We start from the raw sequence: 56357 nt of genomic DNA on the forward strand, positions 1-56357 counted from the left end.
GTGCGATGGCGGCGGTGCTGGCGACGACGCTGCTCAGCCGCGACCTGCCGGTCACGCTGTCGGTCTCGACCGGCAACGAGGCGGCGAGCGGGGTCGAGGATTATGTCGACTATTGCGTCGACGATCCGAACACGCAGGTGATCGCGATGATCGTCGAGCAGTTCCGCAAGCCGCAGCGTTTCCTCAAGGCGGCGCGCAAGGCACGGGCGGCGGGCAAGCTCGTCGTGCTGCTTCACCCCGGCAAGAGCAGCGCCGCACGCGAATCGGCGGCGACGCATACCGGCGCGATGGCGGGCGACTATCAGCTGATGCGGGTGATGGTCGAGCGCGCTGGCGTGGTCTTCGCCGAGACGCTGGAGGAACTCGGCGACATCACTGAAATCGCGGCGCGCTGCCCGGGCTTGCCGGGCGGCGGCACCGCGGTGCTGGGGGAGTCCGGCGCGTTCAAGGCGCTGACGCTCGACCTGTGCGAGGGGCTGGGTGTCGCGCTGCCGGCGCTCGACGACGCCAATGCCCCGGCACTCCGGGCGGCGATGCCGGACTTCGTCGGCGTCAGCAATCCGCTCGACATCACCGCGCAGGGGCTGGTCGAGCCCGACATGTATTATCGCCTGCTCAAGGCGCTGGGCGCGGACGAGCGCTTCGGCTGCATCGTCGCCGGGATCATCCTCACCGATCCCGCGACCGTGTCGATCAAGCTGCCGCCGATCCTGCGCGCGGTGGAGGAGGCGCCGCTCGCCACCCCCCTGATCTTCGCCGGGCTGGACGAAGGCGCGCCGCTGGGGACGGAGAACATCGCCCGGCTGCGCGCGGCGGGGGTGCCGTGCTTCGGTTCCACCGAGCGGGTGTTCCGCGCACTTGCCCGGCTTTCGGCGCATGCGGCGCGCGACTTCACGATCTGCGACGCCGATCCGCTTGCCTGCGACGACCTGCCGCTCGGTGGGGTGGTGCCGGAATATCGCGCGAAGGCGGTGCTGGCGCCGCTGGGCCTGCCCTTCCCCAGGGGCGGGTTCGCCCGCACGGCGGACGAGGCGGTGCAGATCGCCGCGGAGATCGGCTATCCGGTGGTGCTCAAGGCCCAATCGGCCGAGCTCAGCCACAAGAGCGACGCGGGCGGTGTGGTGCTGAACCTTGCCGACGAAAGCGAGCTCCGCGCCGGCTGGCGCAAGCTACACGGCGATGTCGGCCGGCACCGGCCGGACCTGACGTTGGACGGCGTGCTGGTCGAGGGCATGGGCAAGCGCGGGGTCGAGCTGATCGTGGGTGCCAAGCGCGATCCCGAATGGGGGCCGGTGATCCTCGCCGGATTCGGCGGGGTGACGGCGGAGATCCTCCAGGATGTGCGGTTGCTGCCCTGCGATCTGACGCCGGAAGCGATCGAACGCGAACTGCACCAGCTGAAGAGCGCGGCGATTTTGCGCGGATGGCGGGGGGCGCCCGCGCTCGACGTGCCAGCGGTCGCGGCGCTGATCGCGCGGTTGGCGCAGGTGCTGATCGCCGAGCCGTCCATCCGCGAGGTGGACCTGAATCCCGTGGTAGTGCACCCAATGGGCGAAGGGGTGGTGGCGCTCGACGCGCTGATGCTCATCGCCTGAAGAACAAGGGGCGCGAAAGCCCCGAAGGAGAGGTCTGAAATGGCGGAGTCACCCGGAATCCTGCCGCGGCTCGACGAGGCACCGCTCAGCCGCACGCAGGTGATGGGCATCCTGCTCTGTCTGCTGCTCAACGCGCTCGACGGATTTGACGTGCTGGCGATCAGCTTCGCCTCGCCGGGCATCGCGGCGGAATGGGGAATCGACCGTGCGGCGTTGGGGTTGGTGCTGTCGATGGAATTGATCGGCATGGCGGTCGGCTCGGTCGTGCTCGGCAGCTATGCCGATCGTGCGGGGCGGCGGCCGGCGATCCTGCTGTGCCTCGCGATCATGGCGGCGGGCATGCTGGCGGCGACCTTTGCGCGCAACGTCGAGATGCTCTCCGCTTTCCGGCTGCTCACCGGGCTCGGCATCGGCGGCATGCTGGCCTGCACCAATGCGATGGTGGCGGAGCTCGCCAATGCCCGCACGCGCAGCCTCGCGGTGGGGCTGATGGCCTCGGGCTATCCGGTCGGCGCGATCGTCGGCGGGTCGATCGCGGCGCAGCTGCTGGTCGGCGGCGACTGGCGGCACGTCTTCCTGTTCGGGGCGGGCATGACCGCGCTGTTCCTGCCGCTCACCTGGCTCCTGCTGCCGGAGTCGATCCGCTACCTGTTCCAGCGCCAGCCGGCGGGGGCACTGGAGCGGGCGAACCGGCTGCTGGCAAAGATGGGTCAGGCACCGATCGAAACGCTGCCGCCGCGCGCCGACGTGGGGGCCAAGCTGCCGCTCGCCCAGCTGTTCGCCGGGCCGCTGGCGCGGACGACGATCCTGCTGACCATCGCCTATTTCTGCCACATCATGACCTTCTACTTCATCCTCAAATGGGTGCCGAAGATCGTGGTCGACATGGGGTACCCTGCGTCGCAGGCGGCGGGGGTGCTGGTCTGGGCCAATGTCGGCGGGCTGGTGGGGGCGGTGCTGCTGAGCCTGCTCAGCTGGCGGCTGCCGCTGCGGGCGCTGCTGGTGGTGGCGCTGGTCGCGGCGACCGCGATGGTAGCGCTGTTCGGCCAGGGGCAGCGCGACCTGGGCGGGCTGGCGCTGGTCGCGGGGATTGCGGGGTTCTGCACCAATGCCGGCGTCGTCGGCATGTACGCGCTGATCGCGCAGAGCTTCCCCACGGCGGCGCGCGGATCGGGCACGGGCTTCGTGATCGGCGTCGGGCGCGGCGGCGCGGCGCTGGGGCCGATCGTTGCCGGGCTGCTCTTCTCGATGAACCTCGGGTTGCCGGTGGTGGCGCTGGCAATGGCGGGCGGTTCGCTGGTCGCGGCGGCAGCGCTGCTCGGCCTCAGGCGGGGATAGCCGCGCTGCACTACGCGCGATAGGTTGGCGCGATGCAGATCCGGGAAGCGAGCGTAGGCGACCGCGACGACGTCATCGCATTGTGGCAGGCGGCGGGCCTCACCCGGCCGTGGAACGATCCCGCCGCCGATTTCGACCGTGCGGTGCAGGGGAGCACCTCCGCCATTTTGCTCCTCCTCGGTGGGGATACGCTGCTCGGCACCGCGATGGTGGGCGAGGACGGGCATCGCGGCTGGGCCTATTATCTCGCCGTGGCCGAGTCGGCGCGGGGGCAGGGGCATGGCCGCGCGCTGATGGCCGCCGCCGAAGCCTGGCTGCGCGCGCGGGGCTGCCCCAAGCTCCAGCTGATGGTCCGCGACGGCAATGATGCGGCGATCGGTTTCTATCGCGCGGTGGGTCTGGAGGTGCAGCCGGTTGTGACCCTCGGCCGTTTCCTTCACTAAGCGCGCATGACCATCGCACTCTACGGAATCAAGAATTGCGACACGATGAAGAAGGCGCGGGCCTGGCTCGACGCCAACGCAATTCGCTATGTGTTTCATGACTATAAGGCCGATGGTGTCGACCCAGCGCGGCTCGATCACTGGATCGCGGCGGAGGGCTGGGAGCCGCTGCTGAACCGCGCCGGCACCACCTTCCGCAAACTTCCGGAGATGGACAAGATCGACCTCGATTCGGCCAAGGCGCGCGCGCTGATGATCGCGCAGCCGTCGATGATCAAACGGCCTGTGCTGGAATATCCGGGCGGTTTGCTGATCGGATTCGCGGCAGAACGCTATGCCCGCGCGTTGCTCTGAGCACGAAAAATTTACACATTCATGGCCTAACCACCGTGTTTATCCTAAATTAACACGATAAACGAGACGGGTTACTGGGATCGCATGGCGTCTTATATTCGACAACGGCCAGCCAGCTGGTTTCGCACGGTCGCAACGATGCTGGTCTTGTGGGGGCTGTTCGGCTGCCTCGTCTTCTATGCGCACGCGACCCTGGCGTCGCAGCGTGGCGACGTGCCAAGCTTCTGGAATTGGGAATATTATCAGGCGGTGCCGCGCTGGTTCCTGGTCGATTACGCGATCGGGGTCGGTGCCAGCCTGCTGGGCTCGCTCGCGATGCTGCGCCGCTCGCGCAAGGCGAATCTGCTGTACGTCGTCTCGCTCGCCGCAGTGATCGTGCAGTTCGGCTATCTGTTCGCCACCGGCGGGCTGTCGGGCCCGGTGCAGGCCCTGGTGATCCCCGCCTTCATCCTCAGTGTTGCGATTTTCCAGATCTGGCTCGCCGGCATGGCGACCCGGCGGGGCTGGCTCCGCTGATCCGGAGCGGGCTGGCAAGGCCGCCCGCGACCCGCTAGACCGCGCGCCATGTCGCACCAGCTTACCCTCGATACCGCCACCAGCCGCGCCAACCCCACGCCCGCGCCGATGAAGCGCGTCACCGTGCCGGCGATCCGCAAGCGCAAGGGCGGCGCACCGCTGGTGATGCTCACCGCCTACACGGTGCGCATGGCGCAGCTGATGGACGAGCAGTGCGACATGCTGCTGGTCGGCGACAGCCTGGGCCAGGTGATCTACGGCCTGCCCTCCACCGTGCCGGTCACGCTCGAGATGATGGCGGCGCACGGTGCGGCGGTGGTGCGCGGCAGCTATCACGCGCTGGTCGTCATCGACATGCCGTTCGGCAGCTACGAAGCCTCGCCCCAGCAGGCGTTCGAGAGCGCGGCGCGGCTGCTCAAGGAAACCGGCGCGGCGGCGGTGAAGCTCGAAGGCGGCGCGGCGATGGCGCCGACGGTCAAGTTCCTCAACGAGCGCGGCATTCCGGTGATCGGCCATATCGGCCTGACCCCGCAGGCGATCAACGTGCTTGGCGGCTATGGCGCGCGCGGCCGCAGCGAGGCGGAGCACGCCAAGCTGGTCGGCGATGCGGTGGCGATGGACGAGGCGGGCGCCTTCGCGATCGTCGTCGAAGGCGTGGTCGAGCCGATCGCGGTGGAGATCACCAAGGCCGTCCAATGCCCCACCATCGGCATCGGCGCCTCGGCCCAGTGCGACGGCCAAGTGCTGGTCGCCGAGGACATGCTCGGCCTGTTCGAGCGCACCCCGCGCTTCGTGAAGCGCTATGACGATCTGGCTGGCCGCATTTCCGCCGCGGTTGAAACCTATGCGGGCGAGGTACGGTCGCGGGCCTTTCCGGGACCGGATCAGGTCTATGCGCCGAAGGACTGACGGAGTAGGGCGATTTGCGTTCACGAGACGCGGCGCTAAGGTCCGCGGCCGCATCAGACCCATGGAGTAGATTTTGGCGCTTCCTCCTTCCGGTACCACCGACGAGGCCTTCCTTCGCGAAGTCGACGAGGAATATCGGCGCGATCAGCTGATCCGCGCCGGCCGCCGCTATGGCATCTGGATCGCGATCGGCGTGGTGGCCTTCCTGGTCGCCGTGGCCGGCTGGCTGTTCTACGACCACAGCCAGCGCACCGCTGCCGAAGCACGCGGCGAGGAATATGACGCAGCGCTCCAGCTCGCCGCGCAGAACCAGGTCGGCCAGGCCCAGCCGGCGCTCGACAAGCTGGCGCAGGGCGAGGACGGCTATGCCGCGATGGCGCGCTTTACCCAGGGCAATCTGCTGTTCCAACAGGGCGACAAGAAGGGTGCCGCGGCCAAGTTCGCCAGCATCGTCACCGATAGCAAGCTCGCCCAGCCGTTCCGCGATCTCGCGCTGGTCCGCCAGACCCAGGCGGAGTTCGACACGCTCAAGCCGCAGGACGTGATCCAGCGGCTCGGCACGCTCGCCAACCCTGATTCGCCGTGGTTCGGCACCGCGGGCGAGATGGTGGCAGCCGCCTATCTGAAATCGGGCAAACGCGGCGAGGCCGCCAAGCTCTATCGCCAGCTCAGCGAAGCCGGCTCCCGCGTGCCGGATTCGATCCGCGAACGCACCGGCGAACTCGCCAAGACGCTTTCGGTGACGCCCACGGCGCCGACCGCTCAGACCCAGGAAAAGCAAGCTAAATGAACACGAAGGTTCGCGTTGTAACGGCAGTTGCGGCACTCGCGCTGGTGAGCGGCTGCGGCGTCTTCAAGGGCGGCGGCAGCAAGAAGACCCCCGTGCTCGGCGAGCGCGTGCCGATCCTGGTGACCGAAAACGACATCACCGCCGACAAGACGCTCGCGGGCATCGAGGTCCAGTTGCCCGAGGCGGCGGTCAACGAGAATTGGAGCCAGCCGGGCGGCAGCGCGTCCAAGGCGATGGGCCATCTTGCGCTCGGCGAAGCATTGTCGCGCGTCTGGTCCAAGCAGGTTGCCAAGCCGTCGAAGAGTCAGCGCCTCGCCGCTTCGCCGGTGATCGAAGGCAACAAGCTGTTCGTGATCGACCAGGCCGGCACCGTGCACGCCATGGCGGCCGATACCGGTTCGGAGCTGTGGAACGCCCGCACCGGCACCGGCGAGGACAAGCGCAGCCGCGGCGCGCTGTTCGGTGGCGGCGTCAGCGTTGACGGCGATCGTGTCTACGCTTCGAACGGCTTGGGCGACGTGGTCGCCCTGCAGGTCGCCGACGGCAAGGAGCTCTGGCGCAAGCGTCCCGGCGGCCCGCTGCGTGGCGCGCCGACGCTCGCCAACGGCAATGTCTATGTGGTGACTCAGGACAACCAGCTGTTCGCGCTGACCCAGGACAAGGGCGAGATTTCGTGGACGGCGACGGCCAGCCTCGAATCGCAGGGCGTGTTCGGCGTCGCCGCCCCGGCTTCGGCGCAGGGCACGGTGATCGCGGGCTTCTCCTCGGGCGAGCTCAACGCCTATCGCTACGAGAACGGCCTGTCGCTGTGGGGTGACGTGCTGACCCGCAACACCATGACCACTTCGGTCTCGTCGCTGTCGGATATCGATGCCGAGCCGGTGATCGACCAGGGCCGCGTCTATGCGCTGGGCGAGGGCGGCCGGATGGTCGCGGTGGACATCACCAGCGGCTCGACCTTGTGGGAGCAGAGCATCGGCGGCCTGGCCTCGCCCTATGCGGTCGGCGAGTGGCTGTTCGTGGTCACCGACGATGCGCGCCTACTCTGCCTGTCGCGCAGCAGCGGCAAGCCGCGCTGGATTGTTCAGCTGCAGAAGTACAAGAACGAGAAGAAGCTGAAGAACCCGGTCGCCTGGAAGGGCCCGATCGCGGCCGGCGGGCGTCTCGTGCTGATCAACACGCTGGGCCAGATCGTCTCGGTGTCGCCCAAGGACGGCAGCATCCTCTCCACCAAGGAGACCAAGGATCCGCTGTCGCTCGCGCCGGTCGTGGCCAACAGCACGCTCTACCTGCTCGACGACAAGGGCCGCCTGAGCGCCTATCGCTGAGCCTGCTGCCCCGGCCGGGTGCCGGGCAGACTATCCACAAAGGGGGCCGGGGCGCAGCGCTCCGGCCCCTCTCGTTTTTCCGGCGACTTTGCGTCGCCCTTTCGACTGCGTTAGAGAATCGATCATGCCCTTGCCCACCGTCGCAATCATCGGACGCCCCAATGTGGGCAAGTCGACGCTGTTCAACCGGCTGGTCGGAAAGCGCCTCGCGCTGGTCGACGACCAGCCCGGTGTCACCCGCGATCGCCGGGAGGGTGACGCGAACCTGCTTGGCCTCGAGTTCCGGGTGATCGACACCGCGGGCTATGAGGACGAGGATGCCGCGACGCTCCCCGGCCGCATGCGCGCGCAGACCGAAGCGGCGGTGCGCGAGGCCGACGTCTCGCTGTTCCTGATCGACGCGCGTGCGGGCGTGACCCCGCTCGACGAGGAAATCGCCCGCTGGCTGCGTTCGACCGATCGTCCGGTGGTGCTGATGGCCAACAAGGCCGAGGGCCGCGCCGGCGAGACCGGTGTGCTGGAAGCGATGGCGCTCGGCCTTGGCGATCCCATTCCCTTCTCGGCCGAGCATGGCGAAGGCGTGGCGGACCTGTTCGAGGCGCTGCTGCCGCATGTCGACCGCGACGACGAGGAGCCGGAGGAGGATCCCGAGAGCCCCGACGCGCCGCTCAAGCTGGCGATCGTCGGGCGTCCGAACGCGGGCAAGTCGACGCTGGTCAACCGCATCCTCGGCGAGGACCGGATGATCACCGGGCCCGAGGCGGGCATCACCCGCGATTCGATCTCGATCGATTACGAGTGGACCGACTTCGAGGACAAGCCGCGCAAGGTGCGGCTGGTCGACACCGCCGGGCTGCGCAAGAAGGCGCGCGTCGAGGAGAAGCTGGAGAAGCTTTCGGTCGCCGATACGCTGCGCTCGATCGACTTCGCCGAAGTCGTCGTGCTGCTGCTCGATGCGACGCGCGGGCTGGAGGTGCAGGATCTCAAGATCGCCGATCGCGTGCTGCAGGAAGGCCGTGCGCTGATCATCGCGCTCAACAAGTGGGACGTGGCGGAGAATGCCTCCAGCCTGTTCAACGGCGTGAAGGGCGCGCTGGACGAGGGGCTGGCGCAGGTGAAGGGCGTGCCGCTGCTCACCGTCTCGGCGGTGACCGGCAAGGGGATCGACACGCTGATGCGCGTGGCGTTCGAGACGCGCGAGGCCTGGTCGCGCCGCGTGTCGACCGGGCAGCTCAACCGCTGGTTCGAGCGCGCGATCGAGGCCAATCCGCCGCCCGCGCCCGGCGGCAAGCGGATCAAGCCGCGCTACGTCACCCAGAACAAGACGCGGCCGCCGAGCTTCGTGCTGTTCGGCACCCGCGTGGACCTGCTGCCGATGAGCTACCAGCGCTATCTGATCAACGGGCTGCGCCGCGAGTTCGATTTCGGCGCGGTGCCGGTGCGGCTGGTGCTCCGCGCGCCGAAGAACCCGTTCGATCGGGAGAAGGAGTGAGAGCGGGGCAGTCTATGACTTTCGCCCCCCAAGCTCCCTCCGGCATTCCCGCAAAGGCGGGAATCCATTTGCCAGGACGCTTCGGCAAGAGCCTCGACGACTCCATCAATGGATCCCCGCTTTCGCGGGGATGACGATGCGGGGCGTCGTATGCCCCCATTCGGTCGCAGCTTACTCCGCCTCGGCCGGCTTGCTGTTGAGCTGGATATAATTTTCCAGCCCCATGCGCTCGATCATGTCGAACTGGCGTTCCAGCGTGTCGACATGCTCTTCCTCGCTGTCGAGGATCTTGAGAAACAGGTCGCGGCTGACGAAGTCGCGCACGCTTTCGCAATGTTGGATCGCGTCGCGCAGCACGGCGATCGCCTCCACTTCCAGCGCCAGGTCGGAGCGGAGCAGTTCTTCCACATTCTCGCCGATGCGCAGGCGGCCGAGCAGCTGGAAATTGGGGAGGCCGTCGAGGAACAGGATGCGCTCTGCCAGCCAGTCGGCATGCTTCATCTCGTCGATTGATTCGTGCCGCTCGAATTCGGCGAGCTTCTGCACGCCCCAATGGTCGAGCATGCGATAATGCAACCAATATTGGTTGATTGCCGTCAATTCGTTCTTGAGTACTTCGTTGAGATACTCGATGACTTTAGCGTCGCCCTTCATTGCGCGAGACTCCTTTCGGAGCCGTACCTACCGCGAATGAAGTCAGAAAAAAACCGTAGAAATCAGCAGCTTTTTACTTGCGAATGTCACGCAGCCGCACGTTCTTCGGCGATGATCGCGCGGGCGAAGGGCACGCACTGGCCGCATTTTGCCTGGCAGCCGAGCGCGCGATAGGCTTGGCAGGCGCTCTGGGCGCCGGACCGCGCCGCTTCCCGTACTTCCCGTTCCCGCAGGGCATTGCAAACGCAGACGACCATCGACGATCCCTCGATTCTCTCGCTGGGAGAGATCTAGTGCGATTGCGAGCGATTCGCAAGGCTATTGCGAATGGGTTGCAGGCTGCCGCGCGCCAGACTGCGCCACAGCCATTCGAGCGGACCATAGCGGAAGACGGACAGCCAGGGCTGCGACCAGAGCAGCAGCAGCGCCCAGACGCCGAGCACTACCGGGTAGAGCTGCCAGCGCGAGAGATAGCCGAACCAACCCAGGCCATAGCCGTCGAAGAACCACACGCAGAGCAGGCTGGTCGCGAGATAGTTGGAAAAGGCCATCCGTCCTGCCGCCGCCACCCGCCGGGTCAGCCAGCCCTCGGGCCGTGCTGCGTAGAGGATCAGGCAGGCCCAGCCGAGGATCATCACCGGCCGTATAAGCTCGGGCAGCGTCACCGCCGCCATCAGCACCGCGAACAGGCTGAACTTCGCCGCGATTAGCCAGATCGCCAGCAGGGCGTAGATGGGTAGGGCAATCGCCCAGCAGCGCAGCCACCAGCGGCGATAGGTCTCGCGCGGCCACGCGCCCGTCAGCAGCCCGCTGCGCAGCGCTGCCATGCCGAACAGCATATAGCCCAGCGTCTCCCAGCCATAGACCAGCAGCATCGCGAAGGGGCTGGTAGCATATTCGCCGAAGCGCTGGCCGACGACCCCAGCATAGCTGCCACGATGCACCGCCAGTTCCGACGCGATCCGTGCCCCGGACGGCATCCCGAACGCGTTCACCAGCGAGGTGAACCCGCCCTGCGTGGCCTGCGGCAGCAGCGACATCCGCCAGGCATCGTGCGCGAAGGTGCCGAACAGCGCGGTGCTGACCAGTACCAGCACCGTCCCCAGGCTCAGCAGCCGCGACACCGGCAGCGTGCGCAAGGGAAAGGCGAGCATGCCGACCAGTGCATAATGGGCGAGGATGTCGCCGCTCCAGACCAGCCAGAGATGCGCGAGGCCGAACACCAGCAGCCAGCCCATCCGCGCATAATGCGCCCGCGCCGGATCGCGCCCCGCCGCCGCCGCCGCATCGGTGACGATCAGCAGCGAGGCGCCGAACAGGAAGGAAAACAGCCCGCGCATCCGCCCGTCGAAGAACAGGAAGTTGACCAGCCAGGCGGCGAGGTCCGCGCCGTGCCATCCGCCATAGGCGCGCGGGTTGAAATAGGCCGCTTCGGGCATGCCGAAGCCGACGATGTTGAGCAACAGGATGCCGAGCAGCGCGGTGCCGCGGACGAGATCGAGCGAGAGCAGGCGGGAGGAATTCGCGGGATGCACCCCCAGCGCTTAGAACCAGCTGGCGATCTGATCCATTGATTTGCGTTCGAGGGCGGCCGCCGGCACCGTCGCATCGGCCCCGGCATGGCCGGTGACGATCAGCATTACTGGCCGCTCATGTTCGGGCCGCCGGCACAGCCGGTTGAGGAAGCGCGCCGGCGTGGCGGTGTGGACCAGCGTCGCCAGCCCGGCCATGTGCAAGGTGGTGAGCAGCAGGCCGCAGGCGATGCTCACGCTCTCGACCATGTACGGGTTCGGGAAGCGATCGGTTTCGGTCGCCTTGGTCTGGCCGAAGGCGACGATGATCCACGGCGCGACTTCGAGATAGGGCTTGTCGGCATTGGTGCCGAGGTTCTGGAGCAGCCCCTGCCATTCGCTGCCGCCGATGCCGCCGTAGAAGTTGCGCTCTTCCTCTTCCACCGCCACGCGCAGCGCCGTCTTTGCGCCGGGCGAGGAAAGCGCGGCGAAATGCCAGGGCTGGCGATTGGCGCCGCTCGGTGCGGTACCGGCTGCGGCGATCGCCGTCTCGATGATCGCGCGCGGCACCGGCGCGGCCGAAAAGCTCCGACAACTGTGGCGCGTTGCCATCCGCTCGCAAAAGGCTGCGGCGTTCGCGATCCGCGCGTCGTCCGGCAGATCGATGTCAGGAGTCCAAGGCCGCATGGAAGGTTTCATAGAGGAATTTGGAGACGAGCGTCGTCGAAGAGGCGTCGCATGTCCACCTGTGTTTTATGCGGAGACGTGCATATGTCGAGCTTTATTCGGTTGCAGGCGTAAGCCGGGGGGTTAGCTTGACCCCCGACCAGCCATCGAAAGCGCAGCGATCACGCGCCTCCCATCCGTGCGCCGCGGCGACGTCGGCGACGGTGTTCTCGCGCAGTTCGGAGGTCCCTTCCTGCTCGGGCCAGGACACCCAGCAGAAGCCGTTGCTGGCGAGCAGCTCGCGCAACGCGCCCAGTTCGCGTTCCAGGTGGTCGCGGCGCGAGGCGAACAGGTGCACGCCCTGAACGCCGTCGGTCGCGCAGCCCAGTTCCTCCAGCGCGGCGCGTTCGGGTGCGATCGCGGCGCGCACCGCCGGCGGCATGTCGTGAAACCAGACGCGCATGCCGGGCTTGAAGCCGAGCCGCGTCGCCATCGGGGTGCCAGAACATTGTTCCATCGTCGCCGCCCTCCTTGGATCAACCTACAGGATGCGGCAGATCGGCGCCAGCGGCCTTGATCGCGGTCAGGCCGGCTGCACGGCGCGGTCGATCGGGATGTTGCGCAGCTCCACCAGCGTGCCGGGGCCGGGGCGGGCGGGGGCGATCCGCAATTCGGCGTCCATGCCCTGCGCCAGGTTCCGCGCGATGCGCAGCCCCAGGCTGTCGACCGCGGCGAGGTCGAAGCCCTCCGCCACGCCCGCGCCGTCGTCGCGGATCGACAGCGACAGCCGGTCGCCCTCGGCGCAGACCTGGACCAGGATGGTGCCGGTCTCGCGATCGGCAAAGCCATGCTCGATGGCGTTGGCGATCCCCTCGGCGACGATCAGCGCCAGCGGGATGGCGCGGTCGGGCGGCAACAGCAGCGCGCTGTTCGCTTCCACCACATGGCGGATGCCGGGCTTGCCGCTGCTTTCGGCCAGGTCCTCGACCAGCGCGGTGACGAAGGCGTCGAGCGCGAGCGGTTCGCCGCGGCTGCCATATAGACGCCGTTGGATGCGGCCGATCAGCTGCAGCTTGGCCGCGGCTTCGCCGATCGCCCGCTTGGCCTCGCCATCGGCAATCCCGCGGCGCTGGAGCGCGAGCATCGCGCCCACCATCTGCAGATTGTTCGAGACGCGGTGCTGCAGCTCCTCGAATAGGATCTCGGTCCGCGCGGCCAGGCTGGCGCTGCGTTCGCGTTCCGCCATCAGCCGGGCGTTGGCAAGCTGCATCCAGTGGACGAGCAGGATGTCCACCGTCACCACGCCGGCATAGAATAGCAGCGCGACGGCGGTGCCCCGTTGCAGCGCGAAGCTGTAGAGCGGCGGGATGAAGAAGTACCAGGCGAGCAGCCCGCACAGGATCGCCGCGATGACGCCCGGGCCGCGTCCGAACAGGAAGGAGGCGAGGATCACCGCCGGGAAGAAGGTCAGGTAAGGAAAGCCCGGCGGGAAGAACGGATCGAGCACCAGCCGCAGCCACCAGGCGATCGCGCAGAAACCTACCGTGATCGCATAGGCCAGCGGTCGCCGCTTCTTGAGCAGCGGAAGATTCTCCAGCGTCCGATGATAGGAGTTCATTGCCACCCGTTGCCCCAGTCCTGCCCCGCGAACGCGGCATCGCTCCCCAGGGATCGGAGCGGCCAAGCGGGATCTCTCATCGTTCAGAAACAATGCAGACGCAAGCGTCCCGTCATCGCACCACGGTCAGTCGAACGGTCGTGCCGACGGGGACGCCGCGGCGTACCTCCAGCATGCCGCCCAGCGCTGCGGCGCGCTCGTGCATGCCCTTGAGCCCATAATGGCCCGGCCGTTCCCCGGCGGCGATGATCTCGGGAGGAATGCCGCGGCCCTGATCGTCGATCTCGATCCGCAGCCGGCCGTCGCTGCTGTTCACCCGCACCTGGGCGAGCAGCGTGCCGGCATGGCGGCGGACATTGGCAAGGGCTTCCTGCACGATCGCCAGGATCTGCTCGAGCTCCTCGGGCAGGAAACGCAGCGGCGGCCCTTCGCGGCTGACGGTGACGATCAGCCCTTCCTCTTCGAGGCAGCGGGCAAGGTCGTCGATCAGCGGCTGCGGATCGCCGGGACCGGTGATGCGGCGGAGCGCCATCACGCGGTCGCGCGCCTCCATCATCACGTCGTCGGCGCGTTCCAGCGCGCTGTCGATCAGCGTCTGCGCCCGGGAGCCCGGTTCGGTCGCATAGGCGGCGGCCTGGAAGCGCAGCATCAGCCCCTGCATGCTCTGGAGCAAAGTGTCGTGCAGCTCGCGGGCGATGCGCTCGCGCTCGGCAAGCTGGGCTTCGGCGCGAGCGCGGGTGCGGGCCAGCTGCTCGCGCAGTCGCCAGGCGTAGAGCAGCCACAGCGCGCCCGCGCCTGCGCCGATCGCCAGCAGCCGGAACCACCAGGTCTGGTAGAAATGCGGGGCGATGGTGACGGTGACGGTCGCGCCCTCGCGATTCCACACCCCGTCATTGTTGGCGGCAATCACCTGGAAGCGCCAGCTGCCGGGGCCGAGATTGGCATAATAGGCTTCGCGCGCGGTGCCTGCGTCGATCCAGCCGCGGTCGACCCCGATCAGCCGGTAGCGGAAGCGCACCCGCTCCGATTCCGCCAGGCTGAGTGCGGTATAGGCGATCCGCAGATTGGCGGTGCCGGCGGGGAGCGCGACGTCGCGCGGGTCGGCATAGCTGCGGTCGTTCGCGGTCAGCCGGAGGATCGTCACCGGCGGCGGCAGCCGGTTGTGGACGATGCGCGCGGGATCGATCCAGCCGATGCCGACATTGTCCGCCACCCAGATGCGCCCGTCGCCGCCGCGCACCGCCGTGCTCTTCTGCGCGCCCTGCTGGGCGACGCCGGGCAGGCCGTCGGCGGCGGTGAAGAGCTGGTGCTGCAGCGCTGCGTGCGGGTCCGCAAAGGCCGCATCGATCGCGGCCTTGCTGGTGCGGACCAGCCCGCGCACGCCGTTGATCCAGACGCTGCCATCGGGTGCCTGGACGATGCCGGTGATGCCGCCAAGCTCGGGCACGCGGCTGTCCGACAGCGCCCGCAGGCGCCCCTGGTCGAGCCGCGCGAGCCCGAGTTCGCCGCCGACCAGCGTGCCCGCCGGCCCCGTCGAGACCATCGCGATGCTGCCCACCCTGTCGCCGGGGATGGCGTGGAGCCCCGCCTGGTCACGTCGATACAGGCGATCCTGCCCATAGAACCAGGTGCCGCCACCAGTGCCCGAGGCGGTGTAGAGGCGGCTCGCCGGCTGGTCGGGGGTGGCCAAAGGGCGCCATCGGCCCGCGGCCAGCTGGAACACGCCGACATCCGCGACCGAGATCCACTGCGTGTCCCCTTGCCGGCCCCAGGTGGCGGCGGGCCCGGGGATTGCCGGGGCCGGTACCGTCGTGAAGCTGTCGCCGTGCAGCCGCACCAGCCTGTCCTGGAGCGACACGATCAGGTCGGTGCCGTCCGCCTCGATCATGGCGATCCCCTGATCGAAGCGGCGCAGCCAGCGCAGCGGCTCGCCGGGGCGGGCGCGATAGAGATTGTGGGGGTTGGCGGCGTAGACGGTGCCGTCCTGCGTCGCTGCCAGCTCGAAGCCGCCGAGCACGGTGTCGTTGACCCGCAGCGCGGTGGCGGCGCTGACCGGTCGCAGGCGAAAAAGGCCGAGATTGGTGCCGATCCACAGATTGGCCTCATGATCCTCCAGCAACGGCACCGCGACGAGCGAGGGCAGGCCCTGCGTGGTGGTGAGGCGGGTGAAGCTGGGCGCGGCGCTGCCCGGATCGCGGGTCTGGAGCACCCCGCCGGCAAACAGCGTCCGCCACAGCGCGCCATCCCGCGTGAAGCGCATCCGATCGGCAGCGGGCGGGTGCATGCCCGGCGGCAGCGGCGCGATCCGCACCCCTGCGGCGCGGGCGCCGGTCGCGTCCGCAGGGCTTCCCGAGACCCAGATCTGCCCGTCCGGCGCGACGGCGAGGCGCACGCGGTACATGCTGCGCGCCACGGGGGCGAAGCGCGTGCTGCCGGGGCGAAGCACCCGGATGTCGGTTTCGGCGGCGACCCAGATCGCGCCGTCGCGCCCGGCAACGACGCTGGAGGCGCGGCCTGCGGGCATGCCGCGATCGGGGCCCATGCGCACGATTCCGCCCCGGCCGATGCGGAACAGGCCGCCTTCCAGGCCGGACATCGCCACCCAGATCGTCCCGTCGGACCCGCGTGCGAACTGCTCCACCACCGCATTGGGCGCACCGTAGCGCGACACCCGGTCACCCTGCAGGTGCGAGACTTGGCCGTCGAAATGGCCGATCCACAGGCTGCCGTCCGGGTCGGCGAGCAAGGCGGTGATGTTGCGCGAGGGGAAGCGGCCGAGGCGCGGTACCACCGGCTCGAAGCTGATTCCGTCGAACCGGTACAGCCCCGCGCCGGTGCCGAGATACAGGAAGCCATCGCGTGCCTGGGCGAGCGCCCAGATGTCGGGCGGGGCGCCGTCGACAAGGTGCCAGGCGCGAAGGTTGTACTGGTCGATGCTGCGCTGGGCCGGCGCCTGCGCGGGCGCGGGCGCGGGCGCGGCGGCGAGGATCGCCGGCACCAGCAGCATCGTCCAGATTCGTCTGCGCCGCATCGCTTGCCTATCGCCTCCGCGGCTTCCGTGCCCTGAGAACGTTCCCCCGGCAAGAGCTCGCGCCGAAGCGTGCGGCAGCTACCATGATCCGCATTGCACGGCACGCGGGGAGCATATAGCCTCGCTCGGCCAGCACACGGGAAGACTCGCCATGACGCTCGTGACGACCCCCTTGGATCGATTTTCGGTGATCAGCACCGGCAACGGCCCGGCCCGCGCGCTTTCCGCCTTGTTCGGCGCGCCGCTGCGTGCCGATGCGCATCTCGATTATTCAGAAGCGACGGTGCGCCAGCGCAGCCTGTGGGCCGCGAAGCTCGACTCGGCGATCCTCCATGCCGAACGGCCGGTGCTGCTGATGGCGAACGGCGCGAGCTGCTTCGCCGCGACCTGGTGGGCCCGGCTCTCGCCGCGCGACTATATTACCCGCGTGGCCGGCGCGCTGCTGATCGATCCGATCGCAGGGGAGGGCGATGCTGCGCATTTTGCCTCGCCCAGGATCAAGCTGCCCTTCCCCTCGCTGCTGCTGAGCGGCGACACGCCCGATACGGCAGTGAGCGAACGGGTCCAGGCGCTGGCAACGGGCTGGGGCAGCGCGGTGGGCGGCATGCCCCAGCTGCCGCATGCCCGCCGCAGTGGCAGCCACTGGCAGGGCGCCCGCGATCTCGTGCTGCGGATGACCGCGGGAATCGTCGAGCGCCGCGCCCAGACCGCCGACGCGCTGGCGGCGGTGCTGGCGCCCGAGCAGGACTGAAGGTCGCGCTCAATCCCTTTTGGAGAGGGGGCGGCGCTGGTCGAGGTCGAATTCGTCGCCATGGCTGAGCACGTGCAGGCGGACGTCGTGCATCGATAGCGTCCGCTCCGGGCTGGCCTCGGCGATGTTCGAGCGGGTGACGCCCGAGCCGTCGACGATATAGACCGCGCCGGCCCCGGCGACGCGGAAGCAGCAGCCTTCCAGCACGATCGCGGTATCCTCGTCGATGCCGATGCCGAGCACGCGCGGGTTCTGCGCCACCGCGCCGAGCAGCCGGCCGATGCGACCGCGCTCGGCGAAATGCTGGTCGATGATCACGTCGCGCACCAGCCCGAGGCCGGGCGCCATGTGGAGGTCGCCGATGCGGTGCGATTCGGCGCTGGAGCCCTTCACCAGCATCGTCTCGCTCATCACCGACGCGCCCGCCGAGGTACCTGCGATCACGCCGCCGCGCGCATGGATGTCGCGCACCATTCGCTCGACCGGGGTGTCGCCGATCTGGCTGGAGATGCGCAGCTGGTCGCCGCCGGTGAAGAAGATGCCCACGGCATCGTCGAACACCGATTGCGTCTCCTGCTCCAGCGTCTCGCCGCGTTCGTGGACATAGAGCTCGATCAGATTGTCGACGCCCAGCGCCCCGAACGCCTTCTGGTAGGTGCTGAAATAGCCGTCGGGCTGGTGGCTGGCGACGGTGGCGATGACGAGCTTGCCGCCGTTCACCCGCTGCGCGACCTCCTTGAGGATGGTCTTGTCGCCTTCCTTGTCTTCGTGGCCGCCGATGATGATGAGCGGTCCGCCGGAGTCAGTCATGCAGCAAGTCCTTCAATTCGTCGCGGTGAACGCCCGCGCGCGGGGCATCGAGCCCGTGGGAATGGAGTGCCAGCGCGAAATGATCGCTGTTATGGGCAATGCCGAAGGCGCCCGAGCGCTCCACAACGATCGCGCCCGCCTCGCCGCCGACCCGGCTAAGCCGCGCTATGGCATGCTCCGCCGCCTCGCCGGCCGAGCCGCCGCGTTCGAGCGCGTGCATCACTTGCGCGGCGAGCATCGTCCGCAGGATCGCCTCGCCATCGCCGGAAAAGGCGCAGCCGCCCAGCGTGTCGTCGGCATAGAGGCCCGCACCGGGAACGGGGGAATCGCCGATCCGGCCGGGATGCTTGCCCGGCAGCCCGCCGGTGGAGGTCGCCGCGGCGATCGCGCCAGTGGTGTCGATCGCAACGCAGCCGACGGTGTCGTGTGCCTTGCTGTTCTCCGAGGCGAGCGCCTCCGGAGAGAGCATGGTCTCGGCCTCGACGAGTTCGATGCCGTTGTCCGCCGCAAACCGTTCCGCGCCCTCGCCGGCGAGCAACACCGGGCGGGCGGGGAGCATCGCCCGGGCGACGCTCACCGGATTTCGGACGCGCCGCACGCCCGCAACGCCGCCCAGCGCAAGCTCCGTACCTTCCATCAATGCTGCGTCCATCTCGACGGTGCCGTCGCTGGTGAGCACCGATCCAAAGCCGGCGTTGAACACCGGATCGTCCTCCAGCACCCGCACTGCCGCCTCGGCCGCGAGCACGGCGCTGCCGCCCGCGCGCAGCACTGCCGCACCTGCTTCGGCGGCGGCGGCGGTCCCGGCGCGGTTGCGATCGTGGAGCGCCGGATCGATCGTCTTGGCGCCGCCATGGACGAGGATCGCCCAGCGTGTTGCTTCAGGCATGCAGCTTCTCCCGAACCGCCGCTTCCGGCCGGAAGGCGAGGATTCGGTCCCACACCGCCTGGATCGCGCTGGGCATGATCACCAGCAGGTCGCCGGGGCGCCCCAGTTGCAGCACCATGTCCACCGCCTCCATCTCGTCGACGATGCGGTGCACCTGCTCGGGCCGCATGCCCGCCGCCATCGCGCCTTCGGACATCAGCCCGTTGGTCTCGCCGCGCGGGCGGCCACGGCCGTCGGGCGCCTCGCGGAATACGATCTCGTCGAAGATCGCGCCGGCAAGCTGGCCCATTTCGACGATGTCGCAGTCGCGCCGGTCGCCAGGGATGCTCACCATGCCGATCACCCGGTGGTAGCGCCCGCGCATCCGCTCGATCACCTGGCCCAGCGCCTGCAGCCCGGCGGGGTTGTGCGCATAGTCGAGGATGTGGCGGCGGCCATGCGCATCGTGGAGGTTGAGGCGGCCCGGCGAATCCTCGAACGAGATGCTGAAGGCGCTCAGCCCGTCGCGGATCGTCTCGATCGACAGCCGCTGCGCCGCGCACATCGCGATGGCGGCAAGCGCATTGGCGATGTTGAAATCGGCGATGCCTCCGAGCGTCGCGGGAATGTCGGCGGCGGCCATCACCTCGATGCGCTCGCCGTCGCGGTGGAGGACGATGCAGCCGCCATAACTGCCGGGCTCGCGCACCACCGCCATGCCGCCCTCGGCGATATGGTGGCGGAGGTGGCCGGACAGGTCCGAACCGCCGTTCAGCGAGAACCAGACGATCGTGCCCCGCGCATGGCGGGAGATGCGGTGGCACATCGGATCGTCGGCGTTGAGCACCGAATGGCCCCGGCGCGCGACGCTCTCCACCACCACGCCTTTCACCTGGGCGAGTTCCTCGATCGTATCGATGCCCTTGATCCCGAGATGGTCTGCGGTGACGTTGAGCACCGCGCCGACATCGGCGCCGTCGAAGCCCAGCCCTTCGCGCAGGATGCCGCCGCGTGCCGTCTCCAGCACCGCGACGTCGACCGCCGGGTTGCGCAGCACGGTGCGCGCGCTCTTCGGCCCGCTGGCATCGGCTTCGGCCATCAGATGGCCGTTGAAATAGATGCCGCTGGTGGTGGTCATGCCCACATTCCTGCCGGCGTGGCAGAGGATGCGCGCGACCATCCGGGCGGTGGTCGACTTGCCGTTGGTGCCGGTGATCGCGAAGATCGGGATGCGGCTGCGACGCCCCCGCGGGAACAGCATGTCGATGACCGGCGTGGCGACGTCGCGCGGGGTACCGCTGGAGGGCTCCAGATGCATGCGGAAGCCCGGTGCCGCGTTGACCTCGACGATGCCGCCGCCGGTCTCGCGCACCGGGCGGGCAATATCGGGCGAGAGGAAGTCGATCCCGCACACGTCGAGCCCGACCACCGCCGCCGCCTGCTCGGCGATAGCGCGATTGGCAGGGTGGATCACGTCGGTGCGGTCAACCGCCGTGCCGCCAGTGGAGAGATTGGCGGTATCGCGCAGGATCACCTGCTCGCCCGCCATCGGGATGGTCGCGGGCGTGCGGTCGCTCTTCTCCAGCAGCGCCAGCATTGCCTCGTCGATGATAATACGGGTCAGGACATTCTCATGGCCGAAGCCTCGGCGGGGGTCCTGGTTGAGGTCGTCGATCAGCTGGGCGATCGAATGGAAGCCGTCGCCGATCACCTGCGCGGGCACCCGCTCGGCCACCGCGACGACCTTGCCGTTCACGACGAGGATGCGGTGGTCGTTCCCCGGCACCTGCTGCTCCACGATCACGCGGCGGCCATGCTGGAGCGCGAGGTCGAAGGCGGTGCGCAGTGCGTCTTCGTCGGCGATGCCGGTGGTGACGCCGCGGCCGTGATTGCCGTCGAGCGGCTTCACCACCACTGGCCAGCGCAGGCGCCTGGCCTCGGCGAGGGCTTCCTCCACCCGGCGCACGACCACACCGCGCGGGACCGGCAGCCCGGCCTCGGCGAGCAGCTGCTTGGTCATTGCCTTGTTGCCGGCAATGTCGACCGCGATTTGCGCGGTGTCGCCGGTGATGCTGGCGCGGATGCGCTTCTGGCGGCTGCCATGGCCGAACTGGATCAGGCTCTGCTCGTTGAGCCGCGCGACGGGGATGCCGCGCCGCTCGGCTGCCTCGACCAGCGCGCGGGTGGTGGGCCCCAAGGCGCTGGTTTTGAGGATTGCCTGCAGCGACGCGATGATCGCGCGGACGTCCTGAGGCGCGTCGAGCGGCGCCACACCCAGCAGCTGAAGACCTTCCACCTTGCGCAGAGGCTCCGGCAGCAGATCGGCGACCAGCCGGATCGCGGCGAGGCCGGCGGCGAGGGCCAGCGTCTCGTCGCGATAGGTGTAGAGGATGTTGTACACGCCCGGCCGGTCCTTCACCGAGCGCGTCTTGCCGCGCGTCACGCGCGATCCGGCGAGGGTCTGCAGCTCCAGCGCGACATGCTCGATGATGTGACCCATCCACGTGCCTTCGCGCAGCCGCTCGACGAAGCCGCCGGGGCGTTGGTAGCTGCAGCCATGCACGCCCAGCCCGGGGAGGAGGGCGAGCAGCGCGTCGGTCACGCCCGGCAGCTTGTTGCTCGGCCATTGTTCCAGATCGCGCAGATCGATCTGGATGCGGATCATCGGGCGCGTGCTGAACAGATGCGGGCCGCGATAGACGCTCCGCTCGAGCACCCGCAACCCGTTCGCCGAAGCCGGGCGCACGAAATCGGCCGGCTGCACCAACGCTGTCATAGTGGACCTCTAGAAGGGACGCCGAGGGCCAGCGTCTGAGCCGATGAAACGGCCCAGATTTCCCCGCGTTCCGCGACTGATGCGGATCAACTATTTGAAGTAAAACTGTCTTGTCAGGCCTTGAGGATCAGTCCCTTGCGGTCCATCCACCAGCCCACCGCCCAGCACAGCATCGTATAGGCGAAGGCGCAGAGCAGCGACCCGAACGGCCCCGGCGCGATCGCTTGGAAGATGCCCACGCCCGCCGCACCGTACACGCCGCCATGCTCGCCCGCCGGAATCATCCCCAGCACGGTGACGAACAGCTCGGAGAAGAGGTAGATTGCCAGCGGGTTGCGCCCGAGGATGGTGAAGAAGCGGCTGCCGCGCTTGAAGCCGGCGATCTCGATCAGCCAGATCGTGGCCCCGAGCAGCAGCAGGTCGAGCCCGACGGTGAGCAGGACATAGGAGCCGGTCCACAGCTTCTTGGCGATCGGGAACCAGGGCGACCAGGCGAGCCCGGCTACGACCAGCGCGACGCCGACGAGCGCCATGCGGCCGACGGTACGGCGCAGGTCGCCGCCCTGGACGATGGCGAGGCCCGCCAGATAGCCCGCAATCACGTTGACCGTGGCGGGCAGGGTGCCCAGCAGGCCTTCGGGATCGAAGCCGGCGTCCTTCTTGTAGAGATGGCCGGGTCCGAGCAGCCACAGGTCGATCTGCGTGCCGATATTGGCATATTTGTCATAGGCCATGCCCGGCGGGCTGAAGACGAGCAGGGTCGTCCAGTAGCCGAGCAGCAGCGCGATGGCGGCGAGCAGCAGCTGGCGGGGCTTGAGCCAGCGGATCAGCAGGGCGGCCAGCACATAGCAGAGCGCGAGGCGCTGGAGCACGCCGGGCACGCGGGTGAGCGCGAAGGGCTTGAGCTCCCAGCCGTTCGCGCCCTGCTCGACGAAGGGGAACCAGTACATCAGATAGCCGAGCACGAAGATGATCGCGCCGCGTTTGAACAGCCGGGCGAGGAACGGCCCGGTCGCCACCGGCTTGCGGAAGGCGAAGCTCATCGCATTGCCCATCGCGAACAGGAAGGTGGGGAACACCAGGTCCGCCAGGGTGAAGCCGAACCACTTGGCATGGACCAGCTGCGGATAGGGCTCGGCGCCCGGGCCGGAGGTGTTGACCAGGATCATCAGGAAGATCGTGGCACCGCGAAACACGTCCAGCGCGAGGAAGCGCGGCTTGCCGGCGAGCGCGGCGACGGTGTTGGCCTGGGTCTCGGTCATCGGGCTTCGCTTTCTGCGAGGAGCGTACGGGCAAGGGCTAGCGGGGCCGCGGGTCGCTGGCGAGCCCACATCTTGCCGTCCTTGAGCCAGGCGGCCTGCCAGTCGCGGATCGCGGCGGCGGTGGCCTTGGCGTCGAAGTCGGTGTGCGCGGCAGCGGCGGCACGCTGGGCGGCGAGGAAGCGCTGCCAGCGCGGCCAGTAATAGCCGGCGTACAGCCCCTGCCACGCGCGCGAGGCATAGTCGGAGAGGTGTCCGGTGCCGCCCCAGACCGTCACCACTGCCTTGGCCTGCTCGACGAACGCCGCCTTCTCGGCGGGCGTGTCGCCATAGGCGGCGGCATCGGTGAGCCAGCTGCCCAGTGTCTCCTGCTGGTTGCCGGCGATGGAGTCGATGTCGTGCGCGAGCTTTTCCGCCGCCGCAGCGGCCCGATCACCGGTGGCGAGGTCGCCGGCCTTGTAGGCGGCGGTCGCCGTCTTCAGCCGGTCGTCGAGCTTCACGCTGGCATAGTGGCGGGCGAGGTCGACCACGTCATAGGTGTAGAGCGGCTCGCCGGCGTGCTGCGGCGCCTGGGCGAGCAGTGCTTCGATTCCGGCGCGGAGTGCCGCCGGGTCGCCCGGGGCGGCGGGATAGTCCGCGCCGTCGAGGCTGGGGAATTTGAACAACAGATAGGCGCCGGCCTGCTCGCGCCACCAGCGCGGGGTCCAGTAGCGGGTGGTGTAGGCACCCGCGATCGCCTTGTCCCAGGCGGCGACCAGCGCGGGCGAGGTCTTGCCGTAGCGGGCCTTGGTATAGTCGCCCAGCCACGCATCGAGCGGGCGGGCATCGCCCTTCGCATCGATCTCGCCCCAGGCGAGGTCATAGGCATAGGCATAGGCGATGCTGTTGCTGTGCAGCCCTTCCGGGAACAGCCCGAAGCCACGCATCCGCCCATGGTCCGGGTTGGCAAGCGCGGCGGTCATGTCGCTGCGGTAGAAGTTCAGGTCGCCATAGACCGGGTTGCTGCCGCCGTAATTGTGGACATAGCCGTACGCCCAGCCCTTGCCGTAAAAGGCCTCGGTCGCGTTCCAGATGCCGGGATAACGATCGTTGCCGATGTCGAGCACCAGCATGCGCTCGTCGGGCACCTTGGAGAGGAAAGCGGCAATCGCGTCGGGCGTCCAGAAGGCCTTGTCGGCGCCGAACAGCCAGCCCTGCATCACCCAGGTCGCGCCCGGCGCGGCGGCAGTGATCGAGCGGTAGAGCCGCTCGCCATAGGCTGCGAGGCGGGCGTCGCGCACTTCCTTGGGAAGTGCTGCGGCGCGCGTGGCGGCGGTGTTGGCGATCGCGTCGCCATAGGTCGCGGCGCGGGCGTCGCTGCCGTCCTCGGCGATCGGCGGCACCATCTCGTTGAAGGCGTCGGCGAGGTAATATTCGCCGGGGCCATAGGTCGCGGTGTAGAGCTGGAGGAAGCGCGCGGCGAGCTTGGCGAAGAGCGGGTCGGACGGGTCGAGCCAATAGGTGCCGGGAAAGCCCTCCCATTGCCGCATCTGGTAGATCTTCGCCTCCGGGTGCGCCTTGGCGAAGGCCTCGGGAACATAGCCGGAGAAGGCCGGCAGGATCGGCTTCATGCCAAGCGACCGCATCCGGGCGAGGATCTGGCGCTGCAGGACGCGCTTCTTCTCGATCCAGTTGGCCGAGAGCGGTGCGCGGTAGCCGGCGATATTGCCCATCCGCTGCCAGGGGAGGAAGGGCGCGGCGGAAAGGCCGTCGGCGATCTGGGCGTCGTTCATGCCCTGCTCGCGCCACATCGCGCGCCAGACATGCTCCTGCCCCTCCATCGCCAGCGGCGTGTCGACGCCGTGCGCGGCCATCCAGTCGATCTCGCGCTCCCAGCGGCCCCAGTTCCACCAGGGGGTGGTGTAGCCATAGGTGCAGGTGTTCAGATACGTCCGCAGCGAGAAGGGCGAGGCGACCACGCCGCTGTCATAGCCGTCGCGCAGCGCCAGCGGGCGATTGCGGACGCCCTCCCAGGAAACGAACAGGCTACCCTGCTGGCCCAGCGCGCGGGCGGCACCGCGCACCAGCGCGACGGGCGAGGTGCCTTCGATCCGCAGCCGCCCGCCTGCGGTGCGGGCGCGGAACTGCGGGGTGGCGCCGGGAGCCAGCGCCAGGTCGATCCTGGTAGTGTCGGCGCCGAGCCGCGCCAGCACGGCGCGCGCGGCGGCGGTCTGCGCTTGCGGCGCGGCGGCGGGTGCCGGCCGGCCGGGCAGCGCCGCGGCGGGGGTGGCAAGGACGAGCGCGGCCGCGACCGGGCCGAGCAGGGGAAGGCGGCGGGTGACGGATACGACCAAGTCAGACTCTCCAGACATCGAAAACGATGGGGGCGGCGCCGTCGTCACGGCGTCGCCCCCGGGTATTGTTACATCTTCAGCGTTGCCGACAGGTAGAAGCTGCGGCCATAGAAGCTGCTCTCCTGCCATACCGCCGGATCGCGGAAATAGGCCTGTTCGCGGCTGTTGTTGAGGTTGATCACCCCGGCCGCGAAAGTCAGCCAGCTGTTCGGCGAGTAGCCACCGCTGAGGTCGAACTGGGTGCGCCCCTTCACGACATGGCCTTCGCGGGCGAAGAAGCTGTCGGCGCTGTTCTGCTCGTAGCTGCTGCGGTGGTTGATCGAGAGGCGGATGTTGAACTGCTCGTTCTCCCAATAGGGCGAGACGTTCCACGTCACCTTCGACAGGTTGCGGATCGTATAGCCCGTGCCGATCGCCACCTTCTGCGGATAGACCCGGGTGAAGTTGGCGAGCAGCCCGAGGCCGTCGAGCGGCAGGATACGATCGAACGACTGGTTCCAGCTGATCTCGAAGCCCTTCACCCGGATGGTGCTGGGATCGTTGAGCGTCTGGGTGATGTCGTAGATATTGCCCCTGGCATCGACGCAGTCATTGCCCGCCGTGCTGAGCGCGGTGCCGTTGAACGACGTCGGGCAGATCAGGCGCGAGAAGGTGCCGTTCTTGATCCATTTGTAGAAGCCGTTGAGCGCGATCGTGCTCGAGCGGGTGGGATACCATTCCACGCCGAGGTCGAGCTGGTTCGCGGTCAGCGGCTTGAGACCGGCCTGGCCGAGATCCACCGTGATCGTATTGGTATTCGCCGGGAAGGTGTTGGGCGAACTGCTGGTGGTCTGCGCCATGGACGTGTTCGAATCCATGATCGGGCGGACCAGCACCTTGGCCGCGGCGAAGCGGACCTGCACCGTGCGCGTCGGCTCCAGCACCAGGTTCAGGCTGGGCAGGACATTGTCGTAGCGCTGCTCGACGGCGTACTCGCCCACCTTCTGCTGCACTTCTTCATAGCCGTCGGTGCGCGGGGCGGTGATGTTGCCCTGTACCTTCTGCTTGGTGTGCTCGTAGCGCACGCCGAGATTGCCGCGCAGCGTCATCCCGCCGAGCTGGGTGTCGATGTCCGCCATCGCATAGGCCGAGGGCATGAAGCGATCGACATGGTAGCTGGCTTCGGGCGCGAAGATGTCCGGCACGGTGATCCCGGCCGCGGCCAGCGCCTTGTCATAGGCGCCGAGATCGGGGCCGATCCAGGCGCCGGGGATGCCCGAATCGCCGTTGAGGAAGCCCGAGACCGGATAGTTGCTCGTCGCCATCTGCGGGAAGATCGGGCTGGAAGGCTTCGGCTGGTCGGCCAGCGCGATCATGTCGTGGCGGCTCACGTCGCGGCTGAAGATCTCGTGGCGATACTTGGCACCGACGCTGAACTTGGTGAAGGGGCCGAAGGAGACTTGCTTGTACAGATCCGCCTGGCCCGAGGTTTCGCTCGACGCCATCTGGCGGGTCGCGCCGTTGGGATATTCGTTGCGGGTCAGCGTCGCCGGGGCGTAGAGCGCGGTGCTCGAAAGATCGGTGCCGACGCTATACTTCACCGAGTCCGGGTTCGAGAAATCGATCGTCGCGGTGGGGATGTTCACCCCCAGGATCGCGGCGGCCTCGCGCTGATAGGTGCTGCCCTTGGTGTAGTTGAACACCGTGCGCGCCGACCAGCCATCGTCGCCGGTCCACTTGCCCGAGAGCGTATAGCCCTGGCTGACGAGGTTGCGATCCTCGTGCTGGCGGTTGTTCTCCATGGTGAAGTTGGTCGCGGTCGCCTTGGTGGCGACGCCGTTGACGACGTTGCTGCCGACGATGCTGGAGGTGTTGAACAGGAACACCTGCTGGTTCACGTCGTAATCGGTGATGTCCTTGGCGTAGATCGCGCTGGCATCCACTTCGATCCGGTCGCTGGGGCGCCACTGGACGCCGCCGCTGCCCATCAGCCGTTCGGTATCGCGGTCGATGCGGCGATAGCGCGGGCGGCGGGGGACGGTGACGGTGGCCCCGGCGGCCGTCTGGGTGGCCCAGCGGTCCATCCAGAAATAGTCGGCGCGATCCTTCAGCTTCTGGTAGCCGAGATTGACATAGACGCCGAGCGTGCCGTCGGCGAACTGGTCGACATAGCTGCCGCTGATCTTCGGCGTGATCTTGCCGCCGGCATATTCGGAATTCTGGCCCTTCACCGACAGGACCAGCTGGCGCTCCTTATAGTCGAGCGGCATCGTCGTCTTGATGTTGACCGTGCCCGAAAGGCCGCCCGCATCCATGTCCGCCGTCGGCGACTTGATCACCTCGATCGCGTTGGCGAGTTCGGTCTGGATGATGTCGTAGCGGAAGCCGTCGGTGAAGTCGGCGCTCTTGAAAGTCTGGCCGTTGACGGTGGTCATCGCATATTGCGGGCCCAGGCCGCGAATGCTGATCGTCGCGCCGCGCCCGTTGATGTTGGACATCTGCACGCCCGAAATGCGCTGGATCGCCTCGGTGATGTTCTCGCTGGGGAACTTGCCCAGATCCTCGGCCGAGATGCCGTCGGTGACGCGGATGTCCTTCCGCTTGGCTTCGATGGCGTTGTCGATCGACGCGCGGATGCCGTTGACGACGATCTCGCCGTCTTCCTGCCCTGCCGGCGCGCCGTCGGTCTGCGCCTGCGCGGCGGTGGCGAAGCTGAGCGCGGCGATGCATCCCGACGCGAGCAGGATGGTTTTCGCAATCGTTCTCACTGGCGTGCGAAGGCTTTGATCCGTCGGCATTTCATACCCCCCGAGTGGTTGAACCCAATGTTCGGTGCGCGCCCATGCCCTCCCATGGCATCTGTTCTGAATCAGGCGCTGCGCGGGATATTGGTCGGTATCGGTCCTATGGTGTCAAGGCCAATTTAATACAAAAACAAATGTTGGTATTACCTCTTTGCCTGACCCGTGCTGCCAAAGCGCTGGAAAACGAGCGCAAAAAGGGGTGTCGCCGAACCGCAACAGGTCCGGCGAAACCGCATCTACAGCGAAATGGGTAAGGTCAGGCGATGCGGGGAGCGAGGATTCGCATCAGCGCCTCGCAGCCTGCCGCATCGCCAGCGTCGAAGCGTGCGCGCAGGGGGCTGTCGAGATCGAGCACGCCGAGCAGTTCGCCTTGGTGGACGATCGGCACGACCAGCTCGGAGCGGCTGGCGGCGTCGCAGGCGATGTGGCCGGGAAAGGCATGGACGTCCTCGACCAGCTGCGTCTCCCGCGTCGCCGCGGCAGCACCGCACACGCCCTTGCCGAACGGGATGCGGATACAGGCGGCCTTGCCCTGGAAGGGGCCCAGCACCAGCTCGTCCTTCACGTTGCGGTAGAAGCCCGCCCAGTTGAGATCGGGCAGATATTGGCCGATCAGCGCGGAGACGTTCGCCATGTTGGCGATCGCGTCCGGCTCGTCAGCGGTCAGCGAATCGAGAGCGGCGGCGAGGTCGCGATAGAGCTCGGCCTTGGTGTCGGCGGTGATGTCGAAGCTGTACATGGCCGCGATGTAGGAGATCGCGGCGCTGGGTGCGAGGGGGCTTGCTCCACGACCGTCATTCCGGCGAAAGCCGGAATCCATTGGGGGCTCCGCCATGTTTCCTGCTGCGGCCGAGTGGCGAATGGATCCCGTCTTTCGCCGGGATGACGGCTAAACTGGTCGTGGCGGCCCTCAGTCGAAGCTGACCTTGCCGCGCCCGGCCTTCACCGCTGATCGCCCCTTCTTCGCATCCACCCTGCGCGCCTTGGCCGCCTTGCTCGGCTTGGTCTTGATCCGCTTGGCCTGGCGCTCATGGGCCTTGTCGATCAGCTCGGACAGGCGCTGGCGGGCGTCGGTGCGGTTGGCGTCCTGGGTGCGGTATTGCCGCGCGGTGATCAGCAGCTCGCCGGCCGAGGTCATCCGCGTGCCGGCGAGTTCCTTGAGCCGTTCATAGGCATAGGGCGAAAGCCCCAGCTTGAAGACGTCCACCCGCAGTTGCACCGCGGTCGCCACCTTGTTGACGTTCTGCCCGCCGGGTCCGGTCGCGGCGAGGAACTTCTCCTCGAGGATCGCCGCGTCGGGGATCTCAGCCATGCGCCGGTCGGCCGAAGCCGATATGGTGGAAGCGCGCGGGCAAAGGCGCGTCGCCGTGCACGTCGGGCTTGCCCGGGCGCGGCACGGTGATCGACTGGGCGTGGAGCATCAGCGCCGGGCCGCGCCGGCCGTACACGGGGTCGCCGACGATCGGAATGCCGATGCCTTCCAGCGCATGGACGCGGATCTGGTGGGTGCGGCCGGTCTCGGGATAGAAGGCGACCAGCGCGCGGCCGTCATGGACTTCCATCCGCTTCCAGCGGGTGCGCGCGGACTTGCCCTTGGGATCGTGCGTCATCCGCCAACCTTCTTCGATCGTCGAGACCTTGCCGAGCGGCAGGTCGATCTCGCCGCTTTCGGTTTCGGGCACGCCGTCGAGGATGGCGACATAGCGCTTGGTGACCTGGCCGGCCTCGAACGCCTGGCCGAAACGCTTCATCGCCTTGGGATTGCGCGCGAGCAGCAGGCAGCCGCTGGTATCGCGGTCGAGCCGGTGGACGGGGACGGGCAGCCGCTCGAAGCCGAAGGTCAGCTGCTCGAGCAGATCCTCCAGGCTCTCGCTGCGGTCGCGCGGGCGATCGACGGGCAGGCCCGCCGGCTTGTCGATGATCAGCGCTTCGCCGTCGATGAAGAGTACCCGGTCCTTGAACATGGGCGGGATATAGCGCGCCGGACGAAATGCGCGAGCCCGGATACGAAAACGGCCGGAGCAGGGGGCGCTCCGGCCGTTCTGGGGGCTGCGCGCTACGCTACCGGCGCAGTCCTCGGGGTCACGCCTTCAGCTTGGCCGCGGTCTCGGCGACGCGGCGGCCCTGGTAGCGCGCGCCTTCCAGCTCGACATCGCTCGGCAGGCGGCTGCCGTCGCCATCGGCGATGGTGCTGGCGCCGTACGGGGTGCCGCCCTTCACTTCGTCGACACCCATCTGGCCCTGGAAGCCATAGTCGAGGCCGACGATGGTCATGCCGAAGTGCAGCAGGTTCGTCAGGATCGAGAACAGCGTGGTTTCCTGGCCGCCATGCTGCGAGGCGGTCGAGGTGAAGGCAGCGCCGACCTTGCCGTTCAGCTGGCCCTGGAACCACACGCCGCCGGCCTTGTCCCAGAATGCCGCCATCTGGCTGGCCATACGGCCGAAGCGGGTCGGCGCGCCGACGATGATGCCGTCATACTGGGCGAGCTGGTTGGGATCGTCGAACAGCGGGTGGCTGTCGTCGACGCGGAAGCCGGCGGCCTGCGCGACTTCGGCCGGCGCGGTCTCGGCGACGCGGCGCACGTCCACTTCCGCACCGGCGCTGCGTGCGCCCTCGGCGACGGCATCGGCCATCTTCGCGAGGTGGCCATAGGACGAATAGTAGAGAACGAGGATCTTGGTCATGGCAGTAACTCCCTGTGCGGGTGGAAAGGGCGGGGCGCAGACGCCCGCTTATTCGGAATCGACGAGAACGATCTCGGCGTCTTGAACGGCGGTGATGGTAACGGTCCGGCCGCCCGAAAGCGCCGCGCCGTCACGGGCGTTCACCGCATCTCCGTCAACGGTGATCGCACCGGCGGCGGGGACGAGATAGGCATGGCGACCTTCGCCGACGCTATGCGTGACGCTTTCGCCAGCCTTCAGCGTGGCGCCCAGCACGCGCGCATTGGCGCGGATCGGCAGCGCGTCCTTGTCGTCGGCAAACCCGGAGGCCAGCGCGACGAACCGGCCCGAGCGATCGCCCTTGGGGAAGGGCTTGGCGCCCCAGCTCGGCTGGCCGCCGGCCTCGCGCGGCAGGATCCAGATCTGGAAGATCCGGGTCGCCTCCGGCTCGAGGTTGTATTCCGCGTGGCGCACGCCGCTGCCCGCGCTCATCACCTGCACGTCGCCCGCCTCGGTGCGGCCCTTGTTGCCCATCGAGTCCTGGTGGGTGATCGCACCCGAGCGGACATAGGTGATGATTTCCATGTTCTGGTGCGGGTGCGGCGGGAAGCCCGAATTGGGAGCGATCTCGTCGTCGTTCCACACTCGAAGCGCGCCCCAGCCCATGCGGGACGGGTCGTAATAGTCGGCGAAACTGAAATGGTGCTTGGCCTTGAGCCAGCCGTGATCGGCGCCACCCAGGCTTTCGAAACTGCGTTTGTCGATCATCGCTGATCTCCTTGTGGGTTGCCGCCAAAATAGGCATCGGCATCAGCGCGTAAACGGAAACGTTGGAAACTGATCGTTTCGTGATATGGCTTCGCCCGAGCAGGAGACGCGGGGATGAAGCTACCGGATTTCGAGGCCTGGGCGGTGTTCGCCAGCGTGGTCGAGCACCGCTCGTTCAGCGGCGCGGCGCTGGCGCTCGGCGTATCGAAGGCGACCGTGTCCAAGGCGATCACCCGGCTGGAGGAGCGGCTGGGCACGGCGCTGTTCCACCGCACGTCGCGGCGGCTGACGCTCACCGACAGCGGCCAACAGCTGGCCGAGCATGCCCAGCGCATCCTGGAGGACGGGCAGTCGGCGGAGGAGGCAGCGTTCGAATCGGCCAGCGCGCCCTCGGGCGTGGTGCGGCTGGCGGCGCCGCTGACCTTCGGGTCGCGGCATCTCTCCGGGCTGATCGCCGAGTTCATGATCGCGCACCCGCAGATCAAGGTGGAACTGACCCTCTCCGACGCGTTTGTCGACATCGTCGGCGAGGGGATCGACGTCGCGATCCGCATCGCCGAGCTGCCCGACAGTTCGCTGCGCGCGCGACGGCTGGGGCCGGTAAACATCCATGTCGTCGCCGCGCCCGGCTATTTCGAGCGGGCGGGGCGCCCGCAGCACCCGGCCGACCTCGCCCGCCATGCCTGCTTCGTCTACACCAACACCGCGACGCCGGGCGTGTGGCGCTTCAAGAAGGCGGGCGGCGAGGAAGCGGCGGTGCGCGTCGACGGGCCGCTGCGCACCGATAATGGCGAGGCGATGCTGCCCGCCTTGTGCGCGGGCCTGGGCATTGCGCGATTGCCGGGCTTTCTGGTCGATACCGAAATCGCCGCCGGCCGGCTGGAGCCGGTGCTGACCGACTGGGTCGCAGGTGCGGTGGGGCTCCATCTCGTCACCCCGCCGGGATCGCGCCGGCCGGTGCGGGTGGAAGCGCTGATCGCTTTTCTCACGGAGCGCTTGCGCAGCATCTGCGTTCGGGCTGCGTGAAGCGCCTCGTACCCGATGCTGCCGATGCGCGGTTCATCCGCCGCGTCCTGATCCTTCTCACCGTCGGCGCGGTGGTGGTGGCGCTGGTGCGCGCCGCCGACCTGCTGATCCTAACCTTCGGTGCGGTGCTGGGGGCGGTGGTGATCCGCGCCATCGCCGATCGCTATACGCAGCTCGGTGTGCCGAGACGCTGGTCGGTGGTGAGCGCAATGCTGACGGTACTCGCCGCGATCGCTTTCCTCGTCTGGCTGTTCGCGGTCCAGTTCGGCCCGCAGGTCGAGGCGCTGGTCCGTTCGATCCCGCAGCTGGTCACGCGCATGAAGGTCTGGGCGCAGGAGAGTCCCGTGGCCGCGAAGCTCTACGATGCTGCCGAGGCGGCCTTTGCGGGTTCGCGAGTCGCACGCGATGCCAGCGGCTTTGCGCTGGGCTCGTTCGAGCTGTTCCTCAACGCCCTGCTGCTGCTGGTCGGCGCGCTGTTCATGGCCGCCGATCCGGGCGTCTATCTGCGCGGGCTGCTGCTGCTCGTGCCCAAGGGCGACACGCGCGACGCCGTTGCCGATGCGCTGGCAGACGTGGGTACCACGCTGCGGCTGTGGCTGCGCACCCAGCTGATCCTGATGACCAGCATGGGCCTGCTCGTCGGGCTCGGGCTTTGGATCGCCGGGGTGCCCTCGCCCGCAGCGCTGGGGCTGCTGGCGGGCCTCAGCGAGTTCATCCCCTATGTGGGGCCTACCGCGGCGATGCTGCCGGCGCTGGGCCTCGCCGCGACCGGCGGGCCGGGCGCGCTGATCGGCTGCCTGCTGGTCTTTGCCGGCGTGCGAATCGTCCAGACCAACTTCCTCACCCCCTTCGTGCAGAGCCGGGTGATCGCGATCCCGCCCGCAGTCACGCTGTTCGCAATCATCGGTATCGGATTCGTCTTCGGGCTGTTCGGCCTGTTCTTCTCTGCCGCGCTGCTGGTGGTGATCTTCACGCTGGTGCGCAGCCTGTATCTGCGCGAGGTTCTGGGCGAGGAGATCGAGCCGCGACCGTACGATTCCACATCTAGGTCCGAACCGGATGCGTAGATTCCACGGGGCTTGCGGAACCACCCGACTTACGAGAAATTAACCTTTCGGCTTCATTGACGCTTAGGTTAATGAAGCGTCCAGCGCGTCGGGCATCGGGGCTACGTCGTGTGGTGTGGACAGGGGAACCGGCAATGCGCGTGCTGCTGATCGAAGACGAGCCTAGCACAGCCAAGGCGATCGAACTGATCCTTTCGGGCGAAGGGTTCAACGTCTACACGACCGACCTGGGCGAGGAAGGTTTGGACCTCGCCAAGCTGTATGACTACGACATCATCCTGCTCGACCTCAACCTGCCGGACATGCACGGCTATGACGTGCTGAAGAAGGTGCGCACCGCGCGGGTGCAGACCCCAGTGCTGATCCTCTCGGGCATCAGCGAGATGGATTCGAAGGTGCGCTCGTTCGGCTTCGGCGCCGATGATTACGTCACCAAGCCCTTCCACCGCGAAGAGCTGGTCGCCCGCATCCACGCCGTGGTGCGCCGCTCCAAGGGCCATTCGCAGTCGGTCATCCGCACCGGCAAGCTGGCGGTGAACCTGGACGCCAAGACCGTCGAGGTCGACGGCGCCCGTGTGCATCTGACCGGCAAGGAATATGCGATGCTGGAGCTGCTTTCGCTCCGCAAGGGCACCACGTTGACCAAGGAGATGTTCCTCAACCATCTCTATGGCGGCATGGACGAGCCCGAACTCAAGATCATCGACGTCTTCATCTGCAAGCTGCGCAAGAAGCTTAGCATGGCCTGCGAAGGCGACAATTATATCGAGACCGTCTGGGGCCGCGGCTATGTGCTGCGCGAGCCGGACGAGGGCATGCAGGCGGACAGCCAGGTCGCCTGATCTTCCCGAGATCCCGCAGGGGCAGGGCCGTCGTCACCTTCGCGTGGCGGCGGCCTTTTCGTTTCGGGCTGGTGGGCGGACGGCGGATCGGCCACGCTGGCCGGATGCGGGAATCCAGTGATCCATTCGCTTCGCCGAAAGGCTTCAGCATCGGCGCGCGCCTGAAGAGCTTTCGCTACGCGATCCGGGGGCTGCGCGTGCTGCTGCGTGAGGAGCATAATGCGCGGGTGCATCTGGCGGCGTCGCTTTGCGTGGTAGTGGCCGGCGCCGCGCTGCGGCTGGCGGTCGCCGAATGGCGCTGGCTTTTCCTTGCGGTCGCGCTGGTCTGGCTGGCGGAAGCGTTCAACACCGCGATCGAGGATCTCTGCGACCGGATCTGCCCGGACTTCGACCCCGCGATCGGCCGGATCAAGGATCTGGCTGCGGGCGGGGTCTTGGTGGCATCGCTCGCGGCGGCAGCAATTGGGCTGTTGACGCTGGGGCCGCCGTTGTTGCGGGCGCTACTGTGAAAGCCCCTCCCCTCCAGGGGAGGGGCTTTTGCTTGCTTCACCTGCGCCGCGCTGCTGCGTGGTGTTCGGCCCGTGCCAGTAGCGCGAGCAGATCCTCGCGGCTGACGTCGAAAGCTTCGCCGGCTTCCGCCAGCGCCGCGTCGATGTCCTCCGGCAGCAGCCCCGGCGCGGGTGGGGCCGGGGGCACGCGGTGCGGGTAGCTATGCCCGGTCACGCGATGGACGAGCAGCCCGCACAGCGTCAGCAGCACGGCATTGACGCCGATCGGCACCAGCACGAACCCCAGCCCCTGCGACAATATCGCCGGTGCCAGCACCGGCAGCAACACCGTGCCGCCGCCCGGCGGGTGGAGGCTGCGGGTCAGCGACATGACGAGGATTGCCAACCCTACCGCGACGCCCGCCGCGAGCGCGCCGTGCCCCAGCCACTGCGCAACCGCCAATCCGACCAGCGCCGAGACGACGTTCCCGCCAATCACCCGCCAGGGCTGCGCCAGCGGGCTCGACGGCACCGCGAACACCAGCACCGCCGAGGCGCCGATCGGTGCCGCTAGCAGGATAGCGGTAGTCCGGTCGAAGCCGGCCAGCGCCGATACCCACGCCGTGACCCCGATGCCGATCGCGCCGCCCAGCGCCGCACCGATCCGGTCGCGCCACTGCGCGCCGGCCATGACCAATCGGAACATCGCGCTTAGGGCTTCGCCCCCCAGGCGCGGCGGCCGCCCACCCAGGTTTCGACCACCTTGGTGTCGCGCAGCTCGGCGGGCGAGACGGTCAGCGGATCGCGATCGAGGATCAGGAAGTCGGCCCAGAGCCCGGGTGCCAGGCGGCCGATCTTGTCGTCCGCGAAACTGGCATAGGCCGCGCCGATGGTGAAGCCGGCCCAGCCTTCCTCGCGGGTCAGCTTCTCTTCGGGCCGCCAGCCGCCCGGCGGATTGCCGCTCGCGTCCTGCCGGGTGAAGCTCGCCGCCCAGCCGGCCCAGGGGTCGGGGCTCTCGACCGGATAGTCGGAGCCGAACGCGATCCGCGTCCCGTCGCGCAGCATCGTCCGCCAGGCATAGGCGCCGGCGAGCCGGTCCGGCCCCAGCCGTGCTTCGGCCATGGTGCGGTCGCTGGTCTGGTGGACCGGCTGCATCGAGGCGATCGCGCCCAGCTTGGCGAAGCGCGGTAGGTCCTTGGGATCGATGACCTGGGCATGCTCGATCCGCCAGCGGCGGTCGCCCTTGTAGGTTTCGGAGAGGATCTCGATCGCGTCCAGCACCTGCTGGTTGGCGCGGTCGCCGATCGCGTGGACGGCGAGCTGGAAATTGTCCATCGCGCCGCGTGCCATCAGGTTGAGCAGCTGGTCGTCGGTGAGGAAACCCAGTCCCTTGTTGCCCGGCGCGTCGCTGTAGTCGGCCTTGAGCCAGGCGCCACGCGAGCCGAGCGCGCCATCGGCATAGAGCTTGATGCCGCCCATCCGCAGCCGGTCGCCATAGAGCCAGGGGGTCGGCCCGGCGCCCGCCACGCGCAGCGCGGTGTCCACGCCGTGGGCATAGCTCAGGATGCGCAGGTGTAGCTGGCCGATATCGGCCATACCGCGCATCGTCTCCCAGTCGTCGATCGTCGTGCCCATGTCAGCCGTCGCGGTGATGCCGAGCGAGAGCAGCTTCTGCTGTGCCGCGAGGAAGGCGGCGTTGCGCTCGCGTGGCGTGGGCTGCGGCACCACCTTGGCGACCAGTTCGGTCGCGGCGTCGACCAGCACGCCGGTGGGGCGGCCGCTGGCGTCGCGCTCGATGCGGCCGCCGGCGGGGTCCTTGGTCGCGGCGGTGATGCCGGCGAGTTCGAGCGCCTTGCTGTTCGCCCAGCCGGCATGGCCGTCGACCCGCTCCAGCCACACCGGGCGATCGCTCACCGCGCGGTCGAGATCGACGGCGGTGGGGAAGCGACCGAGCTTCCAGGCTTCCTGGTTCCAGCCGCGGCCGAGGACCCATTTCGCGCGGCTCTTGCCCGCATAGTCGCCGATGCGGGCGAGCGCGTCGTCGAGGCTGGTGGTGGCCGAAAGATCGAGCTGTAGCTGCTGGAAGCCCAGCCCCATGAAATGGCCATGCGCGTCGATCATGCCCGGCACGATCGTCGCCCCCTTCAGATCAAGCCGCCAGACCAGCTTCTTCGGCCGCTTCTGCCCCTTGGCATAGAGTGCGACCACCTTGCCATAGGGATCGATCTGCAGCGCCTCGAAGCGCACCACCGCGCCCTTGGCATCGAGCGTGATGCCGTTGACATTGTCAACGATTCCATCGGCATTGGCGGCGGGCGCGAGCAGCAGGGCGGTGGCGGCGGCAAGCCGCTTGAGGCGCGTAAACATGGGTCCGGGCATAGGGCCTGTTCCCCTGCCGCGCCAGATGGTCTAGGCGGACAGGATCATGGCTACCAAAGCAGCAAACGCGCCCGCCTCGCTCCCCGTGTCGATCGACGATGTTCGTGCGGCGGCCCAGCGAATTTCGGGCGCGGTGGTGCGGACGCCGACGCTGCACAGCCGCACGCTCTCGCAGCTGACCGGCACGAACGTGTACCTCAAGTTCGAGAATCTCCAGTTCACCGCCGCCTACAAGGAACGCGGCGCGCTCAACACGCTGCTGCAGCTGGACGCCGAAGCGCGCGCCAAGGGCGTGATCGCGGCCTCGGCCGGCAACCATGCGCAGGGCCTCGCCTATCACGCGACGCGGCTGGGCATCCCCAGCACGATCGTGATGCCCAAGAACACGCCGATCGTGAAGGTCACCCAGACCGAAGGGCACGGCGCCAATGTCGTGCTCCACGGCGAGACCTTCGACGCCGCCTATGCCCATTCTCGGGAATTGGAGGCGGAGCGCGGCTTCACCTTCATCCATCCGTTCGACGATCCGCGGGTGATCGCCGGCCAGGGCACCGCGACGCTCGAACTGCTCGAGGACGTGCCCGGCATCGACACGCTGGTCGTGCCGATCGGCGGCGGCGGGCTGATCTCGGGCGCATCGGTCGTCGCCAAGGCACAGGACCGGCCGATCGAAGTGCTGGGCGTCCAGGCCGAGCTCTACCCCTCGATGTACAACCGCGTGCACCACACCGAGATGCCGTGCGCGGGCGACACCCTCGCCGAAGGCATCGCGGTGAAATATCCGGGCAACGTCACGGCGAAGATCGTCGAGGCGCTGGTCGACGACATCGTGCTGGTCGGCGAGCGCCGGCTGGAAGAGGCAGTGAGCCTGCTGCTCCAGATCGAGAAGACGGTGGTCGAAGGGGCAGGGGCCGCCGGCCTCGCCGCGCTCCTCTCCGAGCCCGAGCGCTTCAAGGGCAAGACCGTTGGCACCATCCTGTGCGGCGGCAATATCGACACGCGCCTGCTCGCCAATGTGCTGCTGCGCGACCTCGCCCGCTCGGGCCGGCTCGCGCGCCTGCGCATCCGCCTGCAGGATCGCCCGGGCGCGCTGTTCCATGTCGCGCGGATCTTCCACGAGCAGGGCGTCAACATCATCGAGGTCTATCACCAGCGCGTGTTCACCTCGCTGCCCGCCAAGGGCCTGGTAACCGACATCGAGTGCGAGACGCGCGACCGCAACCATCTCGATCGGCTGATCACCGCGCTGCGCCGCGCGCAATATGAAGTGAGCATGGTCGAGTCCGCCTGATGCGCACGCTGTTTTCGACCCTGCTGTACCAGCAGCCGCTGGGCAACGAGGCGCTGGTCGCCGATCTTGAAGCCTCGTGCCTGCAACTGGCCGAGGACGATAGCGCCGGCCGGCGCTGGTGCCGCGAGAACCACTATCGCGGCTATACCAGCTATGCCTCGCTCGACGACCTGCCGATCCGCGACCCAGCCTTCGCGGACCTGAAGCGGTTGCTCGACAAGCATGTTGCCAAGTTCGCCGAAGCGTGCGCGTTCGATCTCGGCGGGCGCAAGCTCAAGCTCGACAGCCTGTGGGTCAACGTGCTCGACGGCAAGGGCGGGCACGGCGCGCACATCCATCCGCACAGCGTGGTGTCGGGCACCGTTTATGTGGCGCTGCCGCCGGGCGCGCGCGGGCTCAAGCTCGAGGACCCGCGGCTGGCGATGATGATGGCCGCGCCGACGCGGCGGCCCGATGCGCCGGAATCGCTCCAGCCCTTCATCGAAGTGGTGCCGGAGGTCGGGACCGTGCTGCTCTGGGAAAGCTGGCTGCGCCACGAAGTCCCGCCGGGAAATGGCAAGGACAAGCGGATCAGCGTCAGCTTCAACTATCGCTGGTAATGCGCTCCAGCGACGCGACCTGCATCACCGGCCGCACGGGCTTGGCGTGATGCGGCGCGGTGGCGTGGGCGACGAACGCCACGCAGGTGCCGAGGGCGGCACCGATGAGTAGACAACGCGAAATAGCCATGGACGGACTCCTCAAATCACACAGGATCCACGATCCATTATAGTGAAGACCGTGCTTACCATGGGGTATCCCCGCGCTTTTACGGTGCCCGCAGGTGACGTCTGGCCGGATCGCCCCTATGTTGCGGGCCAATGGCTAAGAACAGAACAAGCGCAGGGTTGCCGACGCGGCAGCAGATTCTCGATTTCATCGCATCGTCCGACACGCCCGCCGGCAAGCGCGAGATCGCCAAGGCGTTCGGGCTGAGCGCGCAGGACAAGATCCTGCTCAAGGCGCTCCTCAAGGACATGAGCGACGAGGGGCTGATCGACGTCGCCCCCGGCCGCGCCTTCCACAAGATGGGCGGGCTGCCCAAGGTGACCGTACTGCGGATCACCGACGCCGATGGCGACACCACCTGGGCGGTGCCCGAGCGCTGGGAAGCCGAGCATGTCCCCGCGCCGCGGCTGCGCGTCCGCGAGCTGCGCGGCAAGCGCTCGGCGCTGGGCGTGGGCGACCGCATCCTCGCGCGCACCGAAGAGGCCGGCAACGGCTGGATCGCGCATCCGATGAAGCAGCTTGCCCGCGGCGAGGAACTGATGCTCGGCGTGCTCCACGAAGAGGGCGGCAAGCTTTGGCTGCAGGGCGTGGAGAAGAAGGAGCGGCGCAGCTGGCCGGTCTCCGACGCCGGCGGCGCCGAAGTGGGCGACCTGGTGCTGGCGGAAAAGGCCGGCCGTCCGCCGCGGATTACCGCGCGGGTGGTCGAGCGCCTCGGCGATCCGTTCGCGCCGCGCAGCTTCTCGCTGATCGCTATCCACCGCCACGGCATCCCCAATGTCTTCTCCGAGGAACTGCTCGAAGAGGCTGAGCGCGTCGCGAAGCAGCCGCTGGGCGAGGGGCGCGAGGATCTGCGCCACCTGCCGATCGTCGCGATCGATCCCGCCGATGCGCGCGACCATGACGATGCCGTCTGGGCGACCCCCGACGACGACCCCGCCAACGAGGGCGGCTGGAAGGCGATCGTCGCGATTGCCGACGTGTCCTTCTACGTCCGCCCCGGTTCGGAGCTCGATCGCGAGGCGCGCAAGCGGGGCAATTCGGTCTATTTCCCCGATCGCGTCGTGCCGATGCTGCCGGAGGTGCTGTCGGCCGACGTCTGCTCGCTCAAGGAAGACGTGGATCGTGCTGCGCTGGCCTGCCATCTGCAGGTGACCAGGAGCGGCGCGCTCAAGAGCTGGCGCTTCACCCGGGCGGTGGTGCGGCTGGCGGCGAACATCGCCTATGAGGACGCGCAGGCGGCGATCGACGGCGAACTGGAGAACCCGCTGACCGAGACGGCGCTGCGGCCGCTCTGGGACTGCTGGCACGCGCTCAACGCTGCGCGCGACAAGCGCGAGCCGCTGGACCTGGACCTGCCCGAGCGCCGCATCGTGCTCGACGAGAAGGGCCGCATCCTCTCGGTCGCGCCGCGCGAGCGGCTCGATGCGCACAAGCTGATCGAGGATTACATGATCGCCGCGAACGTCGCCGCCGCCAAGGCGCTGGAGGGGAAGAAGACGCCGGTGATGTACCGCATCCACGAGCCCCCGGCGCGCGAGAAGCTCACTGCGCTGAAGGAATATCTCAAGACCTTCGACATCGAGTTCGCGCTCGGCCAGGTGATCCGCCCGGCCACGTTCAACCGCATCCTCGACCGCGTCGGCGAGGAGGAGTTCCGTCCGCAGGTGATGGAGCAGGTGCTGCGCACCCAGACCCAGGCCTATTACGGCCCGGAGAATGTCGGCCATTTCGGCCTCGCACTCGGCTCCTACGCGCACTTCACCTCGCCGATCCGCCGCTACGCCGATCTGGTCGTCCACCGCGCGCTGGTCGACGCCTATCGGCTCGGGCCGGGTGGGCTGACGGCGGAGGAAGCCGGCAGCATGGACCGGATCGGCCAGTCGATCAGCCAGCTCGAACGCCGCGCGATGGAGGCCGAGCGCGAGACAATCGACCGCTATGTCGCCGCCTATCTCGCCGCGCATATCGGCGAGGTGATGGAGGCGCGGATCACCGGCGTGCAGAATTTCGGCTTCTTCGCCACCGTCGAGGGCGTCGGCGGCGATGGCCTTGTCGCCGCGCGCGACCTGGGTGCCGAGTATTTTCACTTCGACGAGGCGGGCAAAAGGCTGGTCGGCGAGCATAGTGGCGAGGCATTCACCCTCGGCCAGCGGATCGAGCTGCGGCTGGTCGAGGCGAACCCCGTCTCGGGCGCGCTGCGCTTCGAGCTGCCCGACGGTAAGGGATCGGCAGGCGGCCCGCAGCGCACCGGCCGGCCGGGCAAGGGGGCGCCCAAGCGGGTGATCCAGCGCCGCGGCCGCCCGGGTAACATCCGCCACAACGGGCGCAAGCGCTGAGGCGAGGCGCTGCCGGGGCGGCTGCCTGGCAGCGCTGTCCAAAAACCGTGCAAAGCCGGAACGGGCGCGCTACAAGCTGGCATAGAGAGCATGTTGCAGTGCCGGAATGACGTTTGTCCGCGAGGGAGTGAGAATGGCCGGCCGTCCGACGATCAAGGAAGTCTCGAAGATCGCCGGCGTGTCGTTCAAGACCGTCTCCCGTGTGCTCAACAACGAAAAACATGTCAGCGAAGAGACGCGGCGGCGCGTCGAGGAAGTGGTGGCACAGCTCAACTTCCGGCCCAGCCATGCCGCGCGCACGCTGGCCGGGCGGCGCTCGTTCCAGGTCGCGTTGCTCTACGATAATCCCAGCCCCTATTATGTCTTCCACATCCAGTCGGGCGCGCTGGAGCGCTGCCACGAGCTTGGCTATCGCCTGTTGATGCAGCCGATCGACAGCAGCGCGCCGGACATGGTGCCCGACGTGATGGCGCTGGTCGACGAGGCGCATCTCGACGGGCTGATCCTCTCCCCGCCGCTGACCGAGATGCCCGAGCTGCTCGAGGCGCTGGACAAGCGCAAGCTGCCCTATGTCCGCATCGCGCCGGGGCTGCGCAAGGACCATGGGCTGGCGACGACGATGGACGACGTCGCGGCGGCGCGGGAGATCACGCGGCACCTGCTCCAGCTCGGTCATCGCAGGATTGCCTTCGCGCGCGGGCCGGAAAGCCATGTCTCCTCGGCGGATCGCCTTGCCGGCTATCGCCAGGAACTGGAGGCACATGGGATCGCCTTTGATCCGGCGCTGGTGATCGCGGGCGACTATAGCTTCGCGTCGGGCGGTGCGGCGGCGCGGACGCTGTTCGCCCGCGATCCCCGGCCGACCGCGATCTTCGCCGGCAATGACGATATGGCCGCCGGCGCGTTGGCCGCCGCGCACGAGGCCGACATCGCGGTCCCCGAGGCGCTGTCGATCGCCGGGTTCGACGATTCGGATCTGGCACGCGCGGTCTGGCCGCCGCTCACCACCATCCGCCAGCCGGTGCGTGAACTCGCTTATGCCGCGGCGGACCTGATGTTGGCGGGGACGGCGGTAACGCCGCAGGTGATGCTGGAGCACGAGCTAATGGTCCGCGCCACCACCGGCCCCGCGCCCAAGGGCTGATTTGCGCTGAATCTCTCCCTGGCGGGGCAGGATTACGACCGGCGCTAAGCGGATCATCCCGCCCCGGGACGTCGTTAACCACGCTTGCCGCTGGTCGAAATCCTAAACGACGCGTTAACCTTGCGCCATGCAGCAGCCGTTCGCCCTACGCGGCACCCGCCGCCATCCGTTCCGCCGCCATGTGCGGCAGGTGGTCGCGCGCCAGCGCAAGGCGAGCGAGGACGGCGACGTGAAGCTCTTCGCGCTGAGCTTCACGGCCTTCTTCGTCTGCCTCTATACCTTCCTGCTATAGGTCCGATCCGCCTCGGCAGGCGTCGCGGCCGCGCGGGACATCGCCTTCCTTGTGCAGCTTGCGTGCGCACCAGGCCGAGGCCAGCGCCAGCACCGCCACCACCCATAGCGCATCCTCGACATTGACGCCCGGGATACGGGTGAAGCCGAAGATGCCCACCGACCCCAGCACCATCGCGCCGGAGTTGACGACGTTGTTCGCCGCCACGGTGCGCGCGGTCTGCGACTTTTCGACGGTGGTGGTCAGGAAGGCGTAGAGCGGCACGACGAACATGCCGCCGGTGGTGGCGATCATGATCAGGTCGCCCAGCGCATGCCACGCCGCCGGCATCTGGACGAAGTCCATCGTCTTGAGCAGCGGGCCTTCGTGGACCGGCCAATAATGGGCGGTGAAGTGGAAATCGATGACGAATACCGTCATCGCCAGCACCGAGGGCACGCAGTAGCGCGCGGAGACATTGCCCTTGAGCAGCTTGTTGATGATCACCGATCCGATCGCGATGCCGATCGAGAAGATGCCGAGGAACACGCTCGCGACGTCCTTCTGGGCGTGGAACACGTTCTTGACCAGCGGCGGGAACAGCACGCCGAGCACCGCCGCGATCGACCAGAACACGCTGATCGAGACGATCGCGAGGAACAGCCGGCGGATGTGCATCGTCGCCGAGATCAGCCGGGCCGAGGCGCGGAAGATGTTGAGGTCGATCTCCAGATGCGTCAGCGGCGGCGCGGGCGGGATCTGCAGCGAGGCGAGCCACCCGACCAGGGCGACGCCGATCACCGCGAAGGCGGCGGCATGCGCGCTGATCAGCCCGCCGGCGATGGTGCCGCACAGGATCGCGACATAGGTGCCCGCTTCGATCATGCCGGTGCCGCCCAGCACGTCGTCCTCGGCCAGATGCTGCGGGAGGACCGCGTACTTGATCGGCCCGAAGAAGGTGGAGTGCACCCCCATGCCGACCAGCGCGACCAGCATCAGCGGCAGGCTCTTCAGAAAGATGCCGGCGGCGCCAACCAGCATGATGCCGACCTCGGCCGCCTTGATGATCCGCATGATCTTGGCCTTGTCATGCGTATCGGCGAGCTGGCCGGCCAGTGCGGAGAAGAGGAAGAAGGGTAGGATGAAGATGCCGGTGGCGATCGCGCTGAACTGCGTCTCCTGCTCCACCGAGTTGAAAATCTGGTAGGTCGCGAAAAAGATCATCGCGTTCTTGAAGAGGTTATCGTTGAACGCTCCCAGGAACTGCGTGATGAAAAGGGGCAGGAACCGGCGCTCCTTCATGAGCCCGAGCGCACCGATCATTCGATAAAAGCTCCCCTGCTGCGGTCTTCCGCATGGTGAAGGGGCGGCATACCGGGGGGCGGGCGCGGCTTCAATCGATTAATCGGAACAGGATGGAGGGCAGGTGGAGAACGGGTTGAGAGAAGTCGCGATCGAGCCCGTAGCCGTGCCGGCGAGCCTGGCTGGGGCGGTGGCAGGGCGAGCCTGGTTCCGTGACCGCGTCGGCCAGTCGAGCTGCGCTGTCTATCGGCTGGCGCGGGCGGGGGAGGACGACCTCTATCTGAAGATGGCGGGGGCGGAGACGCTCTCGGACCTGGTCGACGAGATGGCGCGGCTGCGCTGGCTTGGCGGATACCTGCAGGTGCCCCCGCTGCACGGCTTCGCGCTGGAAGCGGGCCAAGGCTGGATGCTCACCGGCCGGCTGCCGGGTCGCACCGCCTATCAACTGCTGGAGGCGGATCCCGCCGCCGCCCCCGTGCTCGCCGGATCGCTGGCGCGGTTCCTGCGGCGACTGCACGCGATTCCCGTCGCGCGCTGCCCGTTCAACGCCGATCCTGCGTTGCGGCTGGCGGCGGCGAAGGATCGGATGGATGCCGGGCTGATCGAGGAAGACGAATTCGACGCGGCGCGGCTGGGCACGTCGGCGGGAGAGGTGTGGGACGAGATGCTCGCCGCCATGCCCGCCGCGTTCGACCGGGTGGTGACGCATGGCGACTTCTCGCTCGACAATCTGCTGATGGCGGACGGGGAGGTCACCGGCTGCATCGATCTGGGACGGGTCGGCATCGCCGATCGCTGGCAAGACCTGTCGATCCTTTGGCACAGCCTGGCGGAGTTCGGCGACGAGGCCGCCGGGGCGATGCTCCAAGCCTATGGAATCGCGGTTGATCCCGCCAGACTCGCCTTCCATCTCAGGCTCGACGAATTCTTCTGATCGCGCCTGCCTTTGGCCCTCCCGCTCGGCCAATGCCGGTGCTAGGGCTTTGCCGATGCTGACGTTGCCGAACATTCTCACCCTGTCGCGCATCTTCATGGTGCCGTTGCTGGTGGGGTTCCTGTGGTGGCCGCATTGGGCGCCAGGATATGCCATCGCCTTCGCGCTCTACTGCCTGATGGGCATCACCGATTATTTCGACGGCTATCTGGCGCGCGCGCAGGGGACCGTATCGAAGCTCGGCGTGTTCCTCGATCCGATCGCCGACAAGATCATGGTCGCCGCCGTCATCCTGATCCTGGTAGGCAAGGGGGTGATCGCCGACTGGCACATCATCGCCGCGCTGGTCATCCTCTTGCGCGAGATCGCCGTATCGGGGCTGCGCGAGTTTCTGGGCGGCATCCAGGTTTCGGTGCCGGTATCCCGTCTCGCCAAGTGGAAGACGACGCTGCAACTGGTGTCGCTGGGCGCGCTGATCCTTTCGGGTGCGGTGCCGAGCTGGGGCTGGGTACTGCTCGTGGGGATCACCACGCTGTGGGGTGCTGCGGTGCTGACAGCGATCACCGGCTGGGACTATCTCCGCGTCGGCCTGAGCCACATGGACAGCTGATGACCATTTCGATGCTCTATTTCGCCTGGGTGCGCGAGGCGGTAGGGACCGGCGAGGAGCAGGTCGATCCGCCCGGGGCGGTGCGCAACGTGGCGGATTTGATCGACTGGCTTTCGGAGCAGAGCGACGGCCATGCCGCCGCCTTCGCCGAACCCGCGAGGCTCCGCGCCGCGATCGACCAGCGCTTCGTGCCGCTCGATGCGCTGCTGGGCAATGCGCGCGAAGTCGCGATTTTCCCGCCGGTGACGGGCGGATGATCCGCGTCTCGGTCGATCCCGCGCCGATCGAGCTCGGCGTCGAAGTCGCCGCGCTGGAGGGGCGGGGCGCCGGCGGCGTCGCCACCTTCACCGGCGTGGTGCGGACCGACGACGGGGTCGAGGCGCTGGAGCTCGAACATTATCCTGGCATGACCGAGGCGGCGCTGTGTGCGCTGGCGGAGGCGGCGATCGATCGCTGGAACCTGCTCGGCGTCACAATCGTCCACCGCGTCGGGCGGATGACCGCGGGCGAGCGGATCGTGTTCGTCGGCACCGCGGCAGCGCACCGGCGCGAGGCGCTGGAGGCCTGCGCCTATTTGATCGACCGCCTCAAGACCGATGCGCCCTTCTGGAAGCGCGAATGGCTGGCGGGCGGCACGCGCTGGGTGGAACCTCGGACGACTGACGCGGAGGCGGCTGCGACCTGGGCATAGTTGTACAGGATATTCCATGATATTTGTACGCGCATGACCAAGCCGATGCACCTCAACGTCCGAGTCTCCGGCCCCTTGAGCGAATTCGTCGCCCGCAACGTTGGCGAGGACGGGCTGTACGAGAATGTCAGCGAGTATGTCCGCGACCTGATCCGCCGCGACAAGGAACGGGTCGAGCGCGAGATGTTCGAGACGCTGAAGGCCGAACTGCAGCGCGCCTTTGCCACGCCGGACGAGGCGTATGTCGAGGTTACGGCGGACGAGGTGATACAGCGCAACCGGGCGCGGCGCGCCAAACGATGAGCGTCTTCTGCGTCGAACCGACAGCCGATCAACGGCTCGACGAAATTTACGAGTTCACCGCGGATCTTTGGGGTGAACAGCAGGCGGATCTCTACATCCAGCGCCTTTTCGATCGGTTTGCCGCGATTGCCGCGAGGCGGGTCCCGTGGCGTGCACTGCCACCCGACTTCGGTGTGCCGCTCTATTTCGCGCGGGCCGAACACCACGTCGTGTATTGGCGTGAGCGGGCGGATCGTGCGATCGGCATCGTCACCATCCTCCACGAGCGCATGCACCAGCTGGAGCGGCTCCGCGCCGTCTGGGAGCCCTAGGTCCGCGCCGCCGTCAGCACGTCTGCGAGCAGCCTGAAATCACGCTCGCGCGGAGATGCCTTGCGCCAGACCAGTGCGATGTTGCGCGAGGCATTGGCCGAATCCAGCGGGCGCGCCTTGACCGAGGTGTGCTCGAGGATGCCGGCGTCCACCGCCATCTCCGGCAGCATCGTCACCCCCAGGCCATTGTCGACCATCTGCACCATGGTGTGGAGCGACGTGCCGAGCATCGTCGCCTCGGCGCGCACCTCGGGCCGGTTGCAGGCGGCCAGCGCATGGTCCTTCAGGCAATGGCCGTCTTCCAGCATCAGCAGCCGCGTCTCGTCGATCGCGTCGGGATGGATCGTCGCGGTCGGGTCCATCTCGCCGTCGCGGAAGGCGACGAACAGCCGGTCGTCGAACAGCCGGGCGCTCTCCACGTCGCCGCAGGAGAAGGGGAGGGCGAGCAGCACGCAATCGGTGCGGCCGTGGCTCAGCGCCTCGCAGGCCTGGCCGCTGGTCTCTTCGCGCAGATAGAGCTTGAGGTCGGGATATTGCTGGCGGAGCCGCGGCAGGATGCGCGGCAGCAGGAACGGCGCGATGGTGGGGATGACGCTCATCCGCATCTCCCCCGAAAGCGGGCGACCGGCGGCGCGGGCGAGATCGCCCAGTTCATCCGCCTCGCGCAGCACGCGGCGGGCCTTCTCCACGATCCGCTCGCCCAGCGGCGTGAAGCGGACCACCCGGCGGGTGCGCTCGACCAGCACCACGCCGATCAGCGTCTCCAGCTCGCGAATGCCGGCCGACAGAGTCGATTGGGTGACGAAGCACGCCTCCGCCGCACGGCCGAAATGGCCGGAATCATTGAGCGCCACCAGATATTGCAGCTGCTTGAGGGTAGGGAGGTAGGTTTGCGCCACTGATCGCCTCTCTCGATGGTCGAGCGGGTATATAGTGGCTGGATCGAACATGGGAAGCGAAAGCTCCCCTCCCGCGAGCGGGAGGGGAGAGGGCTCAGGCGGCAACAGCCTGAAGTTCTTCTTCCGGCAGGCGGATCATGTAGTCGAAGGCCGAGAGCGCCGCAGTCGAACCCGCGCCCATCGCGATGACGATCTGCTTGTACGGCACAGTGGTGCAGTCGCCCGCCGCGAAGATGCCGGGCTGGCTGGTCTCGCCGCGCGCATCGATCTCGATCTCGCCGCGCGTGGTGAGTGCCACCGCGTCCTTCAGCCATTCGGTGTTGGGCACCAGGCCGATCTGGACGAAGATGCCTTCCAGCGCGATGTCGTGCTCGACGCCGCTGTTGCGGTCCTTGTAGCTGAGGCCCGAGACCTTCTCGCCGTCGCCATTGACCTTGGTGGTCATCGCCGAGGTGAGGATCTTCACGTTGGGCAGGCTGGCGAGCTTGCGCTGCAGCACCGCGTCGGCGCGGAGCTGGCTGTCATATTCGATCAGCGTGACGTGCGCGACGATGCCGGCCAGGTCGATCGCGGCCTCGACACCCGAATTGCCGCCGCCGATCACCGCGACGCGCTTGCCCTTGAACAGCGGGCCGTCGCAGTGCGGGCAATAGGCCACGCCCTTGTTCTTGTATTCGTTCTCGCCCGGCACGTTCATCTGCCGCCAGCGTGCGCCGGTGGAGAGGATGATCGCCTTGGCCTTCAGGCTCGCGCCGTTGGCCAGCACGACCTCGTGCAGGCCGCCCTCGCGCTGTGCCGGGATCAGCTTTTCGGCACGCTGGAGGTTCATGACGTCGACGTCATAGTCCTTCACATGCTGCTCGAGCTGCGCGACCAGCTTGGGCCCTTCGGTGTGCGAGACCGAGATGAAATTCTCGATGCCCATGGTGTCGAGCACCTGGCCGCCGAAGCGCTCGGCCGCGACGCCGACGCGGATGCCCTTGCGCGCCGTGTAGATCGCGGCTGCAGCGCCGGCGGGGCCGCCGCCGATGATCAGCACCTCGAACGGGTCCTTCTGTTTGATCTTCTCGGCCGCGCGGGCTTCGGCGCCGGTATCGATCTTCGCGACGATCTGCTCCAGGTCCATCCGGCCCGAGGCGAAGGGTTCGCCGTTCAGGTACACGGTCGGCACGGCCATGACCTTGCGGCCCTCGACCTCTTCCTTGAACAGCGCGCCGTCGATCGCCGTGTGGCGGATATTGGGGTTGAGCACCGCCATCAGGTTCAGCGCCTGCACCACGTCCGGGCAGTTCTGGCACGACAGCGAGAAATAGGTCTCGAAGCTGAACTCGCCCTTGATGTTGCGGACCTGCTCGATCAGTTCCTGTGCCGCCTTGCTCGGGTGGCCCCCGACCTGGAGCAGGGCGAGCACCAGCGAGGTGAACTCATGCCCCATCGGGATGCCGGCGAAGCGCACGCCGAGTTCGGTGCCCTTGCGGCGGATCATGAAGCTGGGCTTGCGGCGGTCGTCGGCGTGGACGAGGTCGATCTTGTCGGAAAGCGCGGCGATGGCCGCCAGCAGCTCGCCCAGCTCGCGCGACTTGGCGTCGTCGCCCAGGCTGGCGACGAGCTCGATCGGCTCGCGGATGTTCACGAGATAGCCCTTGAGCTGCTGCGTCAGAGTGGCGTCGAGCATGGGAAAACTCCTGTGTGTCTCACTAAAACGGCCCGGAGCGGAGGGGGGATCCGCTCCGGGCCGCGAACGGCGCCCGCAAGGGGGGGGCAGGGGCAGGCGCCGTAACCTTTGCTCCTCTCCTTATAGGGGAGGATAGCCTGGCTTAGATCTTGCCGACCAGGTCGAGCGACGGCGCGAGGGTCTCGGCGCCTTCTTCCCACTTGGCGGGGCAGACTTCGCCCGGGTGGGCGGCGATGTACTGGGCTGCCTTGATCTTGCGGAGCAGCTCGGTGGCGTTACGGCCGACGCCTTCCGAGGTGATTTCCATGATCTGGATCACGCCGTCCGGATCGACCACGAAGGTGCCGCGGTCGGCCAGGCCCTGGCCCGCACGCAGAACGTCGAAGTTGTTCGAGATGGTGTGGTTCTGGTCGCCCAGCATGTAGTAGTTGATCTTGCCGATCGCGGGCGAGGTGTCGTGCCACGCCTTGTGGCTGAAGTGGGTGTCGGTCGAGACCGAGTAGACTTCAACGCCCATGCCCTGCAGGGTCGGGTAGATATCGGCCAGGTCTTCCAGTTCGGTCGGGCACACGAAGGTGAAGTCCGCCGGGTAGAAGAAGAAGACCGCCCACTTGCCCTTCACGTCGGCGTCGGTGACTTCGACGAACTTGCCTTCCTTGTAGGCCTGTGCGGTGAACGGCTTGATGGTGCTGCCGATGAGAGCCATGAGTGTTGTTCCTCCAGAACGGGGGTTGCTGTTGCGAAGCCGGATATAGACGGCTGCAACGCCCCTGTGAAATTGGAAGACCCGCTTGGGCTGATCGAGTATATCACTCAATAGCAGACTTTTGATCGATGTTGCGAGGGGAGCTGGTCGCGGGGCGAGAGCTGCAACCCAGCTACCGTGGGCGCCGAAGGCGGCGCGGTCAAGGCGCCGCTGGAAGCCGAAGGATTTGTACCGCGCGGCGTAATCCGGCGGACGCGCGCCTCGCGACAGCAAATTCGGCGCGGTCTGCGAACATTGGGCGGCGACCCGCTGGACTCTCCGCGCCGGACGGTAGCGTCAGGCCGGAACGGTCGCTGCAATCGGATCACGGTCCGCGACGGGCGCCGCGTCCGTGGCAATGGGCGCCTGGCTGCTCGGCCCTTTGCGGGACAACCACTTGCGCGAGGCATCCCGCGCGGGTGCCTCGATCCAGCGATAGGTTGCCGCGGAGACCAGTACCACCACTCCGAGCACGACGAAGACCATCAGGTCGGGCGCGAAGGTGACGATCTTCAGGGTGCCGCCTGTGTTGAAGCGGGTTTCGATCAGCGGGTGGTGCAGGCTGGTGCCGACGAGCGAGAGGACGTCTAGGCTACGCGCGACCACCAGCGTATGGACCATGTAGATCGAATAGGACAGCGTCCCGAGCAGCAGGAAGGGCCGCAGCTTCAGCAGGCGGCTGATCAGGCCCTGTTCGGCCGCGAACAGGATCACCGTTGCAGCGAACAGCAGCGGTGCGAGGACCGGGACGGCGCCCGCTGCGACCATGGCGATGCACGCCGCCGTCGCGATCAGTTCCAGCGTCGTGGCCGGTAGCAGCCCCAGCGCGGGCCAGCGCATTCTCGCGACCAGCATCCAGGCAAGCACGCCCAGCGAGAAGCCGAGGATGCAGCGCGCAAAGCTATACGCGGTCGCCGGGTCCCAGGCGGGCGGACCGGCAAGTGCCAGCACCAGCCCGGCCGAAATGGCGAGCGCAGCGGCCATGGGGGCCGTCCAGCGGGGCAGGGCGCGGAAGAGCACCGCCATCAGCAGATAGGTCCATACTTCCGCGGCGATGCTCCAGCTCGGGCCGTTCCAGACGATCGAGGGGAAGCCGCAGAAAATCTGCACCAGGGCGAGCGAGCCGGCGAGTTCGCCGAGCGTCCGCGGGTCGGAGAAGGGGGTGCGGTGGCTCAGGCCCGCCGTTCCGACGAGCGCGCCGACAATCTCCATTGCAAGGAACAGCGCGAGGATCGCGAAATGGAGCGGGTAGACCCTGCCGAGCCGCAGCAACATGAACTTGCCCACCGAATAGCCGGTGCGCAGCCGCTCAAGATAGCCGCAGGAAATCACGAAGCCGCTGAGGACGAAGAAGAAGTCCACGAACATCCAGCTGTTGTGCACCAGGCTGGAATTGGTGACGCGGCCGGTGGAGTGCAGGTGAAACAGGACGATCATGCAGGCGCAGAGGCCGCGTAGGCTGTCGAGCGCCAGAAAACGGGCTCGAACCGCATGCGCGGATGTGCTGCTGGAGAGTGCCTCCACCATCAAATTCGGCCCCCTGATGTCCCGGTCTGCCATGGCTTATCATTTTTGAGTCCCGAGTGGAATAGAGGCTGGTGCCGCGACATGGCCGTTTCGGGACGAGGGTTTCGCAGCGCGCGGGATCGTCAGGGTGCGGTGGCGGGGATCGGCGAGGCGACAGGACGAAGACGCTCGCCAAGGCGCTTGCCGAAGCGCCAGGCCGGCCGCTCTATCAGCAGATAGGTCACCGCAGTGACCAGCACGATCAGCATCGCCAGCGCCGGGATCAGTAGCGGCAGCGCCGCCAGCGGCAGGCTCCGCACGATCGAGGTCGCATCGACGAACAGCAGGTTGAGCAGGATGCCGTGCAGCAGATAGATGCCAAACGAGATCTCGCCCACCACCGCCGCGCCGGGCAACGAGAAGATGCCGCCGAAGCCGTTCCCCGCCGCCACGCAGCAGAAGAAGAAGGCGAAGGCGAAGAACGCGGGGGTGAGCGCATGGTGGGACAGGGTCAGCGCCGGGATCATCGCCAGCGTGGCGAGGATCGCAGCGAGGGGGGAGGCAAGCCAGCGGCGGATGGCGTCCCGCGCGCAGAGTTCGTACGCCAGCATTCCCGCGGCGAAGAGCGGCCAGAAGGTGACGAGTTTCCCGCCGACATGCGCCACATTGGCGGCGGCGCCCACCGCCAGCACCAGCAGCGGCACGGTCCAGCTCGGCAGCCTGACGATCTTGGCGAGTTGCAGGCCCAGCGCCACGACGGGCAGCAGCAACAGGTAAAACAGCCATTCCTGCCATAGCGACCATAGCACCAGCGCATTGACCAGCCCGCTATCGGCATAGCCCATGATCGGCACTTCGCGGTGCGCGCTGATCCATTCGAGCGCGGCGCGGGCATAGCTGGCGTCGGGGCGCGCGCCGGTCCGCAGCGCGATCACCAGCGAGATCAGCAGGAACGATATGGCGACCAGCGGCACGATGCGGAAGAAGCGCCCGACATAGACCTTCGGCCAGAAGACATGGTTGATGCCTTTGAGCGCGGTGGGATAGAAGACCAGCCCGGTGATCATGAAGAACAGCGCCACCGCGCCGGCGCCGAGCTGGTTGACGAAGGGCAGGTCGGCCGCAGACCAGGGCTGGCCGTACACGACGACATGCGTCCAGATCCAGAAATGGTGGCTGAGCACCGACAGCGCGAGAAAGCCGCGCAAGCCGTCGATATTGCCGAAGCGCGGCCCCTTGGGCACCGGAAAGCCGCCCCGCCGCAGCACGCCGCCCACCAGCACCGCGGCGATGAGGGACACGAAGTAGAAGAAGAGGAAGCTGAGCGTGAAGGCGTCGACCGGCAGACTCACGTAGTTTGACCTCTTTTTCGCGGCGATATTACCCCATCGCTACCATGCAGCGCCTGGCTTTGCACGCGTTGCGCCGCAGCAATGCGGTCAGGCGAGCGCGCGATAGAGGCTGAACGCGCTGGTCGCAGTCAGCACGATGCCGACCAGGCTCAGCAGCAGCCGCACCGGCATGCGCTTGGCGAACATCGCCCCGAACGGCGCCGCGATGACGCCGCCGAGCAGCAGCCCCAGCACCGGATGCCAGAAATCGGGGGTGAAGCCCTGCGCGCCGATATGGAACAGGAAGGTCGCCGAGATGGTCAGCGTCAGGAAGAATTCGGTGGTATTGACCGTGCCGATCGTCGTGCGCGGCTGCGCGCCCTGGACGAGCAGGTTGCTGGTCACTACCGGCCCCCAGCCGCCGCCGCCCGCCGCGTCGAGGAAGCCGCCGGCCAGCCCCAGCGGCTCGACGATCTTCGGCTCGCGGTGGTGCGGCGCGAAGCGGATCGCGCGGAACAGCAGATAAAGGCCGATGGCAGACAGATAGGCCATCACGAACGGCCGAGTCACCGAAGCATCGAGCGTGGTGAGCACATAGGCGCCGAGCACGCCCCCGATAATGCCGGGGATCAGCAGCCGCGCGAACAGCCGCCAGTTGACATTGCGATGGAGGACATGGCTGAGCCCGGAGACGCCGGTGGTCATCGTCTCGACCAGATGGACGCCCGCCGAGGCGGTGGCGGGGGCGATGCCCAGCACGCTCACCAGCAAGGTACTGGAGATCACCCCGAAGGCCATGCCGAGCGCGCCGTCCACCAACTGGGCGGCGAAACCGACGGCGATGTAGGGCAGCATTTCGGCGAGCGTGATTCCGGCGAGCATCCATGCCCCTGTTGCGGCGGTCGGCCTCTCGAAATGGCGGGTTCTGCTAAATCCTACAACCCCGATAGTGTATGATCGGGACGGGCCGGCTTCTGGGCGATGCTGGAAATTCCGCGGACGCTCCCCTATTTTGCGGGCTGCAAAGGGGTCCGGCCATGTACCAGCGTCTCAAGCGCTATCTCGATTCGATCCATGCGCGCGATCCCGCGCCACGCAGCCGGCTGGAAATCCTGCTCTATCCGGGCGTCTGGGCGCTCGGCTATCACCGCATCGCGCACGCGCTGTTCCGCCGCCGCTTCTTCTTCCTCGCCCGGCTGGTCAACCACTGGTCGCGCTGGATGACCGCGATCGACATCCATCCGGGTGCGACGATCGGGCATGATTTCTTCATCGACCATGGCTTCGTCGTGATCGGCGAGACCGCGATCATCGGCGACAATGTGACGATCTACCAATGCGTGACGCTGGGCGGCACAAGTCCCGACAATGGCGTGGGCGGCAAGCGTCATCCGACCCTGCTCGACGGCGTGATCATCGGCTCCGGCGCGCAGGTGCTGGGCCCGATCACGGTGGGCGAGCGCGCGCGGATCGGCGCCAATGCCGTCGTCACCAAGGACGTCGCCCCCGGTGCGGTGATGGTGGGCATCCCGGCCAAGCCGACGCTGGTCGAGGCGATGACCTGGCAGAAGGACTTCGTTCCCTATGGCACGCCGTGCAGCGACGTGTTCGACCCCGCCAGCCAGAAGCTTGAGCTGATGCGCTGCGAGCTGGATACGCTGCGCAAGCGGCTCGACGCGATGATCGCCGAGCGCGAGGCCGAGGCCGAACGGCGCGATCGGGCCTGATGGGAACCGTCACCCCGCTTCCCCTCGCGCGCGCCGAGCAGGTCGGCTTCGATCGCCTCGAACTCAACCGGATCCTCGATCTCTACGGCCGGATGGTCGCGGCGGGGCATTGGCGCGACTATGCGATGCAGTTCGAGAAGGACTATGCCGCCTTCGCCGCATTCCGCCGCGCTGCCGAGCGGCCCGAATATCGCATCGAGAAGCGGCCGGCCTTGCGCAATCGCCAGGGCATGTGGGCGCTGGTCAACGAAAGCGGCGCGGTGCTCAAGCGCGGGCATGAACTCGGCCCGGTGCTCGCCCCGGTCGAGCGCCGGCTGATGAAGCTGGTGGAAGAATAGGCTAGCCGCCCCTCCCGGCGGTTTCGGCACGCGTCCCCGTCCGGGATTGCTGCGATGCGGTACGTCAAACGCCCCATGGCGGCGCATGCCGTTTCCCCAAAGTCTGCAGGCACAAGCCAGCCGCACACGTGGCGGCCAGGGACCAAAGCAGAAAAAGGGGGCTAGGGTGGCACGATCGATTTCCCGCGCGGCGCTGTTGGGTGCAACCGTTCTCGCAAGCTTCGGCGCGACCCGTGCGGCGGCACAGACCGAAGGCGCCGGCACCGCGGCCGTCCAGCAGAGCGAGGACCAGGGCGGCACCAGCGGCAACGAGATCGTCGTCACCGGCAGCCGCCGCAGCGTGACCCTGCAGGACGCGCCGATCAACATCAGCGCGGTGTCGCAGGAGACGCTCCAGCGCCAGCGCGTCGACGATATCCGCGGGCTCGCTGCCTTCACCCCGGGCGTCACCATCGTCGATACCGGCCCGGCAAGCTCGGGCAACGTCATCCTGCGCGGCCTGTCCTCGGGCGACACCAGCGCGACCGGCGCCAACGCCAATGACTCGGTCGGCATCTATCTCGGCGAAGTGCCGCTGTATCTCGATTTCAAGCTGATCGATATCGATCGCGTCGAGACGCTGCTCGGGCCGCAGGGCACCTTGTACGGCCTCGGCACGCTGGCGGGCGCGGTGCGCTACATCCCCAACCGCCCGAACACGAGCCGCTTCTCGGTCGACCTGCACGGCCGCGGTTATGCCCAGTCGCACAGCGACGATTTCGGCAGGATCGGCGACGTCACGGTCAACCTGCCGCTGATCGCCGACCATGTCGCGCTGCGCTCGGTGGTCGGCTATTACGACAATCCGGGCTTCATCGATTACGACTATCTGCTGCAGAAGCCCGGCATTTCCGATCCGCAGCCGGTGCGCGGCACCACCGCCGCCGATGCCTCGCTCGGCACCCGCGCCGACTATGCGCAGAACTTCAAGCGCGTCGCCGACGTCAATTTCGAGCACACCTTCACCACGCGCAACACGCTGCTGCTCGAATATAACCCCAACGTGAAGGCGTTCCTGACCTACGCGCACCAGGATACCAAGACCAACGGCCGCCAGGCGAACGGCGCCGGGGTGCT

56 protein-coding genes (2 of these 56 running past the window's edge) are annotated in these 56357 nt (G+C 67.7%); 28 read left to right on the forward strand and 28 right to left on the reverse strand.

What is annotated here, in order from left to right:
• The 9 genes from CA234_RS10130 to der all read left to right on the forward strand — a co-directional run.
• Positions 1-1595 carry the 3' portion of an acetate--CoA ligase family protein gene (locus tag CA234_RS10130; RefSeq protein WP_125976499.1) on the forward strand. The gene continues 541 nt to the left of window position 1, outside the view, so the window shows 1595 of its 2136 coding nt (coding positions 542-2136); the start codon falls outside the window, past its left edge; its stop codon occupies positions 1593-1595.
• A 39-nt stretch (positions 1596-1634) separates the two neighbouring features.
• Positions 1635-2933: an MFS transporter gene (locus tag CA234_RS10135; protein WP_126001615.1), complete on the forward strand. Its 1299-nt coding sequence runs from the start codon at positions 1635-1637 to the stop codon at positions 2931-2933.
• 32 nt (positions 2934-2965) lie between these two features.
• Positions 2966-3376, forward strand: a complete 411-nt coding sequence (locus tag CA234_RS10140) for a GNAT family acetyltransferase (RefSeq protein ID WP_126001616.1) — start codon at positions 2966-2968, stop codon at positions 3374-3376.
• Positions 3377-3382: 6 nt separating this feature from the next.
• On the forward strand, positions 3383-3730 hold the full coding sequence (locus tag CA234_RS10145) for an ArsC family reductase (protein WP_125976506.1): 348 nt from the start codon (positions 3383-3385) through the stop codon (positions 3728-3730).
• Between the two features lie 138 nt (positions 3731-3868).
• Positions 3869-4246, forward strand: coding sequence for a hypothetical protein (locus tag CA234_RS10150; protein ID WP_126001617.1), 378 nt, complete (start codon positions 3869-3871; stop codon positions 4244-4246).
• Between the two features lie 48 nt (positions 4247-4294).
• A complete protein-coding gene (gene panB / locus CA234_RS10155) occupies positions 4295-5155 on the forward strand; it encodes a 3-methyl-2-oxobutanoate hydroxymethyltransferase (RefSeq protein WP_126001618.1) in 861 nt (286 codons plus the stop codon).
• A 73-nt stretch (positions 5156-5228) separates the two neighbouring features.
• Complete coding sequence (locus CA234_RS10160) at positions 5229-5945, forward strand: tetratricopeptide repeat protein (protein WP_125976512.1); 717 nt, start codon at positions 5229-5231, stop codon at positions 5943-5945.
• Positions 5942-7273 (forward strand): PQQ-like beta-propeller repeat protein, encoded by a 1332-nt coding sequence (locus CA234_RS10165; RefSeq protein WP_125976514.1) that lies wholly within the window; start codon positions 5942-5944, stop codon positions 7271-7273. The genes CA234_RS10160 and CA234_RS10165 overlap by 4 nt, the downstream gene beginning before the upstream one ends.
• A gap of 124 nt (positions 7274-7397) precedes the next feature.
• Entirely contained in the window at positions 7398-8765 is a 1368-nt protein-coding gene (der, locus tag CA234_RS10170) for a ribosome biogenesis GTPase Der (RefSeq protein ID WP_164521770.1), read from the forward strand.
• A gap of 171 nt (positions 8766-8936) precedes the next feature.
• On the opposite strand, the gene bfr is transcribed toward der, so the two are convergent.
• The 7 genes from bfr to CA234_RS10205 all read right to left on the reverse strand — a co-directional run bounded on the left by bfr (position 8937) and on the right by CA234_RS10205 (position 16245).
• Positions 8937-9419 (reverse strand): bacterioferritin, encoded by a 483-nt coding sequence (gene bfr / locus CA234_RS10175; RefSeq protein WP_126001619.1) that lies wholly within the window; start codon positions 9417-9419, stop codon positions 8937-8939.
• A gap of 86 nt (positions 9420-9505) precedes the next feature.
• Positions 9506-9676, reverse strand: coding sequence for a (2Fe-2S)-binding protein (locus tag CA234_RS10180; protein ID WP_010545522.1), 171 nt, complete (start codon positions 9674-9676; stop codon positions 9506-9508).
• A gap of 33 nt (positions 9677-9709) precedes the next feature.
• Positions 9710-10954 carry a DUF418 domain-containing protein gene (locus CA234_RS10185; RefSeq protein ID WP_241213433.1) on the reverse strand — a complete coding sequence of 415 codons (1245 nt, stop codon included), beginning with the start codon at positions 10952-10954 and terminating at the stop codon, positions 9710-9712.
• Between the two features lie 9 nt (positions 10955-10963).
• Positions 10964-11617 (reverse strand): nitroreductase family protein, encoded by a 654-nt coding sequence (locus CA234_RS10190; RefSeq protein ID WP_241213434.1) that lies wholly within the window; start codon positions 11615-11617, stop codon positions 10964-10966.
• Between the two features lie 94 nt (positions 11618-11711).
• Positions 11712-12113 (reverse strand): DUF3052 family protein, encoded by a 402-nt coding sequence (locus CA234_RS10195; RefSeq protein ID WP_125976520.1) that lies wholly within the window; start codon positions 12111-12113, stop codon positions 11712-11714.
• Positions 12114-12179: 66 nt separating this feature from the next.
• Positions 12180-13214, reverse strand: coding sequence for a DUF4118 domain-containing protein (locus CA234_RS10200; protein ID WP_164521771.1), 1035 nt, complete (start codon positions 13212-13214; stop codon positions 12180-12182).
• Positions 13215-13326: 112 nt separating this feature from the next.
• Positions 13327-16245 carry a sensor histidine kinase gene (locus CA234_RS10205; protein WP_126001620.1) on the reverse strand — a complete coding sequence of 973 codons (2919 nt, stop codon included), beginning with the start codon at positions 16243-16245 and terminating at the stop codon, positions 13327-13329.
• Positions 16246-16396: 151 nt separating this feature from the next.
• On the opposite strand from CA234_RS10205, the gene CA234_RS10210 reads away from it, so the two are divergent.
• The gene (locus CA234_RS10210; RefSeq protein WP_126001621.1) at positions 16397-16996 is read left to right on the forward strand and encodes an alpha/beta hydrolase; all 600 of its coding nucleotides are present in this window, start codon (positions 16397-16399) and stop codon (positions 16994-16996) included.
• Positions 16997-17005: 9 nt separating this feature from the next.
• On the opposite strand, the gene CA234_RS10215 is transcribed toward CA234_RS10210, so the two are convergent.
• The 11 genes from CA234_RS10215 to CA234_RS10265 all read right to left on the reverse strand — a co-directional run bounded on the left by CA234_RS10215 (position 17006) and on the right by CA234_RS10265 (position 31257).
• A complete protein-coding gene (locus CA234_RS10215) occupies positions 17006-17806 on the reverse strand; it encodes a cyanophycinase (protein ID WP_126001622.1) in 801 nt (266 codons plus the stop codon).
• Positions 17799-18695, reverse strand: a complete 897-nt coding sequence (locus tag CA234_RS10220) for an isoaspartyl peptidase/L-asparaginase family protein (RefSeq protein ID WP_125976528.1) — start codon at positions 18693-18695, stop codon at positions 17799-17801. The genes CA234_RS10215 and CA234_RS10220 overlap by 8 nt, the downstream gene beginning before the upstream one ends.
• Positions 18688-21450: a cyanophycin synthetase gene (cphA, locus tag CA234_RS10225; protein ID WP_126001623.1), complete on the reverse strand. Its 2763-nt coding sequence runs from the start codon at positions 21448-21450 to the stop codon at positions 18688-18690. Before cphA ends, CA234_RS10220 begins: the two co-directional genes overlap by 8 nt.
• Positions 21451-21563: 113 nt before the next feature.
• A complete protein-coding gene (locus tag CA234_RS10230; RefSeq protein WP_126001624.1) occupies positions 21564-22712 on the reverse strand; it encodes a heparan-alpha-glucosaminide N-acetyltransferase domain-containing protein in 1149 nt (382 codons plus the stop codon).
• Positions 22709-25042, reverse strand: coding sequence for an alpha-N-acetylglucosaminidase (locus CA234_RS10235; protein WP_241213435.1), 2334 nt, complete (start codon positions 25040-25042; stop codon positions 22709-22711). Before CA234_RS10235 ends, CA234_RS10230 begins: the two co-directional genes overlap by 4 nt.
• Positions 25043-25110: 68 nt before the next feature.
• Positions 25111-27789 (reverse strand): TonB-dependent receptor, encoded by a 2679-nt coding sequence (locus CA234_RS10240; RefSeq protein WP_241213436.1) that lies wholly within the window; start codon positions 27787-27789, stop codon positions 25111-25113.
• A gap of 292 nt (positions 27790-28081) precedes the next feature.
• Positions 28082-28564: a GAF domain-containing protein gene (locus CA234_RS10245; protein ID WP_125976606.1), complete on the reverse strand. Its 483-nt coding sequence runs from the start codon at positions 28562-28564 to the stop codon at positions 28082-28084.
• Positions 28565-28735: 171 nt separating this feature from the next.
• A complete protein-coding gene (arfB, locus tag CA234_RS10250) occupies positions 28736-29137 on the reverse strand; it encodes an alternative ribosome rescue aminoacyl-tRNA hydrolase ArfB (RefSeq protein ID WP_125976537.1) in 402 nt (133 codons plus the stop codon).
• Entirely contained in the window at positions 29130-29789 is a 660-nt protein-coding gene (locus CA234_RS10255) for an RNA pseudouridine synthase (RefSeq protein WP_125976539.1), read from the reverse strand. The genes arfB and CA234_RS10255 overlap by 8 nt, the downstream gene beginning before the upstream one ends.
• Positions 29790-29907: 118 nt before the next feature.
• Positions 29908-30510, reverse strand: a complete 603-nt coding sequence (wrbA, locus tag CA234_RS10260; protein WP_125976541.1) for an NAD(P)H:quinone oxidoreductase — start codon at positions 30508-30510, stop codon at positions 29908-29910.
• 48 nt (positions 30511-30558) lie between these two features.
• Positions 30559-31257 (reverse strand): pirin family protein, encoded by a 699-nt coding sequence (locus tag CA234_RS10265; RefSeq protein WP_125976543.1) that lies wholly within the window; start codon positions 31255-31257, stop codon positions 30559-30561.
• Positions 31258-31371: 114 nt separating this feature from the next.
• Here CA234_RS10265 and CA234_RS10270 point away from each other — a divergent pair, with 114 nt between their 5' ends.
• From CA234_RS10270 to CA234_RS10285, 4 genes are all read left to right on the forward strand, one after another.
• Positions 31372-32283, forward strand: a complete 912-nt coding sequence (locus tag CA234_RS10270; protein ID WP_125976545.1) for a LysR family transcriptional regulator — start codon at positions 31372-31374, stop codon at positions 32281-32283.
• On the forward strand, positions 32280-33350 hold the full coding sequence (locus CA234_RS10275) for an AI-2E family transporter (protein ID WP_125976547.1): 1071 nt from the start codon (positions 32280-32282) through the stop codon (positions 33348-33350). The genes CA234_RS10270 and CA234_RS10275 overlap by 4 nt, the downstream gene beginning before the upstream one ends.
• 134 nt (positions 33351-33484) lie before the next feature.
• Positions 33485-34192 carry a response regulator transcription factor gene (locus CA234_RS10280; protein ID WP_125976549.1) on the forward strand — a complete coding sequence of 236 codons (708 nt, stop codon included), beginning with the start codon at positions 33485-33487 and terminating at the stop codon, positions 34190-34192.
• Between the two features lie 71 nt (positions 34193-34263).
• Positions 34264-34701, forward strand: a complete 438-nt coding sequence (locus CA234_RS10285) for a diacylglycerol kinase family protein (protein ID WP_241213437.1) — start codon at positions 34264-34266, stop codon at positions 34699-34701.
• A 37-nt stretch (positions 34702-34738) separates the two neighbouring features.
• Here the strand turns inward: CA234_RS10285 and CA234_RS10290 are convergent, their stop codons facing one another.
• Entirely contained in the window at positions 34739-35386 is a 648-nt protein-coding gene (locus CA234_RS10290; protein ID WP_164521772.1) for an HPP family protein, read from the reverse strand.
• Between the two features lie 5 nt (positions 35387-35391).
• On the reverse strand, positions 35392-37047 hold the full coding sequence (locus CA234_RS10295) for an amidohydrolase (protein WP_126001627.1): 1656 nt from the start codon (positions 37045-37047) through the stop codon (positions 35392-35394).
• A 58-nt stretch (positions 37048-37105) separates the two neighbouring features.
• On the opposite strand from CA234_RS10295, the gene CA234_RS10300 reads away from it, so the two are divergent.
• Positions 37106-38350, forward strand: a complete 1245-nt coding sequence (locus CA234_RS10300; protein WP_125976553.1) for a threonine ammonia-lyase — start codon at positions 37106-37108, stop codon at positions 38348-38350.
• A complete protein-coding gene (locus CA234_RS10305; RefSeq protein WP_125976555.1) occupies positions 38350-38949 on the forward strand; it encodes a TIGR02466 family protein in 600 nt (199 codons plus the stop codon). The genes CA234_RS10300 and CA234_RS10305 overlap by 1 nt, the downstream gene beginning before the upstream one ends.
• On the opposite strand, the gene CA234_RS24330 is transcribed toward CA234_RS10305, so the two are convergent.
• Positions 38933-39079 (reverse strand): hypothetical protein, encoded by a 147-nt coding sequence (locus CA234_RS24330; protein WP_164521773.1) that lies wholly within the window; start codon positions 39077-39079, stop codon positions 38933-38935. The two genes, CA234_RS10305 and CA234_RS24330, sit on opposite strands and share 17 nt — an antisense overlap.
• Positions 39080-39210: 131 nt before the next feature.
• Here CA234_RS24330 and rnr point away from each other — a divergent pair, with 131 nt between their 5' ends.
• From rnr to CA234_RS24335, 3 genes are all read left to right on the forward strand, one after another.
• Positions 39211-41454, forward strand: coding sequence for a ribonuclease R (rnr, locus tag CA234_RS10310; RefSeq protein WP_126001628.1), 2244 nt, complete (start codon positions 39211-39213; stop codon positions 41452-41454).
• A gap of 133 nt (positions 41455-41587) precedes the next feature.
• Positions 41588-42598, forward strand: coding sequence for a LacI family DNA-binding transcriptional regulator (locus CA234_RS10315; protein ID WP_126001630.1), 1011 nt, complete (start codon positions 41588-41590; stop codon positions 42596-42598).
• Positions 42599-42725: 127 nt separating this feature from the next.
• On the forward strand, positions 42726-42890 hold the full coding sequence (locus CA234_RS24335) for a hypothetical protein (RefSeq protein ID WP_164521774.1): 165 nt from the start codon (positions 42726-42728) through the stop codon (positions 42888-42890).
• Here CA234_RS24335 and CA234_RS10320 read toward each other — a convergent pair.
• Positions 42885-44192, reverse strand: a complete 1308-nt coding sequence (locus CA234_RS10320; RefSeq protein WP_126001631.1) for an MFS transporter — start codon at positions 44190-44192, stop codon at positions 42885-42887. The genes CA234_RS24335 and CA234_RS10320 overlap by 6 nt on opposite strands.
• A gap of 115 nt (positions 44193-44307) precedes the next feature.
• On the opposite strand from CA234_RS10320, the gene CA234_RS10325 reads away from it, so the two are divergent.
• From CA234_RS10325 to CA234_RS10350, 6 genes are read left to right on the forward strand one after another with little or no spacing between them, the layout of a single operon-like run.
• Entirely contained in the window at positions 44308-45105 is a 798-nt protein-coding gene (locus CA234_RS10325) for an APH(3') family aminoglycoside O-phosphotransferase (RefSeq protein WP_206431163.1), read from the forward strand.
• 55 nt (positions 45106-45160) lie between these two features.
• Positions 45161-45715, forward strand: coding sequence for a CDP-diacylglycerol--glycerol-3-phosphate 3-phosphatidyltransferase (gene pgsA, locus CA234_RS10330; protein ID WP_126001633.1), 555 nt, complete (start codon positions 45161-45163; stop codon positions 45713-45715).
• The gene (gene moaD / locus CA234_RS10335; RefSeq protein ID WP_126001635.1) at positions 45715-45972 is read left to right on the forward strand and encodes a molybdopterin converting factor subunit 1; all 258 of its coding nucleotides are present in this window, start codon (positions 45715-45717) and stop codon (positions 45970-45972) included. The genes pgsA and moaD overlap by 1 nt, the downstream gene beginning before the upstream one ends.
• Complete coding sequence (locus CA234_RS10340; RefSeq protein WP_126001636.1) at positions 45969-46406, forward strand: molybdenum cofactor biosynthesis protein MoaE; 438 nt, start codon at positions 45969-45971, stop codon at positions 46404-46406. Before moaD ends, CA234_RS10340 begins: the two co-directional genes overlap by 4 nt.
• 33 nt (positions 46407-46439) lie before the next feature.
• On the forward strand, positions 46440-46709 hold the full coding sequence (locus CA234_RS10345; RefSeq protein WP_125976569.1) for an addiction module antitoxin: 270 nt from the start codon (positions 46440-46442) through the stop codon (positions 46707-46709).
• Entirely contained in the window at positions 46706-47020 is a 315-nt protein-coding gene (locus CA234_RS10350; RefSeq protein WP_125976571.1) for a type II toxin-antitoxin system RelE/ParE family toxin, read from the forward strand. The genes CA234_RS10345 and CA234_RS10350 overlap by 4 nt, the downstream gene beginning before the upstream one ends.
• On the opposite strand, the gene CA234_RS10355 is transcribed toward CA234_RS10350, so the two are convergent.
• From CA234_RS10355 to CA234_RS10380, 6 genes are all read right to left on the reverse strand, one after another.
• Complete coding sequence (locus tag CA234_RS10355; RefSeq protein ID WP_241213438.1) at positions 47017-47919, reverse strand: hydrogen peroxide-inducible genes activator; 903 nt, start codon at positions 47917-47919, stop codon at positions 47017-47019. The genes CA234_RS10350 and CA234_RS10355 overlap by 4 nt on opposite strands.
• 94 nt (positions 47920-48013) lie before the next feature.
• The gene (gene ahpF / locus CA234_RS10360) at positions 48014-49594 is read right to left on the reverse strand and encodes an alkyl hydroperoxide reductase subunit F (RefSeq protein WP_126001638.1); all 1581 of its coding nucleotides are present in this window, start codon (positions 49592-49594) and stop codon (positions 48014-48016) included.
• Between the two features lie 142 nt (positions 49595-49736).
• On the reverse strand, positions 49737-50300 hold the full coding sequence (gene ahpC / locus CA234_RS10365; protein WP_125976577.1) for an alkyl hydroperoxide reductase subunit C: 564 nt from the start codon (positions 50298-50300) through the stop codon (positions 49737-49739).
• A gap of 336 nt (positions 50301-50636) precedes the next feature.
• The gene (locus CA234_RS10370; RefSeq protein WP_125976580.1) at positions 50637-51899 is read right to left on the reverse strand and encodes an acyltransferase; all 1263 of its coding nucleotides are present in this window, start codon (positions 51897-51899) and stop codon (positions 50637-50639) included.
• A gap of 89 nt (positions 51900-51988) precedes the next feature.
• A complete protein-coding gene (locus CA234_RS10375; protein WP_164521776.1) occupies positions 51989-53197 on the reverse strand; it encodes an acyltransferase family protein in 1209 nt (402 codons plus the stop codon).
• Between the two features lie 87 nt (positions 53198-53284).
• Positions 53285-54058 carry a sulfite exporter TauE/SafE family protein gene (locus CA234_RS10380; protein WP_125976584.1) on the reverse strand — a complete coding sequence of 258 codons (774 nt, stop codon included), beginning with the start codon at positions 54056-54058 and terminating at the stop codon, positions 53285-53287.
• 155 nt (positions 54059-54213) lie between these two features.
• Between CA234_RS10380 and epsC the strand changes: the two genes are divergently transcribed.
• From epsC to CA234_RS10395, 3 genes are all read left to right on the forward strand, one after another.
• Positions 54214-54903 (forward strand): serine O-acetyltransferase EpsC, encoded by a 690-nt coding sequence (gene epsC, locus CA234_RS10385; RefSeq protein ID WP_125976586.1) that lies wholly within the window; start codon positions 54214-54216, stop codon positions 54901-54903.
• A complete protein-coding gene (locus tag CA234_RS10390; RefSeq protein ID WP_125976588.1) occupies positions 54903-55241 on the forward strand; it encodes a DUF2794 domain-containing protein in 339 nt (112 codons plus the stop codon). Before epsC ends, CA234_RS10390 begins: the two co-directional genes overlap by 1 nt.
• A 166-nt stretch (positions 55242-55407) precedes the next feature.
• Positions 55408-56357, forward strand: partial view of a TonB-dependent receptor gene (locus CA234_RS10395; RefSeq protein WP_126001642.1) — the 5' end (the start) only. It continues 1492 nt past the right edge of the window; the window shows 950 of its 2442 coding nt (coding positions 1-950); it begins with the start codon at positions 55408-55410; its stop codon lies beyond the right edge, outside the window.

The organism is Sphingomonas sp. ABOLE, assembly GCF_003950455.1.
Classification (GTDB): Bacteria; Pseudomonadota; Alphaproteobacteria; order Sphingomonadales; family Sphingomonadaceae; genus Sphingomonas; species Sphingomonas trueperi.

Excerpts from the sequence above, each read along its gene's own strand:
- CA234_RS10135 (WP_126001615.1), top strand. The coding sequence starts at position 1,635 with ATGGCGGAGTCACCCGGAATCCTGCCGCGGCTCGACGAGGCACCGCTC.
- CA234_RS10140 (WP_126001616.1), top strand. The coding sequence starts at position 2,966 with ATGCAGATCCGGGAAGCGAGCGTAGGCGACCGCGACGACGTCATCGCA.
- CA234_RS10145 (WP_125976506.1), top strand. The coding sequence starts at position 3,383 with ATGACCATCGCACTCTACGGAATCAAGAATTGCGACACGATGAAGAAG.
- CA234_RS10150 (WP_126001617.1), top strand. The coding sequence starts at position 3,869 with ATGCTGGTCTTGTGGGGGCTGTTCGGCTGCCTCGTCTTCTATGCGCAC.
- panB (WP_126001618.1), top strand. The coding sequence starts at position 4,295 with ATGTCGCACCAGCTTACCCTCGATACCGCCACCAGCCGCGCCAACCCC.
- CA234_RS10165 (WP_125976514.1), top strand. The coding sequence starts at position 5,942 with ATGAACACGAAGGTTCGCGTTGTAACGGCAGTTGCGGCACTCGCGCTG.
- der (WP_164521770.1), top strand. The coding sequence starts at position 7,398 with ATGCCCTTGCCCACCGTCGCAATCATCGGACGCCCCAATGTGGGCAAG.
- bfr (WP_126001619.1), bottom strand. The coding sequence starts at position 9,419 with ATGAAGGGCGACGCTAAAGTCATCGAGTATCTCAACGAAGTACTCAAG.
- CA234_RS10180 (WP_010545522.1), bottom strand. The coding sequence starts at position 9,676 with ATGGTCGTCTGCGTTTGCAATGCCCTGCGGGAACGGGAAGTACGGGAA.
- CA234_RS10190 (WP_241213434.1), bottom strand. The coding sequence starts at position 11,617 with ATGCGGCCTTGGACTCCTGACATCGATCTGCCGGACGACGCGCGGATC.
- CA234_RS10195 (WP_125976520.1), bottom strand. The coding sequence starts at position 12,113 with ATGGAACAATGTTCTGGCACCCCGATGGCGACGCGGCTCGGCTTCAAG.
- CA234_RS10200 (WP_164521771.1), bottom strand. The coding sequence starts at position 13,214 with ATGAACTCCTATCATCGGACGCTGGAGAATCTTCCGCTGCTCAAGAAG.
- CA234_RS10205 (WP_126001620.1), bottom strand. The coding sequence starts at position 16,245 with ATGCGGCGCAGACGAATCTGGACGATGCTGCTGGTGCCGGCGATCCTC.
- CA234_RS10210 (WP_126001621.1), top strand. The coding sequence starts at position 16,397 with ATGACGCTCGTGACGACCCCCTTGGATCGATTTTCGGTGATCAGCACC.
- CA234_RS10215 (WP_126001622.1), bottom strand. The coding sequence starts at position 17,806 with ATGACTGACTCCGGCGGACCGCTCATCATCATCGGCGGCCACGAAGAC.
- CA234_RS10220 (WP_125976528.1), bottom strand. The coding sequence starts at position 18,695 with ATGCCTGAAGCAACACGCTGGGCGATCCTCGTCCATGGCGGCGCCAAG.
- cphA (WP_126001623.1), bottom strand. The coding sequence starts at position 21,450 with ATGACAGCGTTGGTGCAGCCGGCCGATTTCGTGCGCCCGGCTTCGGCG.
- CA234_RS10230 (WP_126001624.1), bottom strand. The coding sequence starts at position 22,712 with ATGACCGAGACCCAGGCCAACACCGTCGCCGCGCTCGCCGGCAAGCCG.
- CA234_RS10245 (WP_125976606.1), bottom strand. The coding sequence starts at position 28,564 with ATGTACAGCTTCGACATCACCGCCGACACCAAGGCCGAGCTCTATCGC.
- arfB (WP_125976537.1), bottom strand. The coding sequence starts at position 29,137 with ATGGCTGAGATCCCCGACGCGGCGATCCTCGAGGAGAAGTTCCTCGCC.
- CA234_RS10255 (WP_125976539.1), bottom strand. The coding sequence starts at position 29,789 with ATGTTCAAGGACCGGGTACTCTTCATCGACGGCGAAGCGCTGATCATC.
- wrbA (WP_125976541.1), bottom strand. The coding sequence starts at position 30,510 with ATGACCAAGATCCTCGTTCTCTACTATTCGTCCTATGGCCACCTCGCG.
- CA234_RS10265 (WP_125976543.1), bottom strand. The coding sequence starts at position 31,257 with ATGATCGACAAACGCAGTTTCGAAAGCCTGGGTGGCGCCGATCACGGC.
- CA234_RS10270 (WP_125976545.1), top strand. The coding sequence starts at position 31,372 with ATGAAGCTACCGGATTTCGAGGCCTGGGCGGTGTTCGCCAGCGTGGTC.
- CA234_RS10280 (WP_125976549.1), top strand. The coding sequence starts at position 33,485 with ATGCGCGTGCTGCTGATCGAAGACGAGCCTAGCACAGCCAAGGCGATC.
- CA234_RS10290 (WP_164521772.1), bottom strand. The coding sequence starts at position 35,386 with ATGTTCCGATTGGTCATGGCCGGCGCGCAGTGGCGCGACCGGATCGGT.
- CA234_RS10295 (WP_126001627.1), bottom strand. The coding sequence starts at position 37,047 with ATGTTTACGCGCCTCAAGCGGCTTGCCGCCGCCACCGCCCTGCTGCTC.
- CA234_RS10300 (WP_125976553.1), top strand. The coding sequence starts at position 37,106 with ATGGCTACCAAAGCAGCAAACGCGCCCGCCTCGCTCCCCGTGTCGATC.
- CA234_RS10305 (WP_125976555.1), top strand. The coding sequence starts at position 38,350 with ATGCGCACGCTGTTTTCGACCCTGCTGTACCAGCAGCCGCTGGGCAAC.
- CA234_RS24330 (WP_164521773.1), bottom strand. The coding sequence starts at position 39,079 with ATGGCTATTTCGCGTTGTCTACTCATCGGTGCCGCCCTCGGCACCTGC.
- rnr (WP_126001628.1), top strand. The coding sequence starts at position 39,211 with ATGGCTAAGAACAGAACAAGCGCAGGGTTGCCGACGCGGCAGCAGATT.
- CA234_RS10315 (WP_126001630.1), top strand. The coding sequence starts at position 41,588 with ATGGCCGGCCGTCCGACGATCAAGGAAGTCTCGAAGATCGCCGGCGTG.
- CA234_RS24335 (WP_164521774.1), top strand. The coding sequence starts at position 42,726 with ATGCAGCAGCCGTTCGCCCTACGCGGCACCCGCCGCCATCCGTTCCGC.
- CA234_RS10320 (WP_126001631.1), bottom strand. The coding sequence starts at position 44,192 with ATGATCGGTGCGCTCGGGCTCATGAAGGAGCGCCGGTTCCTGCCCCTT.
- pgsA (WP_126001633.1), top strand. The coding sequence starts at position 45,161 with ATGCTGACGTTGCCGAACATTCTCACCCTGTCGCGCATCTTCATGGTG.
- moaD (WP_126001635.1), top strand. The coding sequence starts at position 45,715 with ATGACCATTTCGATGCTCTATTTCGCCTGGGTGCGCGAGGCGGTAGGG.
- CA234_RS10340 (WP_126001636.1), top strand. The coding sequence starts at position 45,969 with ATGATCCGCGTCTCGGTCGATCCCGCGCCGATCGAGCTCGGCGTCGAA.
- CA234_RS10345 (WP_125976569.1), top strand. The coding sequence starts at position 46,440 with ATGACCAAGCCGATGCACCTCAACGTCCGAGTCTCCGGCCCCTTGAGC.
- CA234_RS10350 (WP_125976571.1), top strand. The coding sequence starts at position 46,706 with ATGAGCGTCTTCTGCGTCGAACCGACAGCCGATCAACGGCTCGACGAA.
- ahpF (WP_126001638.1), bottom strand. The coding sequence starts at position 49,594 with ATGCTCGACGCCACTCTGACGCAGCAGCTCAAGGGCTATCTCGTGAAC.
- ahpC (WP_125976577.1), bottom strand. The coding sequence starts at position 50,300 with ATGGCTCTCATCGGCAGCACCATCAAGCCGTTCACCGCACAGGCCTAC.
- CA234_RS10370 (WP_125976580.1), bottom strand. The coding sequence starts at position 51,899 with ATGGCAGACCGGGACATCAGGGGGCCGAATTTGATGGTGGAGGCACTC.
- CA234_RS10380 (WP_125976584.1), bottom strand. The coding sequence starts at position 54,058 with ATGCTCGCCGGAATCACGCTCGCCGAAATGCTGCCCTACATCGCCGTC.
- epsC (WP_125976586.1), top strand. The coding sequence starts at position 54,214 with ATGTACCAGCGTCTCAAGCGCTATCTCGATTCGATCCATGCGCGCGAT.
- CA234_RS10390 (WP_125976588.1), top strand. The coding sequence starts at position 54,903 with ATGGGAACCGTCACCCCGCTTCCCCTCGCGCGCGCCGAGCAGGTCGGC.